34 protein-coding genes and 5 pseudogenes are annotated in these 45430 nt (G+C 38.2%); 8 read left to right on the forward strand and 31 right to left on the reverse strand.

Annotated elements, in window-relative coordinates; genetic code table 11:
* Positions 1-71: 71 nt before the first annotated feature.
* The 4 genes from ACTQXY_RS09445 to ACTQXY_RS09460 form a co-directional block, all read right to left on the reverse strand.
* The gene (locus tag ACTQXY_RS09445; RefSeq protein ID WP_441659253.1) at positions 72-2276 is read right to left on the reverse strand and encodes an ECF transporter S component; all 2205 of its coding nucleotides are present in this window, start codon (positions 2274-2276) and stop codon (positions 72-74) included.
* A 72-nt stretch (positions 2277-2348) separates the two neighbouring features.
* Positions 2349-4535, reverse strand: coding sequence for an NHLP bacteriocin export ABC transporter permease/ATPase subunit (locus ACTQXY_RS09450; RefSeq protein ID WP_441659254.1), 2187 nt, complete (start codon positions 4533-4535; stop codon positions 2349-2351).
* Positions 4536-4546: 11 nt separating this feature from the next.
* A complete protein-coding gene (locus ACTQXY_RS09455; protein WP_441659255.1) occupies positions 4547-6736 on the reverse strand; it encodes an NHLP family bacteriocin export ABC transporter peptidase/permease/ATPase subunit in 2190 nt (729 codons plus the stop codon).
* A gap of 20 nt (positions 6737-6756) precedes the next feature.
* Positions 6757-6990, reverse strand: coding sequence for a hypothetical protein (locus tag ACTQXY_RS09460; RefSeq protein WP_441659256.1), 234 nt, complete (start codon positions 6988-6990; stop codon positions 6757-6759).
* A 225-nt stretch (positions 6991-7215) separates the two neighbouring features.
* Here ACTQXY_RS09460 and ACTQXY_RS09465 point away from each other — a divergent pair, with 225 nt between their 5' ends.
* The gene (locus tag ACTQXY_RS09465; RefSeq protein ID WP_441659257.1) at positions 7216-7341 is read left to right on the forward strand and encodes a hypothetical protein; all 126 of its coding nucleotides are present in this window, start codon (positions 7216-7218) and stop codon (positions 7339-7341) included.
* Between the two features lie 264 nt (positions 7342-7605).
* Positions 7606-8028, forward strand: a complete 423-nt coding sequence (locus ACTQXY_RS09470; RefSeq protein WP_441659258.1) for a LytTR family transcriptional regulator DNA-binding domain-containing protein — start codon at positions 7606-7608, stop codon at positions 8026-8028.
* Positions 8029-8305: 277 nt separating this feature from the next.
* On the opposite strand, the gene ACTQXY_RS09475 is transcribed toward ACTQXY_RS09470, so the two are convergent.
* From ACTQXY_RS09475 to ACTQXY_RS09485, 3 genes are all read right to left on the reverse strand, one after another.
* On the reverse strand, positions 8306-8641 hold the full coding sequence (locus ACTQXY_RS09475) for a nucleotidyltransferase domain-containing protein (protein ID WP_441659259.1): 336 nt from the start codon (positions 8639-8641) through the stop codon (positions 8306-8308).
* Between the two features lie 19 nt (positions 8642-8660).
* A complete protein-coding gene (locus tag ACTQXY_RS09480) occupies positions 8661-8909 on the reverse strand; it encodes a hypothetical protein (protein WP_441659260.1) in 249 nt (82 codons plus the stop codon).
* Between the two features lie 400 nt (positions 8910-9309).
* Complete coding sequence (locus ACTQXY_RS09485; protein ID WP_441659261.1) at positions 9310-9672, reverse strand: hypothetical protein; 363 nt, start codon at positions 9670-9672, stop codon at positions 9310-9312.
* A 166-nt stretch (positions 9673-9838) separates the two neighbouring features.
* On the opposite strand from ACTQXY_RS09485, the pseudogene ACTQXY_RS09490 reads away from it, so the two are divergent.
* A pseudogene (locus ACTQXY_RS09490) lies at positions 9839-9922 on the forward strand (IS3 family transposase); the annotation flags it as partial.
* Positions 9923-10098: 176 nt separating this feature from the next.
* On the opposite strand, the gene ACTQXY_RS09495 reads toward ACTQXY_RS09490, so the two are convergent.
* The 8 genes and pseudogenes from ACTQXY_RS09495 to ltrA form a co-directional block, all read right to left on the reverse strand.
* Entirely contained in the window at positions 10099-10824 is a 726-nt protein-coding gene (locus ACTQXY_RS09495; protein WP_441659262.1) for a TipAS antibiotic-recognition domain-containing protein, read from the reverse strand.
* 239 nt (positions 10825-11063) lie between these two features.
* Positions 11064-11549: pseudogene (locus ACTQXY_RS09500) on the reverse strand (lysine--tRNA ligase); the annotation flags it as partial.
* Between the two features lie 167 nt (positions 11550-11716).
* Complete coding sequence (locus ACTQXY_RS09505) at positions 11717-12958, reverse strand: tyrosine-type recombinase/integrase (protein ID WP_441659263.1); 1242 nt, start codon at positions 12956-12958, stop codon at positions 11717-11719.
* A 33-nt stretch (positions 12959-12991) separates the two neighbouring features.
* Positions 12992-13189 (reverse strand): hypothetical protein, encoded by a 198-nt coding sequence (locus ACTQXY_RS09510; RefSeq protein ID WP_114002694.1) that lies wholly within the window; start codon positions 13187-13189, stop codon positions 12992-12994.
* A gap of 97 nt (positions 13190-13286) precedes the next feature.
* Positions 13287-13478, reverse strand: coding sequence for a DUF6462 family protein (locus ACTQXY_RS09515; RefSeq protein ID WP_441659264.1), 192 nt, complete (start codon positions 13476-13478; stop codon positions 13287-13289).
* Positions 13479-13807: 329 nt separating this feature from the next.
* Positions 13808-14059: a helix-turn-helix domain-containing protein gene (locus tag ACTQXY_RS09520; RefSeq protein WP_441659265.1), complete on the reverse strand. Its 252-nt coding sequence runs from the start codon at positions 14057-14059 to the stop codon at positions 13808-13810.
* On the reverse strand, positions 14043-14483 hold the full coding sequence (locus ACTQXY_RS09525) for a sigma-70 family RNA polymerase sigma factor (protein ID WP_441659266.1): 441 nt from the start codon (positions 14481-14483) through the stop codon (positions 14043-14045). Before ACTQXY_RS09525 ends, ACTQXY_RS09520 begins: the two co-directional genes overlap by 17 nt.
* A gap of 240 nt (positions 14484-14723) precedes the next feature.
* Entirely contained in the window at positions 14724-16136 is a 1413-nt protein-coding gene (ltrA, locus tag ACTQXY_RS09530; protein WP_441659267.1) for a group II intron reverse transcriptase/maturase, read from the reverse strand.
* A gap of 609 nt (positions 16137-16745) precedes the next feature.
* On the opposite strand from ltrA, the pseudogene ACTQXY_RS09535 reads away from it, so the two are divergent.
* Positions 16746-17330: pseudogene (locus tag ACTQXY_RS09535) on the forward strand (ISL3 family transposase); the annotation flags it as partial.
* 256 nt (positions 17331-17586) lie between these two features.
* Here the strand turns inward: ACTQXY_RS09535 and ACTQXY_RS09540 are convergent.
* From ACTQXY_RS09540 to ACTQXY_RS09565, 6 genes are all read right to left on the reverse strand, one after another.
* Positions 17587-18714 carry a hypothetical protein gene (locus ACTQXY_RS09540; RefSeq protein ID WP_441659268.1) on the reverse strand — a complete coding sequence of 376 codons (1128 nt, stop codon included), beginning with the start codon at positions 18712-18714 and terminating at the stop codon, positions 17587-17589.
* Positions 18711-20846 carry a hypothetical protein gene (locus tag ACTQXY_RS09545; protein WP_441659269.1) on the reverse strand — a complete coding sequence of 712 codons (2136 nt, stop codon included), beginning with the start codon at positions 20844-20846 and terminating at the stop codon, positions 18711-18713. Before ACTQXY_RS09545 ends, ACTQXY_RS09540 begins: the two co-directional genes overlap by 4 nt.
* Before the next feature lie 14 nt (positions 20847-20860).
* Positions 20861-21730 carry an ATP-binding cassette domain-containing protein gene (locus tag ACTQXY_RS09550; RefSeq protein WP_441659270.1) on the reverse strand — a complete coding sequence of 290 codons (870 nt, stop codon included), beginning with the start codon at positions 21728-21730 and terminating at the stop codon, positions 20861-20863.
* Positions 21731-21734: 4 nt separating this feature from the next.
* On the reverse strand, positions 21735-23249 hold the full coding sequence (locus tag ACTQXY_RS09555; protein WP_441659271.1) for a hypothetical protein: 1515 nt from the start codon (positions 23247-23249) through the stop codon (positions 21735-21737).
* 67 nt (positions 23250-23316) lie between these two features.
* Positions 23317-23685, reverse strand: a complete 369-nt coding sequence (locus ACTQXY_RS09560; protein WP_441659272.1) for a hypothetical protein — start codon at positions 23683-23685, stop codon at positions 23317-23319.
* A 396-nt stretch (positions 23686-24081) separates the two neighbouring features.
* Complete coding sequence (locus ACTQXY_RS09565; protein WP_441659273.1) at positions 24082-24324, reverse strand: hypothetical protein; 243 nt, start codon at positions 24322-24324, stop codon at positions 24082-24084.
* Positions 24325-24461: 137 nt separating this feature from the next.
* On the opposite strand from ACTQXY_RS09565, the gene ACTQXY_RS09570 reads away from it, so the two are divergent.
* From ACTQXY_RS09570 to ACTQXY_RS09585, 4 genes are all read left to right on the forward strand, one after another.
* A complete protein-coding gene (locus ACTQXY_RS09570) occupies positions 24462-24884 on the forward strand; it encodes a plasmid mobilization protein (RefSeq protein ID WP_441659274.1) in 423 nt (140 codons plus the stop codon).
* The gene (locus ACTQXY_RS09575; protein ID WP_441659275.1) at positions 24871-25530 is read left to right on the forward strand and encodes a relaxase/mobilization nuclease domain-containing protein; all 660 of its coding nucleotides are present in this window, start codon (positions 24871-24873) and stop codon (positions 25528-25530) included. The genes ACTQXY_RS09570 and ACTQXY_RS09575 overlap by 14 nt, the downstream gene beginning before the upstream one ends.
* Positions 25531-25538: 8 nt before the next feature.
* Complete coding sequence (locus ACTQXY_RS09580) at positions 25539-26501, forward strand: hypothetical protein (RefSeq protein ID WP_441659276.1); 963 nt, start codon at positions 25539-25541, stop codon at positions 26499-26501.
* Between the two features lie 90 nt (positions 26502-26591).
* The gene (locus ACTQXY_RS09585) at positions 26592-27536 is read left to right on the forward strand and encodes a hypothetical protein (protein ID WP_441659277.1); all 945 of its coding nucleotides are present in this window, start codon (positions 26592-26594) and stop codon (positions 27534-27536) included.
* 48 nt (positions 27537-27584) lie between these two features.
* Here the strand turns inward: ACTQXY_RS09585 and ACTQXY_RS09590 are convergent, their stop codons facing one another.
* From ACTQXY_RS09590 to ACTQXY_RS09635, 10 genes and pseudogenes are all read right to left on the reverse strand, one after another.
* Positions 27585-28421, reverse strand: coding sequence for a YodL domain-containing protein (locus ACTQXY_RS09590; RefSeq protein ID WP_441659278.1), 837 nt, complete (start codon positions 28419-28421; stop codon positions 27585-27587).
* 30 nt (positions 28422-28451) lie between these two features.
* Positions 28452-31115, reverse strand: coding sequence for an LPD16 domain-containing protein (locus ACTQXY_RS09595; RefSeq protein ID WP_441659279.1), 2664 nt, complete (start codon positions 31113-31115; stop codon positions 28452-28454).
* Between the two features lie 55 nt (positions 31116-31170).
* On the reverse strand, positions 31171-36675 hold the full coding sequence (locus tag ACTQXY_RS09600) for a helicase-like domain-containing protein (protein ID WP_441659280.1): 5505 nt from the start codon (positions 36673-36675) through the stop codon (positions 31171-31173).
* 196 nt (positions 36676-36871) lie between these two features.
* A complete protein-coding gene (locus ACTQXY_RS09605) occupies positions 36872-38947 on the reverse strand; it encodes a hypothetical protein (protein ID WP_441659281.1) in 2076 nt (691 codons plus the stop codon).
* A 21-nt stretch (positions 38948-38968) separates the two neighbouring features.
* Positions 38969-41050 carry a DNA topoisomerase 3 gene (locus tag ACTQXY_RS09610; RefSeq protein WP_441659282.1) on the reverse strand — a complete coding sequence of 694 codons (2082 nt, stop codon included), beginning with the start codon at positions 41048-41050 and terminating at the stop codon, positions 38969-38971.
* Between the two features lie 57 nt (positions 41051-41107).
* Positions 41108-41770 carry a CD1107 family mobile element protein gene (locus tag ACTQXY_RS09615; RefSeq protein ID WP_009461693.1) on the reverse strand — a complete coding sequence of 221 codons (663 nt, stop codon included), beginning with the start codon at positions 41768-41770 and terminating at the stop codon, positions 41108-41110.
* On the reverse strand, positions 41751-42047 hold the full coding sequence (locus tag ACTQXY_RS09620; RefSeq protein WP_441659283.1) for a DUF4315 family protein: 297 nt from the start codon (positions 42045-42047) through the stop codon (positions 41751-41753). The genes ACTQXY_RS09615 and ACTQXY_RS09620 overlap by 20 nt, the downstream gene beginning before the upstream one ends.
* Before the next feature lie 21 nt (positions 42048-42068).
* Complete coding sequence (locus ACTQXY_RS09625) at positions 42069-44492, reverse strand: CD1108 family mobile element protein (RefSeq protein ID WP_441659284.1); 2424 nt, start codon at positions 44490-44492, stop codon at positions 42069-42071.
* Between the two features lie 31 nt (positions 44493-44523).
* Positions 44524-44835 (reverse strand): annotated as a pseudogene (locus ACTQXY_RS09630) (conjugal transfer protein TraE); the annotation flags it as partial.
* Positions 44836-45189: 354 nt separating this feature from the next.
* Positions 45190-45336 (reverse strand): annotated as a pseudogene (locus tag ACTQXY_RS09635) (VirB4-like conjugal transfer ATPase, CD1110 family); the annotation flags it as partial.
* Positions 45337-45430: the final 94 nt, after the last annotated feature.

Raw genomic sequence — 45430 nt, forward strand, 5'->3', positions numbered from 1 at the left:
GGTATAGAAGGTTTTTATATCTTCTAACGAGCGTCATCTTGTTCTCATGCCCGACTTTGTGCGGGCTATTTTCATTCATTGTTCCAACAAAAATCGGAATTTCCTATTATAGAATAAATTTCATCAAAGGCAATAGCAATCTGATGAAATACTTTTGGGCTGCATTCCTCTGGAAAATTTTCCTCTACGAATTTCGCCCCGATCTCCGTATTCTCATACACTGCATTTAATGTGATCGTCTTCCACCGAGCATACATTTTCAATACAACCATAGTAATGTCATCAAACTGTTCTGCTTTTCCTGCAAACCGGTCTATATCTTTCCGTATCGTCTGAACCAGCTGTTCTGGCGCCTGATCATAATTTTCTTCCATGCAGTGCAAAAGCCGATCTTCTCCATATAATTCTTCTTTTTCATTATTCGCCTCTGTCACACCATCCGTATAGAGATACAGCATATCTCCCCGTGTAAATGTAATCTGATTATTTCTGTAACGGATTCCTTCACGCATACCAAGCATAATACTTCTTTTGTATGTCTTATGATCCATATAGACGAATGGCTCACCTGCCTTTTTCAAAAGCGGCGGATTATGTCCTGCATTGGCAAATGTCAAAGTCCCTGAGCTGTAATCCAGAATACCGAGCCAGACCGTTACAAACATGCCGGTTTCATTATTTTCACAAAGTTGCATATTCGCAAGCTCTAATGCTTCTGCAGGACTTTTTCCATTCAAAACAAAGTTTTTAAGCAATGTCTTCGCAGTCATCATAAACAACGCTGCCGGCACACCTTTTCCTGAAACATCAGCAATGACTACCCCTAATTTCTGTTCTTCAATCAAAAAATAATCATAGAAATCCCCTCCAACTTCTCTCGCCGCATCCATAATTCCGCAGATCTCATACTCGTGAAATCTTGGTATCACATGCTCTGCTGCCGGAAGCGCTGAACGCTGAATCTCTCTTGCAAACTCCATTTCCTGATTGATCTTGGCAGCAACCTCTTCCATCGTCTCTTTCAAAGCATAGACTGTGGCATTAATACCGTCTGACAAGACGGAAAATTCTGCATTATTGCGCACCTCGACTAGTTCGTCAAGATTCCCATTCTGTATCATCGACAACGACTGATTTACATGATAGATCCGGTCAACAACATTATCCTGTAAGAGCTTTGAAATCAGCAAAAATATGGTCACAAAGATCACAAAATTAACAAAAAGCAGAATCATTGCCGTTTGATTCCGATCTGCATAAATTTCATCACCAAGCATCATTCCTATCACAGTCATATCTCCACTCTGCATTGCCTTACAAAAATAAGTGCTCCCTGATAAGACTGTTAAAAACACATCTTTCCCTGCTTTGACTTCTTCCATGGAAAATCCTACTTCCGTCAGCTTTTTCCCTATAAATTCCCGATTTCCCGAATGTATTATCGTCTCGTCTTCCACAAGCAAAATCGTTCCCTTAGATCCGGCCCGAAGGGATGTAGGTGTATTATACGCCTCTCCCTTCTCAATCCCCTGAATCACTTCTGTCAGAATAACTTCCAAATAAATATCCGCATTTTCCCTGTCCTGAATTGTCTGCAAAGTATACGAAGAAAGCAGTGTCACCAAAAATCCTCCAGTCATAAATACAACCAGCCATTTCTGAAAAGTCTTTCGCATAGGAATCTGCGTTGTTTTAACATCCTGCATTTCTCTTTTCTTTATGAAAAATATTACAATTGAAACTATCAGAATGGAAATACAGATTTCAATGGATGTATTGGCTCCTAAAATATTGACAAATGCCAATACATAAGCCGAAAGTTCTGAACCTCCGCCCAGCATATCTGGATGCAGGATACACAACAGTATCGTAACTGCCACTGTATTTGTAACCGTGCCTGCTAATGCCGCACCGCCACCCGCAATACACTCGGAGGAAATCGTATCATCATCCATGTGTTTTTTCAAAAATCTGTAGACAAACCATGCCGCCAACGCAATCAATAACCTCGGAACTATGGATAAAACCGGATTTACAAACTGATGGTCTAACGTTTCCGCACCATAGCCCGATGCAGCCACCATTGTTCCGATGCCAAAGATCCCTCCCAGTATTCCCCCATAAGGAAGTCCCAATAAAATTGCAGCTAGTATCACTGGAATATGTAGAATTGTAATTGACAGACTGCCATTTGAAATTTCCCCAAAGCCTGTAATAAGCAATATAATTTCAACTGCAATCAGACCGACACTAATAATCACCTTTTGTTTATGCATATAATCTACTCCAATTCCGTATTAAGTCCAAACACTTTTTTAAAGCTTTCCATTTGTTCCTCTATTTCCTCTTTACCGTTGCCTGTCCACCTGCTGTCTTTCTACCAATTCAGCAAAATGTCCCTTTTTCTCCAACAGTTCCTCATAGGTTCCGTCTTCTACGATCTTCCCCTCATCCAGCACGACAATCCTGTCACAGTGTCTAATGGTAGACAATCGATGTGCAATCACGATTCTGGTACACTTTAATCTTTCCAAAGATTCTGAAACCTGTTTCTGTGTAATATTATCCAATGCCGAAGTGGCCTCATCAAACATCAGAATCCTTGGTTTCGGTGCGATAGCCCTTGCAATCAACAACCTCTGTCGCTGTCCTCCAGAAATGCCGCCATGCCCCTCTGAGATAATGGTATGCATTCCCATTGGCATCTGCCGGATATCGTCTGCCATCCCCGCCATCTCTGCTGCCTCCCATGCCTGTTCCAAAGTTAGCTGCGGTGCGGAAATTGTAATATTGGAATAAATATCTCCCTGAAACAGTTTCCCGTTCTGCATCACGACACCAATCTTCTGCCGCAAGGATTTTACATCCATAGAATTGATATCTTTTCCATCATAATAAACAGCACCTTTCTGCGGCTTTTCAAATCCTAAAAGAATACGTATTAACGTAGATTTTCCACATCCGGTCTTCCCTACGATTGCTACATACTGTCCCGGACGTATCTTCAAAGACAGATTATCCAGCACATTGGGCATCGTCTTCTGATACCGAAAAGACACATTGTTTAATTCAATAGAGCCTCTCAGCCTTGTAACAACCTGACGTTTTGTATCTATTTCGGGCTCTGTTTCCAGAATTGGAGTAACCATTTTTAAAATAGGCTGAATCCGGGATACCGTAATCACAATCCCCGCAAGAGAAGCAAATGCTCCGCTTACCATGCCATAAGCGCTGTTAAATGCCATATAATCTGCCATCGTAATTCCAGAGTGGATTGCCGTATAATATATTACAATTGTTCCCACAAGGGAAATAGCTGTTATGATAGTTCCGTTTAATTTCAAAAACATAGGCGGCTTATATAAGTATTCTGCCGCGTTCACATATTGTCTGCTCCATTTTGCAAACGCTCTCTTTTCAGCCCCTGCATTTTTTATCTTTGCAACTCCATTGATAAGCGCATACACCATTCCGCTTTCTTTTCCCGCCTCATTCATCTGCCTTTCTGTAATACGCATCTGCACCACAGATGTAAGTAATAAAAAGCATATTGTTACCAACGTGATCACAATGGACGGTACTACCAGTGTCGGCGCAAATTTCAAAACCTGCCCAATATAAACCAATGAAAATACGGCGGTCAGACCGGTAGAAAATACAGCGTCAAATATCATACTGCAAAGCCGGTTCATATATCCGATGCGGTTAGCCAATTCTCCGGAACTGAATCTTTTGAAAAAGTCAACCGGAAGAGACAACACCCGCATCATAACTGCGCTCTCGACTGCCAGATTCATCTTCGTGGAAATGTTTGTATTCAAAATACCCTTTATAACTGTAATAAAACTTCCTGCAAGCGTCACACAAAAAAGGGTCAGAACAACCGCCATAAGAAGCGGTCTGCTTCCATACACCAACACTTTCCCATACAGATAGTGACTGATTTTCGGAGTTACAAGACCTAGTGCTGTTAACACGCCTGTTGCAGCAAGTATCATCATATAATCCTTTGTATGTAACTGCCGGAAAAGATACCTGAGCAAATCCGGGATTTTCAGTTTTGTCAATGAAAACGGCTGATAAAAACATACCGCTTCTTCATCGATTTCTTCTGCATTTTTGCGGTTTATTTTCTTTATTTTTCCCGTGGAATATTCCCTATAATAATAACCATGCATTCCTCCCGGAAGAAGTGCTATGATACTGCCGTCCTTTTTCGTTCCCAGCATAGCTCCAATGGCATCCTGATACCAATCCCCGGATAATTTTACAGTTCTTCTCATAATACCTGCAGGACATAGCAGGTATTCCAATACTTCATTGATATCCTTCAACTTATCCGGTATTTCCCGGATACGCACATGATAATATTTTAAAATATCACCAATGGCCTCCTCTGCCAATTTCCTGTCATCCGAAAAACTAGTTATTATTTTTTCACTGCTGACCAGATTTGCCATCCGGGCAAACGCTTCGGCAAACATTTCATCATCATTTTCTATTCGCTGTTTTATTTGTTCATCAAACCACCCCATGACTCCGTCTCCTACTCACTCAGAATCAATTCTTCATATTTCCCATGGCATGCCATTAAAGTCTCATGTGTTCCACGCTCTGCTATTTTGCCATGCTCCATCACGATAATCTCATCACAATCCCGAATCGTAGACAATCGATGGGCGATCACAATACAGGTAATCCCCCTGTCTTTGATTGCTTTTACCACATCATACTCTGTTTTTGCATCAAGCGCCGATGTTGCTTCATCCATAACAATGATGGTTGGATCCTGGGCAAGCACTCTCGCAATCTCCATGCGCTGTCTCTGCCCTCCGGAAAAATCTTTCCCGCCTTCCAGTATCCGGTAATCATATCCCCCATCTCTCTGCATAATATCCTCATGCAGACTCGCATCTCTGGATGCAAGAATCATTTCATAATCTTCAATCGACCGATCCCACATTTTGATATTATCGGCTATCGTATCTTCGAAAAGTGTAATATCCTGATCCACTACGGCAAGTGAACCCGTAAAAATATTCCGGTCAATTTCTGATATCGGTTTTCCGTCAAACAATATTTCTCCACTCCACGGCTGATACAATCCGGAAATCAATTTTGCAAGCGTCGATTTCCCACATCCTGATCCCCCTACAAACGCCACCTTCTGTCCCATTTCCACAGTCATGTTAAAATCTTCAATCAATGGCGGTGCCAGTTTCGAATACCCAAATGTCACGTGTTTCATTTCTAGTCTTCCTGATAATTTATCATAACTGATGTTTTTGCATTTTTCATTTTTATACTCAACATCTGTCGGATATTCCATAACATCTTCAACCCGTTCCATGTCCGTACGCATTTCCCTTATAGTTGTTCCGGCATTGGCAAGATCTGTGACCGGCATCATAAAAGAAGACAACATCGTCTGAAATGCAAACAACATACCGACGGTAAATTCACCCTTGATAATCAGATTAAAACCAACTCCAAGAATGGTCATATTCACAATGATTGAAACTGCCTGAGGAATGAGACCGTAATATGCATTCATTCTCATTGCTTTTCCATTCTGTGAATTTACCGAAGCCTGATAACCGGACCATTTTTCAAAAAAACCATTTTCAGCGCCGCTTGCTTTGATCGTCTCGATCATTTCAATTCCGGAGACGGTTGCCGCTGTAAGCTTCGCCTCATCCCGCATCTGTACCCTGGAAATCTGAATCTGCTTTGTCGTGATATATTGATTCACAAGCAGATTTATGATCATTCCCATAATTCCGATCAAAGTTAAAACCACACTATATCTGAGAATCACGACCAGGTAGATCCCCATCATGATCAGATTTAACATCGTAGGCGCCAGTGTCTGGATTAAAGTAGCCGCAATCGTTGCATTCGTTGCCTTTCTTGCTACAATATCACCTGCCATGCGCTGACTGAAAAACTCTACCGGCAGCCTGAGAACATGCCACATATACTGTGCATTTGCTTTCACTGCAAGTTTGCCCTGAATTTTCAGCGAATAGACTGCCTGCATTCCGGACAATACAATCTGCATAATTGCAAACATAGCCAGAAACACAAAAAACGGATATATCCATGCCGGATTCAGCCCTGTAATCAACTCATCCATAAAGATTCGTGAAAACACTGGATTTATGACACCAAACAAAGTAGTAATCAACGAAACCAACACAGTAAACAACATGGCTGCCCCGGTTCCTTTCATCTGTTTGGTGACAAATTTTTTCATACTTTTCTTTTTTCCGTCCGACACAAATTCCCCGGAAGGTTCCATTATGATACAGACTCCGGTAAACGACTTGTCAAATTCATCCATAGACATCTCAACCACACCTTTCGCCGGGTCATTTATCACCGCTTTATTTTTCTTAAATCCATCCAACACCACAAAATGATTGAAATTCCAGTGAATAATACATGGAAATATCCCTTTTGCTTTTAAAGTTTCCGGTTCAAACCGAAAACCTTTCGCCGTCATCCCATAATTTCTTGCCGCAATTAATATATTTTTTGCATTGGACCCATCTCTTGATACTCCGCAGTCTATCCGAACCTGTTCCAGAGGAATCCATTTCTGATAATATGCCAGAACCATTGCAAGGGACGCCGCTCCGCATTCTAATGCTTCAAGTTGTAAGATAACCGGCACCTTTGCCACCTTATCAGTAACCGGTGATTTCATTCTCTTTTTCATAGTCTGTTTTTTCATCTTTCATTTATCTTTCATAATTAATTGGCAAAAAATGAAATAGGCGCAACCGTCTCCGTTACCACTTCCCCATTTACTATAACATTCACTTCAATCTCTCCTACAATTCCCCAAATAATCACTGCTGTAAGCATCAAAACAATTGCCGCAAGAACAAGCCACATACCTGGTTTTGTTACTTTTATATAATCATCAATCTCTTCGGGAGAAGAAATATGGTCTAAACTCTTTTTACGAAATATCGAATCGCTCATCAAAACCTCCTCATCCGACATTTATAAAATAAGATAAAAGGTACATCTCACTTGTTACTGAACTAAAAAATACACCTGAAATATGCAAGCACAGTATATCATGGCACTTTTACATCCACAACATCAAAGTCCTCAATGGGAAAAAATAAGATTTTATAGGAATATTTTTCTGGTATAATAGATATAAGGCAGCAAACACCAAACATAGAAAGAAGGAAGAATTTCATGAATACAACAAAAAAAGAAAAGCTGGAAAAATTATTAATCCAACAGTGCAGTCTTGTTTTTCATTCCTATTTTAACCGGGATATGGATACCTTTGTCACATTGCTTGACAAAGATTTTGTATAGATCGGCTCCTATGAATTCCAGTTCACCAAAGGAATTGAAGAATTTTTAAAAATTACAGAAGATGAGCAAAATGAACTTTCTGCGGAAGTCTATGACGAAGAATATCATATTCTTTCTCGCGAACAAAATACATGGATTGTCTATGGTCGTTTCTGCGCTTCGACCTGGAAGGATAAAACCACCTTTTTATATACCCGCCAGAGAGCCACTTATGTATGGAAACTTACAGATGGTATATTTAAACTCCTGCATCTTCACTGCACAATGGCAAGAGATATTCCGCTGGAAGGAGAAGTGGATACTTCCAACAAACAAAAGATGAATACCAGATGGTACGACTATATGCTGTATGTAGAGAAAAACCGTTCAAAGGATCAACAACATTTTCTATTAAAAGATGCCAAAGGCGGAATGCATTACCTGCTTCCTACTGAAATCCTATATGTTTCCATTTCATATCGTATCGCGACAGTCTATACTTCGACTGGAAACTTTTGTGTACACAAAAATCTGTCGCAATTGCTGGAGTTGATGCCATTTTTAATGCAGACACATAAAAGCTGGCTTGTAAATCCACTGTATATTATAGAAATAAAACGATACAATATAACACTTGCAAACGGAAGTGAAATTCCGATTGGGAAATTACGATATGACGAAGTGCGGAATCTCTTGATGAAACGATAGAATTTAAGAGGGACTATCTTTATATCTTTTAACCAATGTCATCTTATTTTCATGCTCGCTTTTGTGCGGGCTTTTTTCATTCAAGGATTCAACGAATATCGAACTTTCCTATAACGTTAAAAGAGGACACTCTCGGGAAGATTTCTATCTTGATATAATTTTTATTGAAATTCGCAAGGGCATCTTTATGCCTCTTATATGCGTTTCCATCTAAAGCATGAATAGTTGAAATAGCATGATAAATTCCATAATGGGCTCTGTTATTCGCTCCCCTGCATTATGCTGCATCAAATAACTTTACCCCCTCACTTGCCACATTAGAATAAAACAGATACACTTCTACCCACTTATTAAAATGCTCTTGGTTCTTTGCTATCGGCTTAATATCTACATCATAATCCATATTAAAATCATAGGTTACACCAGATAACTCATGACGATACTTTTTGATGTCTATATCACTTAAATCCAAAAGCACCATAATATCTATATCCGAGTCCTTTGTATAATCGCCCCTTGCATAAGAGCCATACAGAATAACTGTTTTCAAATGTTTTCCGTATATTTTACAGAGCAGTTCAACATATTGGCTCACTAACGCTCTTGTTGTCATAGATATACCACCTCTTTTATCAATTCTCCAATACAATAGACGAAATCTCTTCATAGTATCTATCGGCTATATATTCTGCCGATTCTGCCCACAATCCATTTTCTGTTTCCTGCAATGTCTTATACGTTTCAGACTTATAGAATTTCAATGCAGCTTCCTCAAAACTGATATGAAAATGTTGTTGCAACAATTTTAATACATCCCTAATTTGTATGCAAACATTCATAGTGATGTCTTTTCCATTAAAACTATATATCATTTCTGGCATAAGAACTCCTCCGTACCAACTGCAAATACTGCAATGCCTTCTCTGTATGAAATGACACCTGATTATTTACTTTGCTATATCGCAGCCTTTCTACCGCTTCTGCTGCTATTAAAATATTTGCTAGATAAAACAATTCAACCAAATTATTTCCTGAAACATGGTACTTTTTGGCATATGCTTCTATTGCCTGAACAGATAATATTTCTGTCTTTTTTCTATACTTTTATTACAAACGCATTGTTCATAAATACGCAATAAAATTTTTTTGACACAACAGTAAGAAGAATAACTGGCAAAATAAAAAATACCTTTGACAAAAGCAGGTCTGCTTCTCATCAAAGAATTCGTAAGCAGACTGGGCATTGATTTAGAGTAGTTATTGTTGCAAAAATAAAATTTATTATGAATGAAAATTCCCAGTTCTTACCCCAATATAAAACAAATATGAAATTGTAGAAAAAAACACTACTATTAGAGATAGTAAAGCAAAAACTAATAAAGTTCCTGAACCAAATAATATGTCAGAAGATTCTTTTCCTTTTTCCTCTTGCAAACGTTTGATTATTGGTAAAAGGAATGAATACAAGATACTTATATACCATATTATATAAAAAGTTGATAGTATAAATAATGGAATGGTATCAGTATTAATAATACTTAAAGGAAGAAATGTAAATCCTGACAATGTGGCAAATATTAAGCAAAGTACTAATACTGTATATAAAATAAATGAAATAGTTCGTATACGCCCTTTTTGTGCCATCTTATATTCCCCTTTTAATTTTTTCAAAAATTATAACATTTAGCATGGTGAAATTCAACTAAATAAAGCCTAACAAAATAAAAAAAATTGTATCCGTTTTAATTTTGGCGAGTTTACTCTGCACACCTGTTTTATTATAGCTGTGAGGAATTAAAAACAAAAACGATATATAAAGTATTACAACGAACAAAGAATTAAAGAGAAACTAGGATGGATGAGTCCTGTATTTGAGAGATCACCTCATCTATGAGATTTTGTGCTTCTTTTAGTGTTATTTTCCCCTCAATATTTTGAATGGCAGTATTAATCAAAAGTAATACTATCAGATGTAAGGGATAAATAGAAAAAGCCCTTTTGAGAACAGGATTTCTCCTCTCTCAAAGGGCAAGTTTAACAAGCGGACATTAGCTAAATCACCTGAATAAACTACTTGCAATAACTTTCTATCGCTTTTGCAACAAATACTGCTGTTCCTGTTCCAGCCGCTTTATCAATATTCTCTGTAAACTCTCCTCCCGCAGCATACATTTTACCAAGACCATTTAATATCTCATTTGAACACTTATAAAAATGCTCAGTAATATAATCCTGTAACTCCTTTACTTTAAGTTGAACATCAAAGTCCTCTGGCTTTTTATCCGTCATTTTTCCAAATTCCACGAATATAAGCATAAGGTTTTGCCAAGCTTGTTTTTGAGTTTCTGATGACTGTTTGTTGGACTTTTCTTTGTATTCTTTATATTCTGCCGTCTGTCCCCACTGTTCCTTCGCTTTTCTTGTATACTCGTCCATTTTTGTTGTATCAAATACTTTTAAATCCATTTTACTTACTCCTGTCGCTTTTATTTTTCGAGCAAAAGTAATCAAACCTTCAAGATGCTCCTTTTTCATTATCAGCAAATCAATCTGTTGTTCCAATACCTTATTCCTGTCGAAATTAGGAGAATCAATGATATGTTTAATTTCTTTCAAGGGAAATTCAAGTTCTTTAAAAAGTAAAATCTGTTGCAATCTTTCCATTGCTGTATCGTCATACAATCTGTACCCAGCCTCCGTATACTTTGTAGGTGGCAAAAGTCCTATGGTATCATAATATTGCAGAGTGCGTATACTCACTCCTGTCAATTTGCTCACATCATTTACCGTCATCATTTGCTTTTCCCTCCTCTCGATAAATATACTCTAAGCTATTACGTTGCGTAAGAGTCAATGGCTTTTTTAATTTTCTGAAAATATGTTGCCTGCACAACTTCTAATTGTATTTCCATTCATTTCACAAAATGGGCAATCCCGTGTAGGACTGCCCATCAATGTAAATAGCTACTTTTCAAAAAATCATCAAATGAAGTACATCTCGTTTATAAAGTAAAACGATACATCAGTACATCATATTAATACAGCTTCGCCCCTGCCGGAATGTGGTTATCTACCATCAAAAGATGAAGTTTTTCTTCGCCTTCTTCTTCGTGAATTGCCGATAATAACATACCGCAAGACTCAATACCCATCATTGCTCTTGGCGGAAGATTTGTGATTGCAATCAATGTCTTACCAACAAGTTCTTCCGGCTCATAGAATGTGTGAATACCGCTTAATATTGTACGGTCTGTGCCTGTTCCGTCATCTAAAGTGAACTGTAAAAGTTTTTTAGATTTCGGTACTGCAACACACTCTTTCACCTTAACTGCTCTGAAATCAGATTTACTGAATGTTTCAAAATCAACCATTTCTTCAAATAATGGCTCGATTTTCACGTTAGAAAAGTCGATTTTTTCTTCCACAGCCGGAGCCGCTTCAACTGATGCCGCTTTCTGCCCTGCGTTGTTAGCTTCGTTCTTAGCTGCACCCTGTGACTTCATTGTCGGGACTGCGATTACTAGCATATAGTATATAATTTATTTTCCTTTATTGCAACACTAAATTGCCTTTTATCACTTATTTTATGAACTCTTAAACCTGATTAAGACTTCTTAGTTTGTCGTACTCCTGTCGTACTTTACAAATTTTGTCGTACCTCCTCAGCAAAACCAAATCAGACTCTTTCCTAAAATACATCTAATTTTCTTGCCAGCTCTTGTATCGACTCATGTTTTTTTGTTTCGGTAACTTCTGCATAAATGTCCATCGTAGTTTCAATATCTGCATGTCCCATGATAGACTGAATTACCTTTAAATTTGTTTCATTTTCACAAAACCTAGAACAAAAAGTATGCCTCAAATGATGACATGAAAAATGTGGTATTAAAATTGGCTCTCTTTTTTCTTTAGCAGCTTTTACTACTTCTTCAGCATTATACGCCTCATATATACGTTTAATGGCTCTATTGATAGCTTGCGGATTATGTACATTTCCAAAGCGATTCGAGAAAATAAATCCTGTCATGCCATCAATTTCTGTTTCATTAAATCCATTTTCTTCTTGAAAAGCATATTCTTTTTTCAGAGCTTCATAAACTGTATCCATCATAGGGATAATCCGTATACCCGCCTCAGTCTTTGGCAACGATATAGAAAATGAACACATAGAATGTTCTTTATATTCTCTACTGTAATAAACCAAACTATGATTGATACTAATGAGCCTCTTTTTGAAATCTATGTCTTCCCATCGGATTCCTACTGCTTCGCCTATTCTGCAACCAGTACCAAGCAAAAACTTGAATAATGTCACCCAGTTTTCAAATTTTTCATTATCTTCAACATATCTTATAAAAGCTCTTTGTTGCTCTAAGGTTAAGGCATGTCTTACACCATGATTTCTTCCGGGCAATTTTTTAATTTGTGCCATTACTCCATCGCTCGGATTATTTCTAATAATATTATCTCTTACTGCTAATTGAAAGGTTGGATGCAACACTGTTTGAATAATCTCAAGTGTATTCACTTGTATTTTCTTATCGTTCAGTAAATGATGATAGAACTGTAGAACATCTGAGAACTTGACAGCAGCAATTTTCTTTTTACCAAATCCATCTCTCACAAAACGATCATACATATATTTATAGTTTGTTCTCGTCGTAGCTCTTAACTCTGATTTTGTAGAAATATATCTATCAAAAACAAAATTAACTGTTGCACTCCCCGCAACATAGGTATCCAAACCATCTAATTGATCTTTAATCAACTGTTCTTCACGTTCTCTTAATATCTTAATGTCTTTTGAATAAATGCTTCGCCTTCTACCTAATGTGTCCGTATATGTGTACACATATTTTCCATCACATTTACGTTGTGTTTCTCCCTTTCTTAATACCCTGCCTTTCTTATCTTTCCTTGAATATGCCATTGTTCTCCTTTCTCAAGGAAAGAGTTCTCACATTTAGCTTCTTTCGGAATCTTCCATTGCATATTGCAAATCAATTCCTTTTTGTAACACATCTGTTATGGTCATGTCATGTTTGGACGCATATTCTTTTAATTTTGTGGCTTCTTCTTCCGTCAACTTCAATCCAATCAAAGTATTTTTCGGATTTGCTGACTTTGGTCTTCCCATCTTTGCCACTCTATACACCTCCATTCATTTCTCCTTTATTGTACTTTTAGTTTAACCATAAGTCAAGTGTATTTTTCTTTTTTCTGAAAAATCTTTCCCCTATATAAAATACATTTATCCTCTATACTCGAAATGTTTCAAGATACTCATCAAATATATCCAAATCCACCAGTACCATACGATCTATCTTTAAAATAGCTCTAGCATCTTTTGCTAACTCCTGAAACTTATTCATTCCCATGCTATACATCTCTGCGCCTTCTTTATATCTGACTAACCTTTTCCTTTTTTCTTTTTTTGATTCTCTTTGCATATTTTTTATTCCTTTTCTTTAACTACATTATTTTAAATAATCCTGCAGATGACCACGAGATATAGTCACATTGGATTTTCACCATCTTTTCAGACCGGACAGCCTTTTCCGGAAGTATCATTATTAAAAATAGTATTTTCGCACAAAATTCCCATTTTTGTTTGTAACTCAATATTACTCGCTCGTATCACTCAACTTTATGACATGATGTCGCAAAGTTGAAAAGTTCGATAGTCATGGCGTACTGATTACCGGCTCCACTACTTTCTATGTTCTGCAGGAAGAATATTTAATTATCAAGGTGCAATATCCATTCTTTTCCAAATTTTTTAACGTACCATTTTAAATCCCAAAACTGTTTTCAGTAATTTTGCTTCTAATCTGCTACGCAAGGTTTCATCTACACAATAATACTCATTTCCATATTCGTCATACATTTTTCGTACAGACAAACAAGATATGTATCCCTCATAATGTTTCATTACTTTATTGATCGATACAATATCTCCCTCCACTGCCTTTTGAACAACAGCAAACGGTAACACATTTATGCCCTTTTCATTCTTATCTGTAGTTTTCATATCCATATTCCTCCATCGTATTTTTCAACAGTTCTAAAGATCGTGTCCGATGTTCACACACTGTACTTCTCACAAGATTTAACTTACGAGCAATTGCAGCATCCGACATTCCCTGAAAATAAGATAAAAAAATAACTTCTTTTTTTCTTTCTGTCAGCGTTTCTATTGCTTTCGCCAACAATTCATTTTTTATCTTCACATCAAACTGCACATTTATCAGAGAATAGCTTTCTACAGCATACTCATCTGTCGTAGATATTTTTCTAAACTCTGACTCCGGCAATTCACAAAATAATATTTCATGTTCTCTCCGATATGAAAGATGCCTCTCATAATCTATTTTCTCCCCTTTCAATGCCAGTTTACATTTACAATCAAATTGATGCCTGATTGTTTCTTCATCGTAGGAAGAAGATTGCTCCATAGAGTTCACCTCCTTCCTATTTGAAGATAAGAGCAAAAAACTTTTCCTTTCGTTCTTATCCCGAATAAATCATGTAAAATGTTCGGCTATAAATATTTTTATCAATCAAACAGGACGTTTGTTACTAAATTTTCACGAAATTATACAACTATTGTGAGATTTATTATCGAGTAGGAGGCTAATCATTAATTAGCCGACCTCTCACACCACCGTGCATACCGTTCGGTACACGGCGGTTCCTTAGTTTTCACAAACTACTAGATAATAGTCAAGCATGGATAGATATCCGAGCTTGGCTATTATTTTCTTGGAAAAGATTTGGTTCAAGACTTTCGCCATTCTCCAATAACCTTTTCTACTACAGGCAAGTTCCTTTGCTTTCCAATGTTCCATTCCCAATGCTTTCAGCATTCGATACTTTGTTTTAATTTTCTTCCATTGTTTCCAATAGACTGCTCGAATCCTACGCCTTGCCCATTCGTCCGTTGTTTTGAGAAGTCCTTTCATATCTGCAAGTCTAAAGTATTCCACCCATCCTCGCACATACTCCTGGTATTTCCTTTCTCGTTCTGCATTACTAATGCCTTTATTTCTATCAGTAAGCTCTCTGATTTTATTTCTCATCTTGATTACCGACTTTTGATGTACTCTAAGTCTGCATTTGCCCCTGTATCTATAAAAGGTATAGCCGAGGTACTTAACTTTGTTGATGTGAGCCACTTCTGTTTTCTTCCTATTTACCTTTAGAAAAAGTTTTCCTTCAATAAACGGTATAATATTCTTCATGGTTCTTTCTGCGCTCTTTCTGCTTTTGCAGAATATCATGCAGTCGTCTGCATAACGGACAAATCTATGTCCTCTGCGTTCCAGTTCCTTGTCCATCTCGTTTAGCATTACGTTACTGAGCAACGGACTCAATGGTCCTCCTTGTGGCATCCCGATTTCTGTACGCTCATACTTCCCGTTTACTATAACTCCCGCATTCAGGTATTTGTGTATCAATGAAATCACTCTGCCGTCTTTGATGGTTCGTGACAACACCTCGATTAACTTACTCTGACATACGGTATCAAAGAACTTTTCTAAGTCCATATCCACTACATATACATAGCCGTCATTTACGTTCTTTTGGCATTGTCTTAGGGCATCGTGTGCCCCTCTTTTCGGTCTGAAACCAAAACTGTTCTCTGAGAACTGCTCCTCAAAGATTGGCGAGAGTTCCTGTGCGATTGCCTGTTGAATCACTCTATCGACAACCGTAGGTACTCCCAGCTTTCTGTACTCGCCTTTTGTCTCTTTGGGTATTTCTACCCTTCGAACTGGGTTGGGTTTATATTTCCCTCCCCTTATCTCTTGGATTAAGGTTTCTTGGTTTTCTCTAAGGAAGGGCAGAAGTTCATCCACCTGCATACCATCGATTCCGCCTTTGCCTCTGTTTCTTTTGACTTGCTTATAGGCATTGTTAAGATTATCTTTCCGCAAAATCAATTCCAAAAGATTGTTCGTCCAATAGTCTGTGATGACACCGCTCTTTTCAGTAATCTTAGAGTAGTCGAACACTTCTGCATACTCTCTCTGTTCCGCAGGTACCATTTGCAGATAGTCCTCTATATGAAGTTGTCTGTTCTTAAATCTACTTTCAGTTACATTCATTGCTTGTGCCTCCTAAAGTTCAGCCCTTCGCCGATGTTTGCAACCATCGGTTTACTATGGCTTCTGCTGACTTCTCGCCATTCGTTGTTACTGACGGATTTCATACTCTGTTTCCATCCGCTGACGAGACCTCCCTTGGTACCACACGTCACTTTCTCTCCACATATCTGCCACATATACTATAGTTAATTCCGAGTAGTTATTGGACTTTGGTTTGTTGTGCAACCTTATCCTTAACTATAGCCTCATGTGATTTCTGTTCGTCAGACCAGAGATTTGCCTCCACCTTCCTTCAGATTCCCCTCACGTTAATCATAGTCTTGCCATGAATAGGACACCCTTGGTCTTGGCTGTATCCTTCCCACTACTAGGGCAGATTAGGGACTTTCACCCATTAGCGACGTGCGCCGCAAGGCGCACACAATAAAAAAACGCCTGATAACAGACGTTTTTTATTTTCACTATTTTAAATGGTTCTATAATAAATGTTGGGGTATAGTTTATTTCTATATTCCCAACATTTTATTTTTGCGTTAAAATAAAAAAAGACCCCCAAGTGCCCAACTAACAACAAAAACACTCGGAGGTGCATACAATGCATAATCATTGTATCGGGTAAAATACTTTGTATGTGATATGTGGATACCTTACGTTGAGTTAGCAAAGATTTATTTTCCAAATGCAAAAATCATCATTGATAAATACCATTTCATTAGACAAACCACATGGGCTATTGAAGGGGTTCGAAAACGATTACAGCGTTCTATGCCTGCACATTTAAGAAAGTATTATAAACGAAGTCGAAAACTTATTTTAACCCGATATTTTAAGTTAAAAGACGAAGATATACAGGCTTGTGACTTAATGTTACTTTATAATGACGACTTACGCAGAGCACATTTTCTGAAAGAAAAATTTTATGAAATCTGTCAAAATCCAAAATATTCCCAACAACGCAAAGACTTTTTTGATTGGATTAAAATGGCCGAAAAATCCGGTATTCCGGAATTTGAAAAATGTGCAAAGACATACCGAAACTGGTCAAAAGAAATCTTAAATGCTTTTAAATATCCACATATAACAAACGGGACAACGGAAGGATTTAATAATAAAATCAAAGTTCTAAAACGTACCTCTTACGGAATTCGAAAATTTGAACGTCTTAGAACTCGTATTTTTCTTGTAACTAATTAACCAAATAGAATGGGCACTTGAAGGTCTGTTTGCCTTGCCATAAATTAGATATTTATGGTCAAAACACAAAAATGCCTTCAAACGCAATAATGGAGCGGAATTTAGAAAATCCCACCCCAACTATTGACTTAGAGCCTTTTAAATTATTTAACATTTCTTTATTTTTCACCTATAACTATTACACATTTTCATTAAATGAAGTTAAATAGTTTTGATATTGAAGATACATAATTACACCTTATGCAAAATCTTCTATTTATTGTATTTCCTCAATCTTTTGCCAACTTCTATCTTCCAAATGATAAAAATAAGGTTCTCCTTCCTTATAAATCAAATATCCATTTTCAGTTTTGCCCTTTACATTAATTTTGTCTAAATCTTGATATTCCTCAAACAAATATTTTTCTTTCTCAAAATCATACCAATTACCATATGTCTTTTTTTTCTCACCATCCTTCATATTTTTACGAAATTCAACATGATCTTCCCTTGCCCAAACTTCATCTACATCATCTTTCCATTCTAGGATACCATTCTTTTCCTGTGTTTTTATATTATAACTTTGTAATTCCTTTTTTTCATTGGTTTGCAAATAAAGCATATCATTTTTGATAATCTGCATATCGAATACTTTCGCTGTATATATTTTATCAAAAGTTTCAGCTTCGAAATCATATCTCAAATACTCGCAGTCTTTGTCATGCTCTGTATCTTCCCATGGAATCTGTAACAAATATATTCCATTTTCGCTTCCTCCACACGGAACCGTATATTTCCCCACATTTTCTGCTCCGTTTAATAAAATAGTCTCCTTTTTAGTTTTTAAATCATACATTATAATAGACGGTTCTGCCGTAGTTAAACCACTTCCATCTTCTAGTTCCTTTTGTGTCTGAACCGATAAAATTACTTTTCCTTTATACAATCCTGCTTGATTAGGAAAAATCTGTGCATGTTCAAATACGTGTAATCTTTTTTTTTCACTTCCATCTTCATTCATGGAATATAATTCAAGTTTCGTTTCCTCTTCCTGTTTCTGTACTATAAAATATAATGTACCATCTGAATATGCCATACATCCCATAATTCCATCCTCAACCGCTGGGCATTCTTTAGAATCATGCTTACAATTAACTTTTTGACACAACACTGTCTTTTTACCCGTTTTTTTATCCACAAAAAAGATTGGTGTATATTCTTCTTCCCATTCAACTCCATATATCCCATCATTCGATTCTGTCCAATTTGACATAACCAAATATTCTTGTTTATCGCTAAATCTGTTTTCTTGTTTTTTTTCTACTACATCTTTTTCATTACCACATGCTGTAAGCATCAAAAAAATAGCAGTAAAAAAACACAACACACTTTTCCATTTTTTCATTTTGTTTTTTCCTTTCTTATCATTAAATAGGTTACCATTACTAAAGCAATGCAAACAGTTGCTACTATTTTTAAATTTGCTGTAAATAAAAAAAATAGGTGATGTATCCAGCTAAGTGCTGTAACAGGCACATACGAAGATAGCATTACAGGTACCACCATGATTCCCAATATAATCCCCGTCAACATATGCTGACTCCTCACTCTCTTTGCACAAGCAGATAAAAATGCGACAATTACCGCTACTACTATACATTGCATAATGATTCCTATTGTAAAAGTAGTGTGTATGGGAATTTTCATAGAATTCTCCCAGTATTGTGACAAACATCCTGTGGGAGCCATCCACTCTAGAGCATATGTATTCTTTTCTTTCATAAATATCAGTATTCCGTTAAAAATCACAAAAGGTATACAATATAAGAGGACTGCTTCCATTTTTAAACGCCACAATTTCTTATTACCAGACCAAGATGTATCTTGCAATACTTCCATTCCAGTTTCCTTTTCTTTTTGATATGTAGGTGGAATTAAAAAGGCAAAAGAAACACACAATAATATAACCAACATTCGAGATACCGAAGTATTTTCAAATAATAACTCATACTGTCTATCTTTCAGCACAATTGGATTTTTTCTATCTTCTCGCAAGTTTTCTATTCGTTCCATATATTTTTGAAAACCACCTACACATTCCAATTCTTTGGTAAGCTTATAACTTTTTACAGAATCATTCGTCTGATTCAATTCCTTTTCCAAGTTCTCCAACCGCATTTTTTCTAATGCAATTCTATCATCTGTTTCTTCTGTAATTCTATTTCCAAATTTATCAATATATTTCTGATAATAAAACTCATCTGTTCCTATATAAGTTTTATACTGACAAATGGCTATTATCTGTATACTCATACAAGCAAGAAATAAAAATATAGCACCTTGATAAATCCAGATTTTTTTCATTTCATAATAAAACAATCCATGTGGATGCCTTTTTCTTTTTCTTTTTCCTTTTCTATAATATTTCTTTTCTTTTAAATGATGTTTTCCACTCATCAATAATAAGAATATTGCTATAGCAATACATATAACTATCCCTAAACTCTGTTCAATAAGAATATTTCCAAATTTAAGAATTTCATAATTTTTTATTATCGATTTCCCTGTAAAAATCCCCCACACATTCCATATTCGGAAGGCTGCCTCAACTCCATCTCCACTCATCATATTTTGAGTAAGGATACTCCATAACATAACAATTGCTAATCCTGCTGCAGTTTTTACTTCCGACACGGAAAATCTAGCTAAAAATATGGCAATAGATGTAATAAAGAAAGCTGCAAGCCCTTGCAACGCTAGAGATGCAATCATATATGTACCTATATTCCATGCATATGGAACAGAATAAAATCCTGGCACGCTTTGAATAGCAGCATCCATTGAGATAAATCCATATGTTCTACAAGCTAACGCCATATTGATTAGAAATGTACCAATTAGATAAATAAGTAATGTTCCATATACCGTACATACTTTTGCAATAAACAAAGGTTTTTCACCTCTAAACATTGTACGAGAAAAATCTGCTTTCCCGTTTTTTTGTTCCTGTATAAATACAACACTTACAAGGTAAATCAATAAAACAATAGCCAAGATATACTGCACATAGAAATCTACAATTTTCAGAAATCCTTGATACGGCTGTCGCTTCATCGGTGCGTTAATTTTAAGGCTTTCATATTTTTGTGCAATCCGTTCCATATACTGATTCTGTTCCACGTCTTTTGCAAAAACAGAAATACTCTGGTTTTGACGATACCTACTTTGAATAGATTCCCTATATGAATCATAGTCATCTATAGCTGATATTTCGTCTTCCATATATGAAAGTGCTTTATACTCTCCATATCCAGTATTTTCATTTTTCTTTTCTTCTTGTAGCCAATTCACAGCTTCATTTTCTGTCATATCATCTGTATCTTTATGAAATTTTAAATACGTATGATGTGCTTCTTTATCTTGATTTAATTGTCCCTGAAATACTACTGCAGAAAGAAGAAAAAACAACAATACTATTTTTAAAACGGAAGCATTTTTCCACAATTTTTTCCATTCATATAAAATCAATTTCAGCATCGTTTTCCCCCTTACTACTCACTACCCCTAAAATAATATAAATACACATCTTCTAAATCTGGATATACATCAACTGCTTTTTCTGGTTTCTTTTCCTCAGATTTCAATAAAATTTTAGCATAAATTTTGCCTTCTCGTCGATACATACTGCTAATCTGGTATCTTTTCTCCAGTATTTCTAATTCTTCATTCGCTTCCAATTCACAAACTTTACCACACAAACTTTCTGTAAGTTCCAAAACACTGCTTTCTGCCAAAAGTTCACCTCGATTTAAAAGTAACATTTTATCAGCAATCAATTCCACATCGCTTACTACATGGGTAGCTATCAAAATAATTTTATCTTTTGCACATTCTGCAATTAAATTTCTCATCTCAATCCTTTTTTTCGGATCAAGACCAGCTGTAGGTTCATCTAAAATTAGCACTTGAGGATTATCTAATAATGCCTGAGCAAACATTAATCGCTGTTGCATTCCTCCTGATAAAGTACGGATTTTCTGTTTCCTCACATCCAAAAGTCGTACTTTTTTTAATAATTCTGTGGTGGATTCTTGAAGTTTTTTCTTGTCCATTCCTTTTAATGTACCTACATAATATAAATATTCTTCTACTCCAAATTCAGGATACAGACAATGTTGCTGTGGCATATATCCCAATAACTTTAAAAATTTTTTTCTATCTGCCCGAATATCTTTGCCATTAAATAATATTTTTCCTGTTGTCGGTTCTATAAGCATACAGATTAATTTCATAAGCGTACTCTTTCCAGCTCCATTGGGGCCTAAAAGACCATATATTCCAGGAGAAAGTTGTAAATTTAATTGCTTTAATGCTTCTTTTTCCCCATAGCGTTTTCCAACATCTTTTATTTCTAGATGCATTCCATCACTCCTCCCATATATCCAATTGTTTTTGCAATTCCGAAACTACTTCTCCCACTTCGGCTTCATTCAGTTTTTGTTCCTGTTTTTGTATAAATGTTGCAAGAACAGGTATATCTTCAAATTCTGTCTTACCTTCCATGTCACTATAAATTTGAGAGATTTTTGCTATTTTTTTAGAAAGTTTTTCATCTAGTACAGGGGTAAAATTACAGTATGGCTGAATCATTATTTCTTTCAACAATTGTTCTGTTATTTCTTCTTTTTCTTTAACTTCTAGCTTGTTTGGATATGCAATTCTATTATTTCCAATACTTTTAAAACTACCCATAGAAGATAATCCTATCTGCTCATTTTTGTAATTCGCATACCCATCTTCTAATTGATAATCTTTTTCTGGAACTCCATGAATCATAATATTGGAAAGTTTTTTATCATACATAGATGCCGCCAATACTTGAACTGCTAATTCTTTTTTATCACTATTTTTTAAAACTCCATTCCCAAAAGAACTTTCTATTCGCCTATCTCCTAACATTATCTCTATCCAGTCAGTTTCTTCATCCTGTGTCAATTCTCTTATTGTTGGTATATCAGTCATGCAGAATACAGGCATTCCATTTTTATCTTGCCGTTCTATATGTGCATCCAAGTTTTCTGTATAAATCAACTGATTTATTTCTAACATTTTTTTCATTTCCGGTGTATCTAATAAATTAACGACCTTTTTTTCTTTTATGTCAACTGCCAAATTGCAATCTCTAGAATTTCTTATTACTGGAACATATCGTTTTTGAATGTATCCACTATATTGTAAGTCAGTAGCTGAAGTCAAATAATATTTATCATCCAAAAGACGTTCTTCTTCAAAATACGGCTTAAGAAATGCTATAATTTCTTCTGGAGTCATATTTTTTATTTTTTCTTCATCTAAATTTATTTGATATTCTTCTAAAAACGGTTTATAAAATACATATGTTGGCTCTAATACAGATGCGTTTCCTCTAGGTATCTGATATGCTTTTTTATTAATTGCATTTGCCTGCCAAACTGTTTCTGGAATTGCCTTCAAAACTTTTTGATTTTCTTTTTTCTTTAGATACTCATCCAACACCAAAAACTCATCATATTCCAACGGAGAAAAACTAACTATATCCGCATCACTATCTTTATTTATTAAATTTTCTATCATTTTTGTTTGAAACAAAAACTCCTTTTCATACAATTTCGCACTTTCAAAATCTTCCTTCTTTGCTTCATATCTGTTTGGCACAAATTTAAAAATTACTTTTGCAGGTATATTTAATTCTTCTAAGCGTTTATTAAATAATTGAAATCGTTCCGTTTCTATTTCCTGATACTCTACTATTTCTTCTTTTTTCACACCATAGGCTTCCGGATCAGAAATATACCACACGACTTCTTTCTTTTTTAAAGAGCATCCACAGAAAAGACCTATAAATAAAAATAACATTATAGTTACTAAAAAATAATTCTTATTAAATTTTTTCTTTTTCATAGTTCCTCCATTCTAAATTAAAGAAGTGCCAGTGAAATCTAGATTTCACTGGCACTCTCTTTGATTTCTAATAATATTTCTCAACCGAACCTGCGTAACTGCCGTCTAAATAATATGCCATATTCCCCATATAAGTCTTAAAATGATTAGGAGCATATTTTGTTTCTGAAATTTGTCCTTTACTAACACTCCTACTTACTCTCTGTGTATTATAACGTCCATTAATATCTACACATTTATAATTCCCATCAATTTTCTTAGGAGTGATTGGATTCATAGGTGTAGTACTTTCAAATACAGAAAATACTCCTTTTGAATCAGTCAAAGAAATTTTTGCCTTACAGTCCGACGCACTTCTTGGTGTTGCGGCACTAACAGAAATTGATGACGCTAACAATCCCATAATTAGACCACATACTAATACTTTTCGTTTCATATTTTTGTTCTCCTTTTCGTTTATTCTTTCCCTAAACATACACGTGTATTTGTATATTTAATGTATCATACAATTTTAATTTTGTCAATTTAACCTTCTCAAAAAACAGTCAAAATATACTATTTTTTTTAAAAATATAATTTTTATTTATTCAAACATCATAATTTTTTTATCTCAAAGCAAGTTTCGCCTGAGTAACTCAAAACTCACTTCGTGACTTTTTCCTACTCGGCAAACTTGATGGGGATTTCGCTCCCCATACCCTCAACATCATCATATTTTTCAAATATGTATATTGGCTCCTATCTTGATAGTCGCAGCGTGATTGTTCCATCACGGTAATAAAAAAGATGTCTACTGCTACACTTTTCATAGCAATAAACATCTTTTTCTAAATTACTGTTCTTCTTTCTGATCTTGGGCTTTTAATATTGCAAGAACATCTTCTACGGTTCTTCCCGAAGCAACTACCGCCCGGAACAATGTTTCCTTTTCCTGCTCCTCAATTTTCGCCTGAATTTCTTTTCTTTTAGAACGAAGCTGCTTCAATTCATTCTCTACTTCCTGAATTCTTTCGTTTACTGTTACAAGCTGTTCCTCCAAAGTAAGCACATTCTGTTTTTTTCTTCCTCTTGGCATAGTCAACCTCCATACAATTATTTTTTCTATTGTATCATGTTTTCAAACTATTTTCACAGTGATTTTATATTTTCCAATACAGTTCCCTCTATCGGCTTATATATAAATAGAATTTTTATAAAAGGAGATTTTATACTATGGCAAGACCAAAAAAAGAAAAATCATTACGGCATACACATCAAATTATGCTGCGTCTTACTGATACAGAATACGAAATTATATCTTCTCAGGCAAAATCCGCAAATCTGCCTTTGGCAGAATTTGCCCGTAGACAAATTATGAACAAAAGAACAATTCTAAAATACGAACTGGTGGCTGATCTGCCGGAATTAAAAAAATTGATTTCCGAGTTTGGAAAAATAGGAAGTAATCTAAATCAGATTGCCCGGTACTTCAATAGCGGCGGTATTCATTCACAGGAAGTACAAAAATCACTCCAACAGAGTCTTTCTAAAATCTATGAAATGAAATACGAAGTCTTAAAACTTGCCGGAAACTTTTCTGCCCAAAATATATCTGCTCCCACTCATTCAAGAGGTAATGAATATGGCAATTCTTAAGCATATTGCAATTAAAAATATGGACTACGGAGAAGCACAACGTTATCTTCTGTTTCAACATGATGAACATACGAAAAAGCCAGTCCTTGATGAAAATGGAGAACTCATTCCAAGAAAGGAATATTACATTGACGGTATCAACTGTGATCCCTTCTCTTTTGATTTGGAATGTAAAGAGTTAAACGCACAATATCGTAAAAACCAAAATTTTGATGAAATCAAATCTCATCACTATATTCTAAGCTTTGATCCGAAAGATACCGAAGATCATGGATTAACCGGAGAAAAGGCACAACGACTCGGATTAGAGTATGCTCAAAAAAATTTTCCGGGACATCAGGCTCTTGTCTGTACCCATACAGACGGAAATAATGAAAGCGGAAACATTCATGTACATATTGTAATCAACAGCCTAAGAAAATATGATGTAGAGCGCCAGACATTTATGGAACGTCCCTGCGATGCCCGTGCCGGATACAAGCATCATCTAACACCGACTTATCTTATTTATTTAAAACACTCACTTATGGATATTTGCCATAGAGAACATTTACATCAGGTGGATTTACTTTCTCCGGCAGAGAAAAAATCACAGACAGAGAGTATCGTGCAAAGCACACTGGGCAAAAAAAGCTGGACGCTCTGAATAAAGAAATGTTGTCCAAAGGAATTGCTCCACGCCAAACCGTTTTTCAGACACAAAAGGAATATCTGCGAACCGCTATTGAATACGCCGCTGCTTCTTCCTGCAATATCGAACAATTTCAGGCAGCACTTTTCAATAACTATCAGATTACTTTAAAAGTAAGCAGAGGACGTTTCAGCTATCTACACCCGGAACGAAACAAGTTCATTACCGGAAGATCACTAGGTTCCCATTACACAGAAGATTATCTGCTTTCCATTTGGGAAAAGAAGAAAGAACCCCAAATGCAATCTCACACAGGCTCGGAACTTTTCACTCCTCATTCTGCTTCTACTGTTACGGAAAGAAAAGGAACTACAGCCTTCTGTTTTATAAAATCAGACCTACGGCTTGTCATAGATCTGCAGCAACGTGTCAAAGCGCAGAATAATCCGGTTTATGCCAGAAAAGTAAAGCTTTCCAATTTACAGCAAATGGCAAAAACCATTGCTTATGTACAGGAACGTGGCTATTCCACAGAAGCGGATTTGATGACCGCACTGACCACATCACAGTCGGAAACTGCCAACTGCCGAAAAAACCTCCGTTCCACACAACAGGAATTGAAAAGGCTCAATGAACAAATTCATTACACCGGACAATACCTTGCAAATAAATCTGTTTATAGGGAATTTTTACACGCAAAAAATAAGAAACAATTCCGACAGGAACATCTGTCAGAAATTACGCTTTATGAAACTGCCCGGAATTTCTTAAAGCAGCACTCAGAAAATGAAACATTGCTTTCTATGAAATTATTAAAATCTGAAAAAGAAAAACTGCTTTCCATAAAAAATATGCAGCGTCAGGAATATCAAAAAAGAAAACAATACGAAAAAGAATTGCAGACTGTATGTAAAAATGTCGAGATGATTCTTCATGGAAAGTCTGATTTTGAAAAGAATTCTGAAAAGGATATACCACCACGCTAACCCTTATGCTCCAAAATTTCTTTCTATTTTTGTTGTATTCTTTTGTTATCTGTTTTATACTAAAGGCAAGATAGAAAAGGTGGCGATTTAGTGGAACTGGAAACAACGCTATCGCAAACAATTCGTACTGCAGGAAGCAATTCAGATTATGACTCTGCTTGTAAACGGCTGCTTTCTGAAAAAATCATTCTTGCTTGGATTATGAAGAATTGTTTAGAAGAATATCGGGAATGCAGCATTTCAGAAATCATTGAAAAATATATTGAAGGTGAACCGCAAGTCGCAGAAGTTCCGGTTCTGCCTGATCAGACCAATCCCTCTTTAATCAAGGGAGAACGCACAGAAGATAAAACCATTACGGAGGGAACGATTACCTACGATATTCGTTTCACAGCAACTGCACCAAAGTCTGGTGAGTTCATCCGTTTAATTATCAATGTAGAAGCACAAAACAATTTTTATCCCGGTTATCCGTTGCTTAAACGCAGCATATACTATTGCAGTCGTATGATTTCTGCTCAATATGGTACTGTATTTTCATCTGCACAGTACGATAAAATTCGCAAAGTCTACTCCATCTGGATTTGTATGAACCCACCAAAATCCAGAGAAAATACTATTACCCAATATTACATTGCAGAAAAATCGCTTGTGGGACATGTTACCGAAAAAGTGGAAAATTATGATTTGATGTCTGCTGTTATGATTTGCCTCGGCAAACCGGACAGTGAGAATTATCACGGAGTTTTAAAATTATTAAATGTTCTGCTTTCTTCAGAAACAACACCGAAGGAAAAAGAAAGAATTCTCCATGATGATTTTGATATTGCAATGACGCAGAATTTGAAAAGAGAGGTGTCGCTCATGTGTAACTTAAGTCAGGGAATTGTTGAAAGCACTACTGAACGAAATACTTTAGACAGTATCCGCAATCTAATGGAAACACTAAACTTGACTACCGAAGAGGCTATGGCAGCTCTGAAAATTCCAGAAGCAAAGCGCCCAAAATATGCCTCCATATTAAAAGAACTATAAAAAGAACAAGGGAAGCCTGAATACACAAATTCAAGTTTCCCCTTCTTTTTATTTCCTTTTCCGCTCTCTCTCATTCTCCATAACCGATTGTGGCAAGTTCTTCGCATTTAAAGCTGCCTGTTTTAAATGCAGACGGTCTAACACAGAAGTTCGTGTTCCGATCTTACGGGGCTTTGTTGGCAGATTATTCATTCTTCCATCAATCATATTATAATTTTGTTCTTCTGTAATCTCTGCACTTCTTAAATATTCTCCATTTTCATAGGATTTCTGCCAGTTTTCCAACACAGGTGTCCCTCTTTTTTCCTGTGTTTCTTGTGGGTGCAGATAGGAAAGAATCTGTTCTTTGACGGTTTCGTCAAATCCTGCCGTAACCTGATCCACGATTAACTTTCCAGTTCCATCTACCACTACCCAAGCAGCATTTTTCCCGTATGTCGTATGCTCCATCAGGAAAAATTCTTTTCCTTCCACCACCAGATTATCGAAGGCAAGCCATCTTCCTTCTTTCCCTTCAAGCTGAAAATTAGTAGTGGCAAGAGAAATCAACGTATTGGAAAAACCATTCCGAATAAAATCATCTAAAACAGTAAAGCCCTCTTTTTCTAAATAGTAGGCTGCCGCTTCCCCATTCTTATCTAAAATCAGCATGTCCCCAATGCTTAGGGAATGTCCGGAAAAATTTTTCGGTAACTGCTTTGTCAAACGGTTTCGGATATTATCCGGTGTTTCATCGTACCGCATCCAGCTTCTATATACTTGTTTATAATCTGTATAGCGTATCTGGATATGTTCTTTTTGTAACTCTGCATAAGAACGAAAACGCTTTTTTCGGTTTTCGGGGATTTCTCTAAGCTGATACACTGCAAATTGATTACCTGCCATAACCGTTTCTCCTGTATTTCCATTTTTCCATTACAATTCTGCTTCTTTCTTACGAGTATAGGACGTTTCTTCTTTTTTCTCCTGTTTCTTTAACAGTTCTTTACGCTCCTTTAAGGCTTTTAGCACAGAAACTTTTCTTCCCATTGTTCCCTCTGCTTTTGTCTGCTCCGCTGTGTTTTCCCGTTGTTTTTCTGCCAAGATTCTTTCTAAATCTTGCATTGCTTTTTGTACCAACGGGCTTTCTTTATAATGGGGGACTAAGTCAATCAAGTCTTTGGAGATTTTCCCTCCAGACATCAATTCGTATTCTCCATCATAAATGCTTCCGTCTTTCAGGCAAAATCCAATTCCTTTTATTCCATGAATGCGGTCTGCCGGAATCGTTTTGTATTTTTCTACGGCTTCTTCCAATGTCAGATTTTCATAATATTCCCCCATAGAAGGAAATTCCATACATTCTGCAGCATAGAAAGAAATTCGGGGTTCTTGTAGCGTTTCCTGTGGTATCTGTCCCTGCTTTTCTGCTTCTCTTTCGTCAAGATACTGTTCTGCACGCTTTATGTATTCCTGCAGTGTCCCGGTTTTTTCCAACGAAATAGGATTTATGTCAATTTTCAATCCGGCAATCCTCATTCCATTTTCCTGAAGCAGATTAAAAAAGGCATCTTCCCTGATGTCCCCGGTATAAGAAAGCGCCACATCAAGATCGGAGTCTTCCCTATACAAAGTTTCTCTTGTACGGCTTCCATATACCCTTGCTGCCAATAAAGTGATTTCTTCATATCCAGCCTCTTCCAGTTCTGCCTGTGCGTAACAAAGTATCGCTTCTTCAATGTTCTGTCGGCTTTCACCATGCAACAGTTTTTCTTCCCGAATGCCAATCTGTGAAGTTGGTGTCAGTTCCCCTTCATAGAATCTCTTTTTCTCCCCTTCTATTACAGATTTTTTAAGTTCTTCATAGGAAAATGGCTCACAAGGCAATTCACCTATTCCTTCCTCTTGAAATATCTGGGAAAAAACCTCTTCTTTGGAAGCAGTTATATTCTCATAAAACTGTCCACCAATCTCACGAAACGCTTGGTCATAAATGATACATTCATAGCCTTCTGAAATTTTCTGTAACATCACATACCCATATCCAGATCGAAAAGCCACGTTATTTTCTTCACTCTCCATCAGGGGTTTTAATGCCTCATACGACTTCTGCGGAAAATATTCTGCCCGTTCAACCTGTTCCTGAAGCATTTCACTATCGATCTTTCTACATGCAGTCAAATCTGCCCCTTCCTCTAATAGCAGTGTTTTTGCCGCTTCTTGAAGTGTAACATCAAAGGTATCGTATACCCCTCCATCTAATTCTTGAAACTCTTGATTGTAAAAGGTATAATCATACCCTTCCTCTGTTTCCTGAATAAAGAAAAACTGTCCCGTTGTTTCTATCTGGTAAGCTGCTTCTCTTTCTGCTTCGTCGAATAAACTTGCATTTGAATTTTCCACCTTCTCCTGCTTTTTGGCAGTTTCTTTTTCTTCCAGATACTCTCTGATTGCTTTCACAGCCTCCTGATCCAGACCATTTTCCAAATCCTGTGCTACCACTTTACCATCTCCATTTACCAGAACCGGCGCTACCGAAGCTCCGTATTCGTTATGCTCCATGAGATAGAAATGTTCCTTCTCAATTTCCACTTCTTCTACCGTATGCCATAAGCCTTCATGCTGTTCTAATTCCACTGCTTTGGTATCCATACCAATTTTTATTTCTTTTTCGTTCTGAATACCATCTCTTTCACCTCTGTCTGTTTCTAATTCTTTCATTTTTTCTTCCAGTTCCTTGATAAACTCTCCTGCTGTTCTTCGTATTGCGTCCATGAATGTCCTCAATTCCCACATCTTCAGATTGTCACTCCAACCCGCAATATAAGGAAAAGAATAGTCAGAAGTATCCAGTCCGAAATATTGACACACTGTATAGGCAATGCTTTCCGCCTCTATCTCCTTTGTTCTCTGATCTTTTTCCTCTCCCGTCTGTTCCAATACTTCCCTGTCATGCAGCTTTGCATGGGCAATTTCGTGAATAAGTGTTTTTATCGTCTGGCTTTCACTCATATCTTCTTTCACAACAATCTCTTTCTTTTTATTGCTGTAATACCCCTTTGCTTCTCCTTCTGTTTCACCAAAGCGGATAGGAACAGGGGATAATTCTCTGACTGCCTGTAAAAACAAGGGAAAATTTTGTACCTGCCCCGCTAAATCCGATATTGCAAGTTCCGGTAAAGGCTCTCCATACGTTTGTGATATATCAAATACACGGACTACCCGAAAATCAGAAACGACATGCTCCACCACTTCTGTTTCTGGCTGCCCATCCGGTCCCAAAATCGGCTCATTTGTTTCCGGATCAAATTTTTCTACCAGTTCCTTTTCTTTCCTCTGTGAAGGAGCAATAATCTGAATTCCCTTCTCTCCCTTTTTCACCTGACGATGAAAATTTTTCTGCCATGCAGAATATCCCGCTACCAAAGTTGCTTCTGGTCTTTGCAATGCAATCAAAACCGTATTATTAAAGCTGTAATTATAAAATTTTGACATAGTTTTTAAATATTCTGTATACCGTTCTGAGGTAAATAACGCTTTTACACCTTCTTCCAACTGCTTCGTAATTTCATACATTTGCTGCTCTCTATTTCCTGCCATAGACAAATCCTCCATCGTAAAAATGTCCCGTCAGTTTCCTAACGGGACTTCCTCTTTATAACTGCTGTTCCTGCTTTTTCTTCTGCATATTTCTGTTTTTCCAGCCTTTTTCCATATTTCTTTGTGTGGTTTTTAATCTGCCAAGCACTGAAGATTTTTCTACTTTTCCTTTTCGACCTTCTGACACTCTGCCTGCATAATTGACTGACCTTCTCGGCAAATCTGCCACCTGATCTACTTCTTTCTCCTGATCTTGCGGCATTTCCTTTTCATCCATATTCAAAAGGGAGTTCAGTTCTGCAAGCCTTTCCATCTTCTCCTGCAATTCCTTTTCTTTGGGAAAAGGCTTCTCAGCTTCCTCCTGTGCTGTTTCCAACTGCTTCTGCAGTGTTTCCAATTTTTGCTCTGCTTCTTCCATTTTCTTTTCAATTCCACCTAGCGCATTACTGATACGCTGTAAATTTCCAAGAATATCCTTTCCCATCTCAATCAGATAACTGCACTTTCTCTTAATGGTCATGATGTACCGTTGATTAAAAGCATCAAATTTTGCGTATAAAGAAAAGTCATGAAACGTTCCTATTTTTCCCTCTGTATGAATGGCTTTTAATCCTTCACATGCTGCCAAAAGTGCGGTTCCTGCTTCTTTTTTATCCGTAAAGGTTTTATTGGAAACAATCATGGAAAACTCTTCGTTCTCAAAAATAGGACGGACGGCTTCTGCATCGGAACGAAGCCCCGCAAGGCGTTCTTTCTGTGCTGCAATCTGCATTGGATAATTCTTTGCAATATCCGTTTCCAGTTTATATTTCTGACTGGTATGGTTTGCTTTTAATAATTTCAATTTGCTTACCTGTATATCCAAGTCCATTTTTTCCTTGATATAAGGATTTCCCGTTGCCAGTGCCTTAATTTCTGCATACGACAATGCTGTGTCATCAACATCTTCACAGGCACGAACAGGGGATTTGCTTGTCATAATCTGGGAAATAAATTTCTGTTTATTCTCCAAAATCTGCCACATATACGCATCAAAGGTATTCTCTGTCACATACCGGAAAATCTTTACCTTTTTATTTTGATTGCCCTGCCGCAAAATTCTTCCCTCCTGTTGTTCCAAATCTGCGGGCTTCCAGGGGCAATCTAAATGATGAAGGGCAATCAGGCGATCTTGAATGTTCGTACCTGCCCCTAATTTCGGGGTAGAACCCAGTAAAACCCTGACCTGACCGGAACGCACTTTTGCAAAAAGTTCTGCTTTTTTTGTTTCCGTTCCCGCTTCATGAATAAACACAATTTCCTCTTTTGGTATCCCTTTTGTTACCAGTTTTTCCCGAATATCATCATATACATTAAAAGAGCCGTCACTTTTTGGTGTTGATAAATCACAGAAAATAAGCTGTGTAGAAAGCTGCTCCTTTGTTTCTTCCCAAATAGAAAAGGTATTTTCCACACAACGGTTAATCTTGCTGTCTTCATAATCTGGAAGCATGTCATTGATAAGACGCTGATCCAGCGCACATTTTCGTCCATCATTAGTGATTTTAAGCATATTATCAACGGAAGCGTCCACACCTCCACTTCTTACAATTTCCGCACGTTCCCCAAACGCCGCCACTAATTCCTGCTGTTCTTCACTCGGCTTTAACACTTCATTGATATACTCTGCTTCCGGCACAGGTAAATGCAGCATATCTGCAGTCTGAATATCCGCACTTTCTTTAAAAAGAGAGATCAACTCCGGAAGATTAAAAAAGCGGGCAAACCGTGTTTTTGCACGATAGCCCGTTCCTTCTGGTGACAATTCTACTGCTGTCACTGTTTCTCCAAAAGTTGCCGCCCAAGAGTCAAAATGTCCCAACTGTAACTTTTGCAAAGTATCATATTGTAAATACCGCATAATGGTATATAGTTCCGTCATACTATTCGAAACGGGGGTTCCTGTGGCAAAAGTAACACCCTTTCCTCCCGTCAGTTCGTCCATATATCTGCATTTCATAAACATATCTGAACTTTTCTGTGCGTCAGTCTGTGCAATCCCTGCAATATTCCTCATTTTTGTATAAAGGAACAAATTTTTGTAAAAATGGCTCTCGTCTACAAACAGCCTGTCTACGCCTAACTGCTCAAAGGTCACCACATCATCTTTTCTAGTATCATCGTTTAATTTTTCCAGTTTTTTCTCCAGACCTTTTCTCGTTCTCTCCATCTGCTTTATGGTGTAACGTGGACTGTCATCATTCTGCGCTTCTTCGATTGCCAGCATGATTTCTTCTATCTGCTGTTCAATCATTGCCATCTGACGCTCTTTTGACAGTGGAATACGCTCAAACTGGCTGTGTCCAATGATAATTGCATCGTAATCTCCTGTGGCAATCCGAGAACAAAATTTCTTTCGGTTCGCCGGCTCAAAATCCTTCTTGGTAGCTACCAATACATTGGCTCCCGGATAAAGCCGGAGAAAGTCACTCCCCCACTGTTCGGTCAGATGATTCGGCACAACATAGAGATTTTTCTGCGAAAGACCAAGCCGCTTACTCTCCATTCCCGCTGCGATCATCTGGAACGTCTTTCCAGCCCCTACACAGTGTGCCAACAATGTGTTTCCTCCATACAATACATGGGCTACTGCATTTTTCTGATGTGGCATCAAGGTAATTTCCGGTGTCATTCCTACAAATTGAATATGACTTCCATCATATTCTCTGGGACGGACACTGTTAAAAATCTCATTATATTTCTTACATAAGGCTTCCCTTCGGTCTATATCACGAAAAATCCATTCCTTAAAGGCTTCTTTAATCATATCCTGCTTTTGCTGTGCCAGCATAGTTTCTTTCTTATTTAATACTCTGTGTTCTCCGTCAGCGTCCTGTATGGTATCATAAATCTTTGTATCCCGCAGATTTAACGCATCTTCCAGCAAACGATAGGCATTTGCACGGGCTGTTCCATAAGTAGCAGTTACCCGTGTATTCCCATACGTATCCAACGATTTCCCTGAAATGTTCCACTGTCCGTTTACCGGGGCATATTTTACCTCAATCCGGCTTCCAAGATAATAGTCTGGTGTCTGAAATAGTTCTCCCATAAACTCGGTGATATACTCTGCATCCACCCACGTTGCGCCAAGTCGGATTTCAATTTCTGATGCTTCCAATTCTTTTGGCTGCACTTTTTCAAGCGCCTGCACATTCACCTGATAGCGATCGTGATTTTCAGCAAATTGTTTTGCTACTTCCAGCTTTACCCGGACATTCCCTGATAAATATTCATCTGAAGTTTCCCACTTTTCCGTCAATGGATTTTGGAAAATAACTCCGGTTAATTCTTCAATAATCTCTGCCTCCGGCTTTCCTGTCAGTTCTGTCATAAAGGACAAATCTATTTTTGCACGTTCTGCCAAAGACAGAGCAAGTGCTTCACTTGCAGTGTCCACACGCTCTATCGGTTCTGCTTTTCGGATTGTACGCTTATGAAAAATATCTGCTTTTCTTTTTAACCTCCCCTCTTCGTCTAAAAATTCCAGAGAAGCAAGCAGACAGTAGCTGCTGTCCTGTGAAAATGCCCGACGGTTTACAGTGCTGTTGAGCAGTCCATATTTCTTTGTAAAAGTATCATAGGTTTGGTTTAATTCCTTTTGAAGACTCTTGATTTCCTCCTCACCGGCATCTTCCATCTGGCTGTCAATCAACTTTCTGGTAATATCCCGAATCTCTATCATGCCTATGACACGTTCTGTTGTCACAGCAGGTAAATCCATACGGTTCATTCTGGAATTTTCCCGATAATACACCTGTTCTCCAACCTTTGCAAAACTGAAATTCTTCACAGACGGATCAGCCAGAATGGAGTCTTCTGTTTCATTTAAGTCCAATTCGTCAAACTCTCTGACTGTAATCTGCCCTTGAATAAAAGGAATAACCGATTTTAACTGTTCTTCCAAAGAAGTTTCTTTTCTCGGCTTTACTGTAACTTCCATTCTTCCATACTGATTGCTCTCAAGCGCAAAGTCCCCCAGCACCATTTCCGGATGTTCTACAAAATAAGAATTGATTTTATATCCCTCTTCGGTTTCTCCCACTTCCACCCAAGAAGACTTCTGCAGCACTGCCCGATCCCGTTTTTGGAAAAATAAAATATCGGATACTACATCTGTTCCGGCATTTTTGCGAAACGCATTTTCCGGCAAGCGGATTGCACCTAATAAGTCTGCTTTCTCTGCAAACTGCAATCGCACTTTTTCACTTTCTTTATCCATCGTCCTGCTGGAAGTAATCACCGCTACTACACCTCCGGGACGTATCAAATCTAAAGACTTCACAATAAAATAGTCATGAATCATCAAAGAATACTTATCGTATTTTCGGTCTGATACCTGATAATTTCCAAATGGCACATTGCCAATCACGCAGTCAAAAAAACTTTCCGGATATTCTGTTTTTTCAAATCCTTTTACCTCTATCCGGTTCTTTTGATAGAGCTGACCTGCAATCTTTCCAGAAATCGGATCTAATTCTACACCATACATCTGAATGCCCTGCATATTCTCTGGAATAAGTCCCATGAAGTTTCCCACGCCGCAGGAAGGCTCCAGTACATTTCCCGTAGATAATCCCATATTTTCTAAAATCTGATACATGGCTTTGATCACCGTAGGCGGTGTATAAAAAGCATTTAACGTAGAAGAACGTGCTTCTTTATATTCACTTTCACTCAGTAAACCTTTTAGCTCCTGATATTCCTGACTCCACTCTTCTTTTCTGTCATCAAATGCCGCTGAAAGACCACCCCAGCCAACATATCTGGATAAAATTTCCTGTTCTTCCGGTATTGCCAAACGATTTTCTGCTTCCAGCTTTTTTAATAAAGAAATTGCTTCTATATTTCCACGAAACTTCTCTTTTGGACTTCCGACACCCAGCGCATCATCTGTAATCCGAAAGTTATTCCCTTCTTTTGCATATTCTTTCTGCTGTGGAATGGTATCTTCTTTTGTTGGATTTCGTTTTTGTGGAACAGCCGTTATAATTTCTCCGTCTGTACCTATCACATCTATCGTATCGGCAACTTCGTTATCAGGCTGTGATAAGTTTGGTTCTTCTAATTTTTCCATGTCAAATGGCTCTTCCTGCATAAAATCAAACAGGGATAATTGTTGATTTTCATTCTCAACAGATATTTCTTTTTGCCGCTCCGGAAACAGTGTATACGTCCCTTCTATATACTGATGAAGAATTGCAAGGGTTTCTACACGTTTTTCGTAATTCTCAAATTCTAAAGGTAAGGCTGCAAGGGCTTCGTCCATTTTTTTAACCAGTTCTTCCGCTGTTTCTTCCTGCTCTAACAGAAGTGGTAACTCCTGTCTTTCTTCTTCCCCCAAAAAACCGTCTGAAAACGGACGTTCAATCTCCTTTGGAAGTCGATAATAAAAGGAAACAATACGGTTCGCCATCTGTTCTCTCTCATAAGAGGGCATTCTTGTATAGTCTGCCGCTTTTAAATAAAAATCCTGATCAATCAAAAACTCAATGCGCTTTGCCACCTGTGTCCATTTCAAAAATACGGTAGCTTCCGGGTGGCTATAAGAACCTCTTTCCAGCCTTAGTCCTTTGCTATCGTAATCCGCATGAGAGTGATCTGCACCAGAAAGGGCATGACTTCTTCCACCAATCCCATAACTTTCCTTTACAAAATCCGCTTTCTCTCTTTCACTTTTGTCCTGAATAAAAAAAGCATAGGTACTAAGTCTTCCATCACGATAAGAGCCGCCACCCCCCTAAAAACGCATCAATCTCATCTTGTGTAATAAAAATAGGATGTTCCTCCCAAGCAAACCCTTCCCTTGCCTGATAAGGAACTGCCTCTTTTGCAAATTTCTGAAACTGTTCTAAAACTTTGTCCGGGCGGTAAAAATGAAAGCGCATGATTTCTTTATCTTCTTGGTAATACTCTGCCAGCGCTTCCAATCGCTCATTCAAATCTGCCAAATACCCCGGCTGCTCCAGTAATGCACATACCTTTTCTGTAACCGTCGGAAAGGTATTGTGGAATACTTCTGTATCTTCAAATACCAGTTCTGCGACGCCCTCTGCCATATCCCGTTCCATATAGATTAAAGCGTCTGCATGTTCTTTCAGCGCATTTTCTCTCGCAGCATCTAAGACAACCTGTGGTGCATACTCTCCCTGTCTGAGCAACTGGTGTATTCTTCCACTGGCTTCCTCCCAAGATAAGAATACTTTATCTAATACATGATCACGTACCGTATGCCCCACTACAATCTGCATACCTAATTCATCATACCAGACAGCATACTCCCTTCCTGAAATCTGTAAACCGATACCACCTTTTCCATATTCTTTTTGGACAAATTCTGTATACGCTTCTTCTGGCTGCTCAATCATAAAATTATAGATGATCCGTAAATGGCTTCCAGTCCGGTTTCCTCCATAGCGCAATACTTCATCTACGATTTCTGCCGGAATTGTCACTTCTTTTGCATAAAGAGCAGCCTGCCTTTCTTCAATTTCACGAATCTGTTTTTCTACGGGAGGTAATTGGGGCAAAGAAAGAGCAGAGGCAATTTCTTCCTCTGCTCCATCGAAATCCTGTTCTGTTTGTTCCTCACTTAATTGTATACCAATTCCGTCAAAACGCTCTCCTCTGCCATCTGCTGGAGATTGTTCATGTGTGCCACCCACTTCATCTGATCTGCCTCCTTGTCCGGAGCCGGATATTGCATAAGAAGTCCATTCATCAGAACTTCCATTCTCTCCTGTGCTGCTTTCTCGATTTCCATCAGATGTTTCTCCAATTTTCCTGTCAGCAGCATGCTCTGATACCAGTTCTTCCGGTTTTCCTTCAGGAATGTCTTCCGAAGCATTCCGTACTTCCCGATGTTCACTGGTTCGTTTTCTATTGTCAGGTTCGGAAACAGGTAATCCCCTTTGCGGTAGTATGTCAGTTCCATTCTCATTTCCTCCATTTCCTTCACTTTCTTGCATTAACGTGTTAAACTCATTATAATGTGTCCGAGAAGAATTTTCAACCCTTTTTTGAGATTTTTCCTTTTGTTCTTCCCAGTCCATTCTCCATACTGTCCGCCCAATATCCCGAAGAATCGGTTCTACAATCTGATTGGTTGCATTTCCTAAAAATGGAAGGACTGACATCGAACGAAAATCTGTAATTGCAGTAAAATCTCCTTCTTCCAAAACGTCCATAGGATCAAGACCGCAGCGGCGTGACAAAGAATAAAAGATACTGTTTTGCAGCAACTCCCGGAACTCTGTCTGTATGGTCTGTTCGTCCAAATCTTCTAAAAAAGTGCCTTCTACTTCATATTCCAGACCTTCCATTGCTTCTTCCAGATTTTCCTCTGTCATATCTCGTGCAATTTTCCAAAGTGCCGACGTAAGGGCAACGGTATCTTCTCCTGCCAGACCATATACCTCAGACAAATGATCCAAAAGCGGCTCCTTTTGATGTTCCTTCAACTGCCATAAATATGGTGTTTTTCCACCCTGCACTTTATGTGTATCAGAAACATCAAATACATACCGTAGTCTTTTTTTCGGGTATCTGTCATCAATTAAAGCAATCCCTTTTGCTCCCCGGTTTACCCACCGTTTCATTTTGTGATTCCAAATTTCCAGCTCTGCACAGGCAGTTGCCCCCGGACGCTGTGCATGAATTAAAAGTGTATCAGAAAAAGAGTAACGGTACAGTTGTGATGCAGTATCCAGATAATGCAGCCAATCTCTTGGAGAACTGCTGATTTTTTCCGCTTCATATTGGGCAAGCCCCAAAATCTCATAGAGTTTTCCCATGAACAATCCCTCCTCTTCTTTCTATTTTCTTTTTGGAAATTCCATTTTAAAGCTTGCCCTGTCCCCTTGCAGTTCCAGCAATAAGTCTGCTGTAAATTTCTTTCCCGTCCTCTGGGAATAAAAATCAGTCACACGGGTTTTCCCATGCTCTAAAAGTTCCTTTGCCATTTTCTGATCCAACGTCTTTTTCATTCCAACGAGATAACGACTCTCTTTCCAGAGGGCAAAATTGCAATCATGGGAAGAACAATAAAAATTCTTTTTCCCTTCATACACAGGACTTCCGCATACCGGACATTTCCCGATACTTTCTTTTTCATAAAAACGGTATCGTTCCTCTTTTGGGATTTCCCCGCAACCTGCAATCAATTTCTGGACAAATTCCGTAATGTCCTCCATAAATGTTTCACTGGTAACTTCCCCTCTCTCCATACGAAGTAATTCATTCTCCCATTCTGCTGTTAAAGCCGCTGATTTTAGTTCTTCTGGCAATACAGAAATCAATGCAATTCCTTCTTTCGTAGGAAGAAGCTGTTTCCCCTTTCTTACGGCATATCCGGAAGACACCAATTTCTCAATAATACCCGCTCGTGTTGCAGGAGTTCCCAAGCCCTTCTTCTCGGTTTCCACATCAAAAGAATGATTTCCGGCTGTTTCCATTGCAGAAAGCAGCGTATCTTCGGAATACGGTTTTGGCGGTGCTGTAAAACGCTTTCTCTTTTCCGGTGTCCTTCCTGCTATTTCCATTCCGTCTGAAATATTTTCCGAAATCGAAACTTGTTCCTCTTTTTCTCCCGCTTCTTCTGTTTTTCTCACCTTTTCCTGAAACGCTTTCAAAATTTTTTGAAAGCCCGGTTCCACCACCTTCTTCCCTTTTGTTGCAAAAAGGTGTTCTGCACATTCTGCCGATACTTCTGTTTCTTCAAAAATTGCCGCTTCTGAAACTGCCTGTGCTAATCTCTGTCCAATCAGATAAAAAATATCCTTCTGTTTTTTCGATAAAGCCCCTATATCCTGTTTCCATGCTTCTTTTGTTGGAAGGAGTGCATGATGATCGGAAACCTTCTGGTTATTGATGATTGCCCCTACATTCCTCCCTACCAGCTCCCTGCTACAAAAAGGAAGCATATCTGAAAGAATATCCAAAAGTTCCAGTACAGACTGTTCCATATCTTCCGTAATATACTGGCTGTCTGTTCTGGGATACGTTACCCATTTTTCTTCATACAATTTCTGCAGCTCTGTCAATGTTTCCTGTGCCGTATATCCAAAAAATCGGTTTGCTTCTCTTTGCAGCGTAGTAAGATCATATAGCTTTGGCGGATTTGTCTTTTTCTGTTTGCGTTCCACTTTTAAAATATGAATGGGGTTTCCTTCGCACATTTTTACCAGTGTATCTGCCTCTTCTTCTTTTTTCATTTTTTCTGATGTAACAAAAAAATCAAGCACCGGAAGTTCCACCTGATAATAGGCTTCTTTCTCAAAATTTTCCACTTTCTTCTGACGTTCCACTAACATAGCAAGAGTGGGCGTCTGTACTCTTCCTACGACCATTCTCTTATAATAAGTAGTTGTAAATGCTCTGGTGGCATTCATGCCAACAAGCCAGTCCGCTTTTGCCCTGCAAACAGCAGCTTCACACAGTCTTTCATACTCTTTTCCATTTTTCAAATTGGAAAATCCATCACAAATTGCCTGTTCTTCCATAGAACTGATCCATAGTCTTTTCACTGGAAGGCTGCTTTTCGATAAATCATACACTCTTTTAAAGATCAGTTCCCCTTCTCGACCTGCATCACAGGCATTTACGACATATTCCAAATCTTTTCGGTTTAATAATTCTTTTAATACATCAAACTGCTCTTTTTTATCTTTGGCAATCCGTAACTCCCATGCCTTTGGAAGAATTGGAAGGTCTGCAAACTCCCATTTCTTATACCTTTCATCATATACTTCCGGAGCTGCATACTCTGCCAAATGTCCCAGACACCAGCTTACAATACAGTCCTCTCCTTCCAGATAACCGTCCGCTCTTTTCTTTGCCCCTAATACTTCTGCCAATGCCTGTGCAACACTGGGCTTTTCTCCTAATACTAAAAACATATTGTTCCTCTCCTTTTCAAAAAGGACAGCCCTTTCATAAGCTGTCCCTGTTTTGTTCTATTCTTCTGTTTCTTCTGCATCCTCTGCATCTTCATCTTCATTGATATATGGACCGTTATAAAATTCCAAATCTTCATCTTCGGCATCTGTTTCTGCCTTTTTCGGTTTTGCAACCTTAAAATAGTAATAGGCTCCAGCGCCGCCTGCCGCAAGTAAACCGATTGCAAGCAGTGCGCCCGTCTGATTTTCTGCCTTATCTGCTTTTTTCTCTGGCTTTTCTGCCTCCGGTTTTTTCTCTGTTTCCGGAATGACCACAGACGGGGTTTCTGTCTGCGGCTTCTTTTCTGGAACAAATTCTGCCAGATCATTTTCATCTACCATAGAAAGCATATATACATTTTCCGTAGAACTGGATCGGTCTAAAACAAGAAAAAAAGTATTCCCGTTCTTTGTCTGAACTGTCAAAAACTGCTTTGTGCTGTCATTGTTCTTATCGTCCAGAATTTGCCCGTTCCCCGGAACAGAAAACGGGGTTCCTTCTTCCGTCTGTCCCTCCTGTGGTGCTGGTGTCTGCTCCGGTATCGGAGTAGGCGCTTCCGTTCCCTGTTCTGTCGGTGTTCCTTCTCCTGTATATGCAAATGCTGTCGCACCGGTACTGCAAACAATTCCCATACTTACAATACAGGCTGCCAGCCATTTTTTAAATTTCACGTTCACCATTTGTTTCCTCCTTCGTTTCCTCTTTTTCTGAAAAATCACTTTTGCGTGGATTTTCGTAACGATTCCCAGTAAACTGAAACTCGCCTTTCTGCAGTTTTTCTAAAACCTGCAAAAGCTCCCGGCTCTCAAGGTGCATGGAACGGATACTCTTTAAAATTTCCGTATCTTCCAACTGCTTCTTCTGAACCAGCAGCATTTTCAAATGTTCCTGCCATTGTGCAATCTTTGTTTCTGTTTTTTCAATTTCATCTAACACTTTTTGTAACTTCTTATTCAATATCCTGCCTCCATCTCTTTTTTAAGGAAGTCTGCCAAATGCCATAAAATGTTGCTGCCAGTATGGGGTACTGATATTTGCATACTGAATGGGATCACCACAGTGAATCATCACTTGATTGCCTACATAAATCCCCACATGGCTTGCTCCCGGCGTATCATACGTGCCTTGAAAGAAAATTAAATCTCCCGGCTTTGCCTGTTCCGGTGGAACATAAGCACAACAGGAACGTAACCCGTCTGCAGTCTGCCGTCCCACATTCCAGCCATTGCCACAATTATTGATTACCCATGATACAAAACCGGAACAGTCAAAACTGGTGCTTGGAGATGCACCGCCCCATACATAGGGATAACCCAAATATTTTTCTGCTTCCCGTATCATATTGGCAAAGCGTTCATCCGTCAAAGCCTCCGGTGGAATTTCATATCCAAAACCGCCATTTCCTCCACCCATTGGAATGGTATTCTTATCAAAGAGATAGTCCCGATTTCCATAAGTGGTGTTATAAATGTCATAACGTTTTTCTTCATTTTCGTCCATGCGGCTGCGAAGAACAGCGTCCAAACCTTTATTTGTCAGGGTAATGTCCATACGATTTACTTCCTGTGTTGTTGTAACTTCAATCTCATTTTTTCCATTACTATCCGCAATAAAAGCCTCCCAAGTCTGATGTCCATGTGCAGAAGCCGCCGCATGATTGTCATAATAAACGTCAAACTGAACTCCGTAACGGGCAAATGCTCCCGTATCCTCCACCGTATACTCCACACCATTCATGACAACCTTTGTTCCAATGGGCACAAACGGATTGTTGGCATCTACTGCAATGGTATGGTTTGCTTTTGGATAGACACCGCTTGCTGTCGGACCGCCTGACCAGCTTCCACAGCAAATAGAACAGTTACAGTATCCACTGGTTACAACCTTTCCAAGAGATTCTCCTACTTTTACTTTCTTTGTTTCTGTTACAACCTCTTTGGTTGCTTCTGTCGTTAAATGGTATTGCTGTTGAAAGATTTCTTCTATTTCTCCTGCCACCTGTTCATAAGTAAAGTCCCCATATAAGGCTGTAAAATAAGAAATCAGATGATACGGATTGTGTGAAATCTCGTCCACCTGATAGCGGTATTCCTCGTAGCCCTCATGTCGAGCTTCCATACTGTTAATCTGTTGATTTAACTCTGCTTCTAATTTGGAGTAAGCAGCTTCTACGGCATAAATATCTTCATCATCACTGGCATAGGTTGTCCCTACAACTGTCGAAACAGTCCCTTGAAAGACCGCACTGCAACTGGACATTCCCACACCTATCATCAGGACAAATAGAAGAATCGCAATCACAATTCCCAAAAATCCCTTATGTGTCTTAAAAAAGGAAGTTACAATGCTCTTCGCTTTTTCTAAAAAAGTCTGCGCTGTCTTTGCTGCCTCCGCAGTTGTCTTTTCTCCCTGCTGTGCTGCCTGCCTTGCTTTTTTATAGCGCTGTTTTTGCCAGAAACGGTTTAACAGATGTTTTCTCTCCTGTGCCAGTTTCCCTGCTCTCTCTGTTTTTATATTGTCTGCAGTTCCCTGCACAGAATCAAAATGCAAAGAATTCTTTACGGATTCTTCCTCTTTATATCTTCCTTTATGATACTGTGCCTGTTGTCTTGATTTTTTTACAGCATAACGTAAGGATTTTTCACTTAGTATTCCGGATTGCTTTGCCCCCTCTATCGCTGCATTTTCATCTGTTTCCTGTGTTTGCAAAGAGTTTTCAATGGTACTGGCTGTTACAGAAATTCCTTTTTTTGCAATTCCCATTCCTGCACCACAAATCATGCCATTTCCCTCATCAGAAAAAGAAAGTTTCTTTTGGGAACGTGCTGTTTCTTCTTGCAATCGCTTCTTCTTTTGTTTCTTCTCCCGAACATGTTCTAAAGAGGTATCCTGCGGTTTCCTTCCCTTTTCCTCTTCTGGATTGACCGAATTTTCTCCCTCTGTTTTTCTCTTGCGGGCATGTTCCTGTACCAGCTTTTTCTTACGGCTGTCCCGTTGCGAACTCTCACTCTCTAAAGATTGGTTCTTTGCTTTTCCCCGAAGATTTCCCATGCGGAGAGAATGTTCTGATAATTCTTCCTTTCCATTCTCTCCTTCCAATTTCTCCTCCGGCTCTGAAATGGTAACAGGTTCTCTGGTAAACTTTCCATCTACGTCTTCTTCTCTGTTGCTTGCAAAGCTTCTCAACGTGTTTTGTTTCTTTTTTCTTTGTCCGGCTGAAACTTCCTGTTTTTCTTTCTCTGCAGGCACGGTTTCTTTATCCGTTATATGTTTTTCCAATAGTACCTTTTCAATCGGTCTATCCCGTGCCAGCCCCTTTCCTTCCTGTCTGATCTTTGTTTTTTCCTCACGTTCTATCTCCCCGACTGGCTTTTCTCTTGCCTGATATTTATGTTCCTGCATTGTATATCACTTCCTTTTTCTCTGCTTTATCCTAAGCGCCTTTTCCTGCATGTTTTTCCAAATCCGAAGGTCTGGTTGTCATAAGCGAATATAAGCGCAGATTATGATTAAAACGGTCTTTAAAAGGAATGATGACATTTCCATAAAAAATCAATCCTTCTCCTTCCCCGCTATTTGTCACATAGGAAAGCTGATGCGGAGAAATATTCAGTTGCTTTGCTAAAATCTGTCTATCTCCCGCCGCCTGATTCAGCATATAAATGAAATCAGAGTTTTCAAAAATATTCTCAATTTCACGGCTGGCAAGGAGATCTTTAATGTTCTGCGTAATTCCTGTTGGTATCTGTTTGTGATTAACAGACAGTTTTTTATCTGTCCCTCCGGAGTTTTCACTCATTTTCATCGGAATGTCCTTTCATTCCCGGCATAGCATATCTTTTTGTCCTGTGTTTTTACACAAGCCGAAACGACAGCGGAGCCTCGTGGAGCCATTATATTCCCAAACATCACAGATTGGGGTTCAGGCTCTATGCGTTGCGTGTGTTTCAAATATTATTCTGAAACTTCCACTCGGATTAGGGTTGCAACCCCCTTCCCGTTTTCTTCTCCACTTATACTCTTAATTGTTTCCTTCGGCTTCAATTAAGACGGCATACACAATACTCCTTTGCAATATTTTAAGTATTGTGTTTTGTTTACCTCCCCATTTACGGAATCGCTTCCAGATTTCTACGGAATAAGCTGCAGTCTGCTCTTCTTTCAAAAGCAAATGGAACTCATCTATATAGTATCGGGTAGACTTATGGGCTACACGGTTTACGGTCACACGGTTCCACACCTGATTGTGATAGGTAATCCGCCGCTTTTGCCATATCTCCCGATATGGTAGTCAGGACGGATTTTCCCCCACGTCGCACCGTGCGTGCGGCTTTCGTCGC

This window comes from Faecalimonas sp. LCP19S3_D12, from assembly GCF_052121495.1.
GTDB lineage: Bacteria > Bacillota > Clostridia > Lachnospirales > Lachnospiraceae > Faecalimonas.

What these genes read in the sequence shown, in the direction of transcription:
- ACTQXY_RS09515 (WP_441659264.1), bottom strand. Translation starts at nt 13,478, where the DNA reads ATGCAAAGAGAATCAAAAAAAGAAAAAAGGAAAAGGTTAGTCAGATAT.
- ACTQXY_RS09510 (WP_114002694.1), bottom strand. Translation starts at nt 13,189, where the DNA reads ATGGAGGTGTATAGAGTGGCAAAGATGGGAAGACCAAAGTCAGCAAAT.
- ACTQXY_RS09480 (WP_441659260.1), bottom strand. Translation starts at nt 8,909, where the DNA reads ATGCCAGAAATGATATATAGTTTTAATGGAAAAGACATCACTATGAAT.
- ACTQXY_RS09590 (WP_441659278.1), bottom strand. Translation starts at nt 28,421, where the DNA reads ATGGCAGGTAATCAATTTGCAGTGTATCAGCTTAGAGAAATCCCCGAA.
- ACTQXY_RS09595 (WP_441659279.1), bottom strand. Translation starts at nt 31,115, where the DNA reads ATGGCAGGAAATAGAGAGCAGCAAATGTATGAAATTACGAAGCAGTTG.
- ACTQXY_RS09520 (WP_441659265.1), bottom strand. Translation starts at nt 14,059, where the DNA reads ATGAAAACTACAGATAAGAATGAAAAGGGCATAAATGTGTTACCGTTT.
- ACTQXY_RS09550 (WP_441659270.1), bottom strand. Translation starts at nt 21,730, where the DNA reads ATGCATCTAGAAATAAAAGATGTTGGAAAACGCTATGGGGAAAAAGAA.
- ACTQXY_RS09545 (WP_441659269.1), bottom strand. Translation starts at nt 20,846, where the DNA reads ATGCTGAAATTGATTTTATATGAATGGAAAAAATTGTGGAAAAATGCT.
- ACTQXY_RS09580 (WP_441659276.1), top strand. Translation starts at nt 25,539, where the DNA reads ATGTTGTCCAAAGGAATTGCTCCACGCCAAACCGTTTTTCAGACACAA.
- ACTQXY_RS09565 (WP_441659273.1), bottom strand. Translation starts at nt 24,324, where the DNA reads ATGCCAAGAGGAAGAAAAAAACAGAATGTGCTTACTTTGGAGGAACAG.
- ACTQXY_RS09575 (WP_441659275.1), top strand. Translation starts at nt 24,871, where the DNA reads ATGGCAATTCTTAAGCATATTGCAATTAAAAATATGGACTACGGAGAA.
- ACTQXY_RS09445 (WP_441659253.1), bottom strand. Translation starts at nt 2,276, where the DNA reads ATGCATAAACAAAAGGTGATTATTAGTGTCGGTCTGATTGCAGTTGAA.
- ACTQXY_RS09485 (WP_441659261.1), bottom strand. Translation starts at nt 9,672, where the DNA reads ATGGCACAAAAAGGGCGTATACGAACTATTTCATTTATTTTATATACA.
- ACTQXY_RS09495 (WP_441659262.1), bottom strand. Translation starts at nt 10,824, where the DNA reads ATGATGACGGTAAATGATGTGAGCAAATTGACAGGAGTGAGTATACGC.
- ACTQXY_RS09625 (WP_441659284.1), bottom strand. Translation starts at nt 44,492, where the DNA reads ATGCAGGAACATAAATATCAGGCAAGAGAAAAGCCAGTCGGGGAGATA.
- ACTQXY_RS09560 (WP_441659272.1), bottom strand. Translation starts at nt 23,685, where the DNA reads ATGAAACGAAAAGTATTAGTATGTGGTCTAATTATGGGATTGTTAGCG.
- ACTQXY_RS09470 (WP_441659258.1), top strand. Translation starts at nt 7,606, where the DNA reads ATGGCAAGAGATATTCCGCTGGAAGGAGAAGTGGATACTTCCAACAAA.
- ACTQXY_RS09465 (WP_441659257.1), top strand. Translation starts at nt 7,216, where the DNA reads ATGAATACAACAAAAAAAGAAAAGCTGGAAAAATTATTAATCCAACAG.
- ACTQXY_RS09540 (WP_441659268.1), bottom strand. Translation starts at nt 18,714, where the DNA reads ATGAAAAAATGGAAAAGTGTGTTGTGTTTTTTTACTGCTATTTTTTTG.
- ACTQXY_RS09450 (WP_441659254.1), bottom strand. Translation starts at nt 4,535, where the DNA reads ATGGGGTGGTTTGATGAACAAATAAAACAGCGAATAGAAAATGATGAT.
- ACTQXY_RS09605 (WP_441659281.1), bottom strand. Translation starts at nt 38,947, where the DNA reads ATGGGAAAACTCTATGAGATTTTGGGGCTTGCCCAATATGAAGCGGAA.
- ACTQXY_RS09460 (WP_441659256.1), bottom strand. Translation starts at nt 6,990, where the DNA reads ATGAGCGATTCGATATTTCGTAAAAAGAGTTTAGACCATATTTCTTCT.
- ACTQXY_RS09455 (WP_441659255.1), bottom strand. Translation starts at nt 6,736, where the DNA reads ATGAAAAAACAGACTATGAAAAAGAGAATGAAATCACCGGTTACTGAT.
- ACTQXY_RS09475 (WP_441659259.1), bottom strand. Translation starts at nt 8,641, where the DNA reads ATGACAACAAGAGCGTTAGTGAGCCAATATGTTGAACTGCTCTGTAAA.
- ACTQXY_RS09555 (WP_441659271.1), bottom strand. Translation starts at nt 23,249, where the DNA reads ATGAAAAAGAAAAAATTTAATAAGAATTATTTTTTAGTAACTATAATG.
- ltrA (WP_441659267.1), bottom strand. Translation starts at nt 16,136, where the DNA reads ATGAATGTAACTGAAAGTAGATTTAAGAACAGACAACTTCATATAGAG.
- ACTQXY_RS09570 (WP_441659274.1), top strand. Translation starts at nt 24,462, where the DNA reads ATGGCAAGACCAAAAAAAGAAAAATCATTACGGCATACACATCAAATT.
- ACTQXY_RS09615 (WP_009461693.1), bottom strand. Translation starts at nt 41,770, where the DNA reads ATGGTGAACGTGAAATTTAAAAAATGGCTGGCAGCCTGTATTGTAAGT.
- ACTQXY_RS09610 (WP_441659282.1), bottom strand. Translation starts at nt 41,050, where the DNA reads ATGTTTTTAGTATTAGGAGAAAAGCCCAGTGTTGCACAGGCATTGGCA.
- ACTQXY_RS09505 (WP_441659263.1), bottom strand. Translation starts at nt 12,958, where the DNA reads ATGGCATATTCAAGGAAAGATAAGAAAGGCAGGGTATTAAGAAAGGGA.
- ACTQXY_RS09525 (WP_441659266.1), bottom strand. Translation starts at nt 14,483, where the DNA reads ATGGAGCAATCTTCTTCCTACGATGAAGAAACAATCAGGCATCAATTT.